The following is a 54,415-nucleotide window of genomic DNA, read 5'->3' as shown; positions in this document are numbered from 1 at the left end:
TGGCGCCTCACCACTGTCACAGGAGATAACAATGGAACACGCACAGGTTTTGAGCGCGCTCGGTCTCGGCGCGGAAGAACTGGCCGCCGGAACTCTCGTCGTCCGTTCGCCGATCGACGGGGCGGAAGTCGCGAAGGTCGCGGAAACGCCGCCTGCCGAAATGGATGCCGTCATCGCCCGTTCGAAGGCTGCCTTCAGGAAATGGCGCAGCGTGCCGGCGCCCCGCCGCGGTGAACTGGTTCGCCTGCTGGGTGAGGAACTGCGCGCGGCCAAGGACGCGCTCGGCGCGCTGGTGACGCTCGAAGCCGGCAAGATCACTTCCGAAGGTCTCGGCGAAGTCCAGGAAATGATCGATATCTGCGACTTTGCCGTCGGCCAGTCGCGCCAGCTCTACGGCCTGACGATCGCGTCCGAACGCCCTGGCCACCGTATGTCCGAAACCTGGCACCCGATGGGTCCTTGCGGTGTCATCACCGCTTTCAACTTCCCGGTCGCCGTCTGGTCCTGGAATGCGGCGCTCGCGCTGATCTGCGGCAACCCTGTCATCTGGAAGCCGTCGGAAAAGACGCCGCTGACGGCACTGGCCTGCCAGAAGATCTTCGAAAAGGCCGCCGCCCGCTTTGGCGAGGATGCCCCCGAAGGCCTGATGCAGGTCGTCGTCGGCCGGGCCGATGTCGGTGAATCTCTGGTTGCTTCCCGGGATGTGCCGATCCTGTCGGCCACCGGGTCGACCCGCATGGGCAGCATCGTCGGCCCGAAGGTCGCCGCCCGCTGGGGCCGCCCGATCCTGGAACTCGGCGGCAACAACGCGATGATCGTCGCGCCCTCCGCCGATCTGGAAATGGCCGTTCGCGCCATTGTCTTCTCCGCGGTCGGAACCGCCGGTCAGCGCTGCACTTCCCTGCGGCGGCTGATCGTGCACAAGTCGATCAAGGACGAACTGGTTGCAAAACTCGTCAAGGCCTATGACAGTCTTCCGATCGGCGATCCGCGTGAAGCAGGCACCCTGATCGGTCCGCTGATCGACCGGGCTTCGCTCGATGCCATGCAAACCTCGCTTGAAAAGGCCCGGGCCGAAGGCGGCAAGGTTCATGGCGGTGCCATCGTCAGCGACGGCGTGCCCGGCGGCGCCTATGCCGCACCTGCGCTGGTTGAAATGCCGGGTCAGACCGAGACCGTGAAGACGGAAACCTTCGCGCCGATCCTTTATGTGATGGGCTACGAAGACCTGGAAGAAGCCATCGAGCTGCAGAACGGCGTGCCCCAGGGGCTTTCCTCCTGCATCTTCACACTCAACGTGCGCGAAGCGGAAACCTTCCTGTCGGCGACAGGTTCGGACTGCGGCATCGCCAACGTCAACATCGGCCCGTCCGGTGCCGAGATCGGCGGGGCATTCGGCGGTGAAAAGGAAACCGGCGGTGGCCGTGAATCCGGCTCCGACGCCTGGAAAGGCTACATGCGCCGCCAGACATCGACGGTGAACTATTCCGCCGAACTGCCGCTGGCGCAGGGCGTCAAGTTCGACATCTGATCCAAAAGGCCCGCCGTTCCGGCGGGCCTTTTCATTTATTTCCAGAATTTCGGCGACTTCCGTGCCGCGTCCCAGCAGCTTCTGGCGTGTTGCCATTCGTCCTGGCACCGAGCTTCATGCCAGCCGATGACAAAGCCGGCCGCCTGGGCAATGGGAATGGCCCTTGCGCCACTTGCGGTGCACAGGTCCGGGAGCATTTCGGCCATGGCGACATCGTTCAGATAGCCGAATACGTCCTGCAGCTTCTTCATGCGCTTGAGAAACGGTTTGACCTTGCCTGGCGGATACAGGCAACCGAAGAATTCGACGCCATAGCGCATCTTCTTCAGTGTCTTGCGCATTTCGTGGCGCTCCGCGATGGAAAGCTTTTCCAGCCGCTTGCCGTAGCTCATGGCTTTCTTCCATTGCCGAGACAGGGCCTTGGCCGAAAAGGCGGTAACCGGCTGCGCCAGCAGGGCGGTCTGATCGAGGTTCTCCGGATCGAGCCAGCCGCGACCTTCCGTGTAGGCGGCAAGGTCGAGCAGGAAAGTGTTGAGTTCGTGCGAGCGCAGATGCTCCCTCAGAGCGGTGCGGGTCGCCTTGTCGCGGGCTGTGCCGAGATCCTCAACAAGGGCGTCGAAGGCAAGTTCCTGAGGGGCTTTCGCGGCAAGCGGGGCGACGATTTCGTCAATCAGCACATCCATGTCCCGCAAGGCGCCGGCCTTCGTAGCGATGATGCGGGCGCTTCTATCCAGCGGGGCCGTTGTGGCGGCATTCAGCACCGGTGCGAACAGCCTGAAGGCGCTGCGCAGCCGCCGGAGACCGATCCGCAGCTGGTGCGGACCTTCCGGATCGTCACAGGCAAGAACGGCCATGCGGTTTTCCGAGATCTGCGTCAGGCAGGACCGCAACACATCGCGGAAGGCCTGCTCGGTGGTGAGGCCGGGGGACAGGTCGAGTGGCCCGGTGAAAAAAGGCGCTGGTCCCTGCTCGGCCCGGCCTTCGGCAAACCGGTATCCGCGCTCGGCCTTGCTGTAGGGAGAAAAGCGGAAAGGCACGTCCTTCACGACAACCTTGGCCGCCTCGAAAACGGCAAGCGCCGGACCGGACTTCAGTTCCAGTTCGAACTCGGCAAGCGGCTGACTGCCGCTGCCGGCCAATATGTTGCCGGTGTCGAACGCCAGTTCAATATCGGTTCCGTCTTCTTCCCGTGTCAGATGCCGGACGGTCCGTTTCATGACCGTCTCGAAACACTCCGACAACGATGCCTCCCCGATGACTTCCGTGAGTTTTGCGCGAACCGTTTCGTCCTCGATCACCGCAAGATCGAGCGCCCGGCCGGTGACCGGGTGTTCCGCCTCGACCGGTGAGGAAAGGCCGCCCATCACACCCGTGCCAAGCTTTGCCGTTTGCAGCCAGCTTCGGCCGGACTTGCGCACCCTCAACGAAATCTTCGCCTTGCGCAGCGCCTGATCGGGCGTGTCGAAGTAGATCGACTGCAGTGTCTTGGTGACGGTCTTGCCGGCGGCGAAGCCTTCAACGGCGCCGGTCCGTTTCAGTGCGTCCTGCGCTTTGGGGTCCAATTCGAGCTTGAGCTCGATCTCACGTCCTGACTTGCTCATGCCCAAGTCCTAGCCAAGCCAGGCGTTCCTGTCCAGAAAAAGCGCACAATTTGCGCCTTTGTTGGCGGGCTAAGGTGTTTTGGACAGCCAGCCGGCTCCCGCAGGCGCTTGCGGCATCACTTGAACAGGAAACGGTGGAGCTTGTTAACCGCCCTGCAGACCTTGTGAAAATAGGTCGGGACCGATTTCTGATTGAAGGCGATCTTTCGAACATATTCCGGAACGTGCCAGTTGGCGGCCGACCCGTCCGGAAAGGACAGTGTTACACCCGGTACAGCGTGGTATTCGACGCCCTTGTCGTCCGTGATGTAGGCTTCCCCTTCAAGGATCAGAATGGTTTCGTCGAGAAAATACTGCCACCGGAACTTGCCGGCTGTGCATGACCAATGGTCCACGGCAGTCCAGTCGTCGCCGATCACGGACAGGTTCTTGCACCGGGCTTGAGGATCGCCTTCAAGTACCCACTCCGGATTGATCGGTGCGGGTTCCAGAGCGGTCTTGTCCAACTGAGACAAAGTAAAGAGCCCGGCTGGTGCTTCCGCATGGGTCTCTCGGCTTGTCCGGAAACCAAGTTTTTCCGGCAGATCCGAATGTACCCGCCGGCCCTCGATTTTGCTTTTTGCCCGCGTCACGCTGCCTGAAAGCGTCATTGTTAACTCCACTCAAAACCGTCTCCCCAGTTAAGAAGAGTGCAGTTGAAACGGCCTTAACAACCGACCCGATTGCTGCGCTTTTAGGTAGAAGGTCCGCGAAAATTCCCGTCAAAGTAAATTATCGGTTAACAGGTGTCGTGGAGTGCAGGCCGGATGCCGCCGGGGGTTCCGGTGGATTCTACCGCTGCACGGCGGGCACCATTCGCTAACCGCTTGCATCCTTCAAAAGTGCATGATAGGCACGCTCTCCGGTGCCGGTTGCCCCTCTGGCGGAACTGGTAGACGCGCGGGATTCAAAATCCCGTTCCTTCGGGAGTGCCGGTTCGATTCCGGCGGGGGGCACCATTCTTACTTGCGCTACCGCCCTTCGGGCTACTTGAGCGCTGGCTTGTTTCCAGATCTATCCGCGCTACCGCCCCTCGGGCTGCTTGAGCGCCGGCTCGGTACCAGACCAGTCCGCTGACCAGGGCCGATCTTTCAGGCGCGTGGCCCGATCCAAGGCTCAACCTATTTGAACTCCAGCGTGTCGAACGCCAGCGATGCGCTGGTTTCGAAAATGTCTTCCACCTTCTTGATCCGTCCCTGACGCGGGTGGCCGACGGCGATACCGATGATGCCGTCCCGGGTGCCCGGTTTTGCCAGGGCGACCAGCCGGACGAGCAATTGGTCTCCATCCTTGTTCACGAAATTCCCGACGACTTCGGCGGCAGGCAGGTCGCCAATCTTGATAGGGCGGCGGATGTTCAGCCGTGTGTTCTGATTTGTGCCCAGCTTCTTCAGGAGTTCGATGGCGAAATAGTCACCGACTTCGAGCCGTTTCTGCGGGTCGTCGGTCTTCAGGGAGTAGGTGATGATTTGCAGGGAGGAAAAGATGCTCTTCTTGCCGTCGTCCGTCGTGAAGTAGATCTTGATCGGGCCTCCGCCGGAGGGTTTGGCCTGCGCGTGAATTTCCTGGCCTTCGCGGCGCGGAGCGGCGAGGCTGAACGCAGCAGGCACGTCAACCCCGTGTTTTTCCGCAAATTTACCGTCCACCGTATAAATCGTCGACAGCGTGATGCCTCGGGCCTCGAACGGGGTCAGCTTGACGGTTCCTTCTGTCTTGGTCTGCTGGGCAACCGCCGGATCAGGTGCTGTCGCCATGAAGGCCAATGCTATCGTTGCAAGCACAATGGCTGTCGCCTTCATTACTTCCTCCCGATGCATTCAGATCACGGACAGGCAGACAGAGTACGTCATCACAGGCCGCCGGTAAAATTTCCCTAGGTGACTTTTCTCGCGGCTGCGGCTATGGGATGCGGCATGATAAGACGCCTCTACGACTGGACCCTGTCCCTTGCCTCCGGACCGCGCGCGCCTGCCGCGCTTGGCTCCGTTTCCTTCGTCGAAAGCTCCGTCTTTCCGATCCCGCCGGATATCCTGCTGATCCCGATGGTGATCGCGCGCCGCGAGAAAGCCTGGTGGTACGCGCTCCTGTGCACGATTACTTCCGTCGCGGGCGGCATTCTCGGCTATCTGATCGGCTCCTTCCTGTTCGAGCAGGTAGCCGTGCCCATTCTGACCTTCTACGGCAAGATGGCTTTTGTCGATGAATTCAAGGCGATTTTCCAGGATTATGGCTGGTGGTTCGTTTTCATCGCCGGGCTGACACCGTTTCCCTACAAGGTGATTACGATTGCTTCCGGAGCCCTCAGCCTTAATCCGGTGGTCTTCATTGCCGCGAGCATTGTCTCACGCGGGCTGCGCTTCTTCGTTGTGGCCGGGCTTCTCTATTTTTTCGGCCCGCCCATCAGGGATTTCATCGAAAAGCGGCTTGGCCTCATGTTCACCATATTTGTGGTGCTGCTGGTCGGCGGATTTGTTTTGCTTCGGTATTTCTGACAATAAGAGGGCGGCATGACGGCAGAACGGACGGCACGCATTTTGACGGGATTGGCTCTGGTTGGCGGACTGGCGGTCATCGCGGGCGCCTGGGGTTTTCAGCTGATTGGCGGTTATGTGCCCTGCAAGCTCTGCCTTGAACAGCGTATTCCCTATTACGCCGGTCTGCCGCTGACGGCACTGGCTCTGATCCTGATGGGAACGGGGCGCAAAGGTCTGGCCGTCCTCGTCCTTCTCGCTGTGGCCGCCATATTCGCCTATGGCTCCGGTCTCGGTATCTATCAGGCCGGCGCGGAGTGGAAATTCTGGGCGGGCCCCAATGACTGCGGCGGTGGAACGGCTGCGCCGAAATCGGCCGCCAACATGCTGCAGGCGCTGCAATCGACGCGCGTTGTCAGCTGCACGGAAGCCAGCTGGCGCATGTTCGGTCTTTCCTTCGCCGGCTGGAACGCGGTCGCCTCCGCGGGGCTTGCGGGCCTCGCGCTGCTGGCGGCAGTGCTGTTGAAATGGCGCGGCAAAGCGGCCACTGTGAAGGCATGAGCAAGACCAGGCATCCGAAGGAAAAGCAGCGCGAGGACGCCCTGAGGGCGCTCGACAGGGCGAAGGTGGAGAGCGAGACCGTAGCCGGTTCCAGCTTTGTCCGTATGGCCGAGCGCGCCAGGGACCACATGAGCGCGGCGGACAAGGACGAAGACGATTGGGCAGAGGTCTGGGGCACCCGGATCGGCCGGGGCCTTGGACTGATTTTCGCGATAGGACTGGCGATTTATCTTCTCGTTACCTACGTCTTGGTGAAATAATCCCGAAACGGGCCGTCAAGGAAAGCGTGGCCGGTGCAAGCCGGCGGCCCATCTTTGCGTGTCCGGAAAAGAATTGAGCGAGGGAGCGGCTGTTCCGAACGCAGCTGCTTCAAAGATCGCCAGAGGAACGAAAATGGCGTCGATCCTGCCGGTCAGCCACAGCAGCTGGTCAGAACGCAAGGCTCCGGACCTTGCCGATTTTGAAGCCATGGCAAGCGAAACCCTGGCAACCCTTCCGGACGATCTGCTGATGCGCTGCGGCCATATCCAGATCCGTCTCGCCGAATATGCGCCCGATGACGTCCTGGACGCCCTGTCGATCGAGGATCCGTACGAGTTGCTCGGCTTGTTCGAAGGTCTCGGGCTGGCCCAGGGGGGCGACGCGGTGCTGACCGGGCAGATGCCGAACCGGATCTGGCTGTTCCGGCGGCCGATTCTCGACTATTGGGCCGGCATGGACGAAAAACTCGGCGACGTGGTCGCCCACGTCCTGATCCATGAAATCGGTCATCACTTCGGACTGTCCGACCAGGATATGGAACGCATCGAGGCCGCAGCCGACCGTTAGATCAGCTGCGGCCCCGAAGCAGTTTCCAGGTGCGGAAGCCGATTATTCGGCAGCTTCCTTCTGGGCGCGGTCGATGGATTCGATGATCAGCTTCTTGGCCGCGTCGACACCGCCGACACCGGTCACCTTCACCCATTTGCCGGGCTCCAGATCCTTGTAATGCTCGAAGAAGTGCTTGACCTGGGCCATGGTGATATCCGGCAGATCGGAAATGTCATGGATGTTGTCGTAGCGCTTGGACAGCTTGTGGGTCGGAACGGCGATGATCTTCTCGTCCTGGCCGGATTCGTCTTCCATCAGAAGAACGCCGATCGGACGGCAGCTCATGATGGCGCCCGGCACGATCGGCCGCTGGTTGACCACGACAACGTCGATCGGGTCGCCGTCGCCGCACAGCGTGTGCGGAACGAAGCCGTAGTTGCCCGGATAACGCATCGGGGTGTAGAGGAAACGGTCGACGTACATGGCGCCTGCTTCCTTGTCCATTTCGTATTTGATCGGCTCGCCGCCAACGGAGACCTCGATGATGACGTTGATGTCTTCCGGCGGGTTCTTGCCAATCGGCACAGCGTCGATACGCATTGCAAACTCCTGTTGATCTTTGCAGCGTCTATCGCAATCCAGCCGCCGAAGTTCAAGCCTTTAATTTTGCATTGCACCTAATTGATGATCATGCCTCTAATCTCCGGGCCTTGTATTGCGAAGGATAGAATATGCGGTTTTTCAATTACAGATTGGCCCGGGTTTTCCTTGCCGCGTTCCCGGTCCTGGCATTTCTGCCGGTGCAATCAGCCGGTGCCGGCGGGATCACGAGCGATTATACCAAGATAGAGCTTCAGAACTGCGTCCAGTTCCAGTCTCCGGAAGGGGTTGAAGAGGAAGGAACCTTTGGCGGTGCCTGGGAATGCGCAGGCTACCGGGGGCAGCCGGTCTATGTCGCCGAGGGCGACCTGCGCATGTTCGTCTCCTTCGGGCCGGCTGCCGAGCAGGAACCGGCGGCTGAGCAGACCTTGCCGAATTTCAATACGGTCAACGAAACGCTGGAATGGCGGCTGCGCGACGGCGTGCCCTTCGCCACGATTCTCAGGTGGTTTCCAAGCCTTGACGAGGGTGCGCGCACCGGCAGCGTGCTGATCGTCACCCAGCTGCTGCCGGGGGGCGGCACCTGCCAGATCGCACGGATCGACGCGCAGGCCAACAAGAATGCCAATGTTCTTGCCCGGCAGGCGGCGGATTCGATGGCCGGCACCTTCGATTGTGCCAGGCAACCGGACATCATCGGAAATCCCGGTATCTTGAATTAGTCCGGTGCCGGGCGGCGCTTGTGCCGTTCAGTCTCCGGCCTCTGGCCAGACATAGATCGACAGTTCCAGCCGTTTGCCGCCGAGCCTGTACCAGGACTTGGCGGCCAGCCGGCCGCCGATGGCCTTGTAGAACGCCCGGGCGGACTGATTGTCGCTCAACACCTGGACCGCCAGCCCCTTCAGGTTTCGTGCGGCCAGTGTTTCGCGGACATTGTCGAACAAGGCCCTGCCGAAGCCGAGGCCCTGGTATTCCGGTTTCAGGTAGAGTTCGTAAATCTCGCCGTCCATCGCGGTGTTGCGCAACCGGCAAGGGCCGTAAGTGGCGTAGCCTGCGGGCACATCGGCGATGGAAAGGATCTTGATGTCGACACCGCGTGCCAAAGCACCCTGCCACCAGCCGGGGCCCCGGCGGGTGATCATCTTCTGCAGGTCGACGCCATGCAGAACGCCCCTGTAGGCTCCGAGCCAGGCTTCCGAGTGAATGCCGGCCAGTGCCTCGCAATCCGCGGTCCGGGCCGCGCGCAGATCGATCAGGTCCGTTGTCATCCTGAAAAAAGGATACAACAAGCTTCGGGCCGGAAAAGAGGCAAATGCAGCGATGAGGCGCAAAAATGCGGCTTTGCCCTTTTCCGGGAGGAAGCAGGCAAAGCCGCGATCGGCATTTCTGCGGAGTGGTACGGCTGGGGAAAGCGCCTGTTCCTCAGCCTTGAGGGGTTGCACGGAGACGATCGAGGATTTCCTCCGCCAGATCCTGCCGCACCTTGCCCAGGGACTTCAGTTCACTGGCGACGATATCGACTTCCTTTCCGACCGCGCCGACCATCAGGGCGACGTTCTGGGCATGCAGGGCCATGTGCCCCTTCTGAATGCCGGTGGTGGCAAGGGCGCGCATGGCGCCGAAGTTCTGTGCCAGTCCGATGGAGACGATGACCCGGGCGAGCTCGTCGGCGGTGCTGACGCCGAGGATCTTCAAATTGGCCTGTGCGGTGGGGTGGATTTTTGTGGCGCCGCCGACCAGGCCCACCGCCATCGGAAGCTCCAGGGTGCCGACAAGATTACCGTCTCTGTCCTTTTCCCAGCGCGACATCGAGCGATAGCGACCGTCCCGGGCGGCATAGGCGTGGGCGCCCGCCTCGATGGCTCTCGTGTCGTTTCCGGTCGCAAGCACGACGGCGCTGATACCGTTCATGATGCCCTTGTTGTGGGTGGCCGCCCGGTAAGGATCGGCATCGGCGAAACGATAGGCGGACAGCATGTCGTCGCGGACCGTTTCGCCGCCGATTTCGGCGAGCGGCCACACGGCGCGCACGCGGGCAACACGGCGGTCCGCAAGGTTCGTCAGGATGCGCAGCAGGCTTCGGGCACCCGTCCACTCTTCCAGTTTCGGCGCCACGGCTTCGGCCATGCTGTTGACGGCATTGGCGCCCATGGCGTCGCGGGTGTCGACGATAATGTGCACGATGGTCATCGGACCCTCGGTGCTTTCAATGACGCGAATGTCCAGCTCCCTGAACCCGCCGCCCACTTTCAGGAGAAGAGGGTCGGTGTCGTCGCAGATCGCCCTGATGTCTTCAAGGTGCTCCAGCACCTGCAGACGGACGTTTTCCGGATCGCTCGCTCCCACAAGCTGGATCTGGGCGGCCATCAGCGGTCCGCTCGTCGAGGTCCTGAAGCCGCCGGTGTCGCGGCAGCGCTTGGCGGAGTTGCAGACGGCTGCAATGACCGAAGACTCCTCGGTTGCCATCGGCACCAGCACGTCCCGGCCGTCCACGGTCATGTTGGTTGCGATGCCGACCGGAATGGCGATGCTGGAGATCGCATTTTCGATCAGCCGGTCCGCCAGCGCGATCTGCCCTGCAGCCGCGTCGGCAAGGTCGCCTGCAGCCAGATTGTCGAGGTTCGCCTGGCGCCGGACAGCCTCCAAGCGGGCAGCCGGGTCCAGCTTGTGAAAGCCTTCAATGCGGGACGAGGTAAAGTCGCTCATCGATTGTCCTGTTGGTCTAGTTGATCATGGAATGGGGGAGCCAGAGCACCAGCGCCGGAAACAGGGCGCAGATGATGATGCCGAGGGCCTGAAGCAGGATGAAGGGCACGATGGCGCGGTAGACCGTACCCATGCCGATGCCCGCCGGCAGGACGCCCTTCATGTAGAACAGCGTATAGCCGAAGGGCGGCGAGATATAGGCCATCTGCGCCGACACCAGGAAGAGAATGCCGAACCAGAGCCGGTCGAAGTCAAGAAAGTCGATCACCGGCAGGAAGACCGGTACGCACAGCAGGATGATGCCGATCTCGTCCAGGAACATGCCGAGGAAAAACAGGATCGCCAGCATGACCGCGAGCACGATCCAGCGGTTTGCCTCCAGGTTCTGAATGAAGGACAGGAGGAAGTCGGCGCCTCCCGTTCCGGTGAAGATCGCAACGAAGGCGCGTGCGCCGATGGTGATCCAGAGGATCATGGCCGTTACCTTGACCACGTCCATGGCAACGCCGGAGACGAGCTCCCGATTGAGCCGCCGCTCGATCACCGACGAAATGAAAGCCAGCAGAACGCCGACCGCGGCAGCTTCCGTGGGCGTGGCGACGCCCATGTAGATCGTGCCGAGCACACCGACGATGATGAGCAGCGGCAGGACGAGGGATTTCAGAGCGCCGATGCGCTCCTGCCAGGTGACGGTATCTTCATAAGCCGGCTTTGGGGCTATCGACGGGTTGAAGGCGGCGCGCAGGACAATGTAGCCGATATAGAGCGAGGCCAGCAGCAGGCCCGGAACCACGCCCGCAATGAACATCTGGCCGATCGAGGCCTGGGCGGTGACCGCGTAGACGATGGTTATCACGGAGGGGGGAATGAGAATCCCGAGCGTACCCCCGGCACAGATCGTCCCGATCGCCAGTTCCGCACTGTATCTGCGCTTCAGCATGGAGGGCAGGGCCAGCATTCCCATGGCGGCGACAGCCGCTCCGACGATGCCGGTCATGGCGGCGATGATCGTGCAGATGACGATCGTTCCGACGGCAAGTCCGCCCGGCAGGCGGCGGGACCAGAGCTCCATCGCCCGGTAGAGGCTTTCAATGACGCCCGATCGCTGCAGCGTGCTGGCCATCATGACGTAGAGCGGGATCGCCAGAAGGGATTCCGAGGTCATCGTGGCGTAGAGATTGAGCACGGTCACCGAGAGGGCGGCGGGGCCCCACAAGGTCACGGTAAAGACGAGGGCCAGCGCGCCGAGCGTGAAGGCCAGCGGCAGGCCGGTCAGGAGCAGCCCGACAAGGCTGGCGAACATGATGAGAAGGACAAGTTCGGAGCTCATGCGCCAGCCTCGCTTTTGTCTTTCAGGACCGGGAGCGTGCGGAACCCTTCCACGAGGGCCTGGGCGCAAAGCATCGCAAACGCCAGCGGCACGACGAACTTCAGCCACCAGACCGGAGGGTTCCAGGCCGAGAAGCTGGTCTCCCCGAGCGAATAGGCATTGACCGCCAGCGGCCAACTGACCCAGGCGAACACGCCCGCGAAGGTGGCGATGATCAGGAAGGACAGGATATCGGCCACCGCCTTGGGCCTGCCGGTCAGCTTGTCGCTGAAGATGTCAACGGCGACGTGGCCCTTCAGATGCAGCAGATAGGGGCCTGCGAGCATGAAATGGGGCCCGAAGATCAGGGTGCTCGCCTCCATCGCCCAGACAGTCGGCGCGTCGAAGGCATAGCGGGAGATCACCTCGAACAGCAGGATCGGCACGACGGCGAAGATCAAGGCTGCGGCCAGGGCGAAAAACACCCGGTTCAGGCCCGTGACGATGGAGAAGACTGATTTCATGGAACTGCGCAAAATGCCGGAGAAGCGGAAACCGGACAGCGGGACTGGGTGGGTTTCGTCCCGCCGTCCGGCCGGGAAGCGATCACAGCAGGCCGAGAGCCGTCATGAATTCGGTCTGGCTCGCGAGCACACGGTTCGCCAGATCGTCTCCCTTGGTTGCTTTCTTCCAGGAGTGGACCGCCTTGGTCCGGTTCGCGGCAATGTCATTCTGGTCGAGATGAATGATCTCGACGCCCTTGTCCGCGTATTTCGACAGGACATCGACGTTCTGCACCATGATGTGCTGACGCAGGGCTCCGGAAATCTCGCGGGCCGCGACGGCCAGGGCTGCCCTGAAGGCTTCCGGCAATGCCTGATAGGCCGCCTGGTTGGCGACATAGCTGGTGGCGGTGGTCGGCTGATGAACGCCTGGCAGGATGATGAACTTGGCAACTTCACCAAGACCGGCTTCGTAATTCGCCGTCAGGTCGCCCCGGTCGGCGAAGTCGATCAATCCTTTTTCAAGCGCGGTGTAGACTTCCGCCGTCGGCAGCGGGGTCACGGAAACGTCGAGATCCCCCATCACCGCTGAGGCCAGGCCGACAAACCGGCCTTTCTTGCCCGCCATGTCCGCGATGCTGTCCATTCTGACGGTGGAGTGTATCGGCTCCTCGCCGTAGACAGTCGGAGCGATGTAGAAAAGACCCGCCTTGGCATAGGCCTCGCGCGCAAGGTCCAGGCCGCCCTTTTCGTAGAACCAGGCTTCGTACTGGTCGGAGTCCGGGAAGCCGAAGGGTATCGTCGAGGTGAACGCGAATGCCGGGATCTTGCCGGCCTCGTAGCCGTCGAAGGTTTTCATCATTTCGAATGCGCCGGCCCGGACGGCGTCGAAAGCCTGGTTGGCAGGGACGAGCTGACCCGCTGAGAAGAGCGTGATCCGGAATTTTCCGTCGGTCAGTTCGCCGACACGCTCGACAAATTTCTTTTCAAACTCGAAGGGTGTCGTCCCGGCATCCCACAGAGCCTGCATCCGCCATGTTACGGCATCCTGCGCCTTGACGGCTGCCGGCGTGGCCAAAACCGCCCCACCTGCCGCAGCACCCGCCAAAAGGCTGCGTCTACTCACCTTTGTCATTTTTTCCTCCCGAGGAAACTGTCATTCTCTGGTCTAATGAGCGAAACTGTCATAAAAACCATTGGGACAATCAAGGGACAGTTTGCGGGAATACTTGCAGTACTGTCCCAGTAAAATTGAGGGGACGGTGACAGTGAACGGCGGCAATCGAAAGCTTTCCCGGGTCGACCAGATTGTCGAGAAAGTCGCGCTGATGCTCGAGGCCGGCGCCTACAAGCCCTTCGAGAGGCTGCCTTCCATCCGGCAGGCCGCGCGGGAGAACGGCGTTTCGAAAAACACGATGGCGGAAGCCTACGACCGGCTGGTCGCACGCGGGCTGCTCGAGGCGCGTGCGGGCTCCGGCTACTATATTTCCCAGGTCCGCGCCGTTTCGCCGCCCCTGCCCGCACCCCATGTCACGGCGGCAATCGACGGCATGTCGCTGTTGCGGGAGCAGCTGGAGAGGCACTATGAGGTGCGCCCCGGCGACGGCCGCCCGCCGCCTTTCTGGATGGAAGGTTCGGAACTGCGCAGGCATTTCGCCAATGCCAAGGCGCCTTTTCCGGAGGCAATCGAATTCGGCTATGGCAGTTCATGGGGATATGGCCCCTTGCGAGACCGGCTCAGGATGCAGCTTCTGGAGCGATCGATCCAGGTGGAGCCGGAAGGCCTTCTCCTGACACATGGTGTCAATCATGGCCTGGACCTGATCATCCGGCACTTCACCGAGCCGGGCGATACGGTCTTCGTGGAGGAACCGGGCTACTATCCGCTGTTTTCCAAGCTGACATTCGCCAAGGTCCGGATCGTCGGTATCCGCCGGGACCGGGACGGACCGGACCTTGAAGACCTGACGGCCAAGCTTGCCCTCCACCGGCCCAAGATGTTCGTGACCCAGTCACACGGCCACAACCCCACGGGCGGATCGTTGTCGCCGTCTCGGTCCTTCGGTCTGATGCAGCTGGCCGAACGCTGGGGGTTTCTTCTGGTGGAAAATGATGCGCTTGGCGATATTCTGCCGGCAACGTTGCCGAGACTGGCAGCGCTCGACGAGCTGAACCGTGTTTTGTATCTTGGAACCTTCTCCAAGACCCTTTCCGCCAGTCTCCGGTGCGGCTATGTAGCCGGTAATCCGGAAATCGTCCGCAGGCTCGCCGACATCAAGATGATCACGCTCGTCAATTCCTCAGAGCATGTCGAACGCTTCGTCTTCAACCTGATTCAGGCCGGGCATTATCTGCGGCACCTCAGGCGTCTCAAAGGCAGGGTCGAAGAGGCCTACAAGGCGGCTGTCGACGCGATGGAAACCCTCGGCCTTGCCGTTCGGGAGTGCTCCATTCCGGGTTTTTACCTTTGGGTGGAATTTCCGGAACATGTCGACGAACAGGAGCTGTGTGCGGCAGCGAGCGAACAAAGCATCTTCATTTCGCCCGGGTTCGTGTTCTATCCGCAGCGTGAGCACCGCCGGCAAGCCGCCATGCGGGTCAACGTCGCGCACGGTACGGACCCGAGGTTCCTCGCGTTCTTGCGCGGTTTTCTGAATTGAGGCGGGTGATGCCCGGTGGTTCGCCATAGGGGCCCGGATATGAAAAGGGCCGGCATGTAGCCGGCCCTTCAGTTGCCCTGATGTTTGACTCGTTAAATCTGGTCGACCTGTAAAAGCCTCGGGGGGCTGGGGGGCTAATGCATTCCGCGGCTCTCACCGGTCGTACCCATCAGGGTATGATCTGAATATGGGGAGTTAAAATGGCTGGCCAAGGGCTGGAATGCGGCAAAATCATGGAAATTTTCAAATTCTTTCTGGGCAAAGTGCCGTGGCGTCCGATTTTCGGGTTCTCCCCGGTATTTCCGGCTCAAAAAGGGCTGGATTTTCGTCTGAAAGGAGCATTCGGAGGGCGCGGGCTTGCCATCCCCCCCAAGGAGACGCATCATGACAGAAGCGTGACAGGGGATTCCCGGTCCGGCGAAACCCGGTCAGCAGCGAAACCGCAAACGGAATGGAGGCGGAATGAGCGAAGCCGATGACAGCGCGTTTCAGCGCGGCGCGGGCGTGAGTCCGGCGCCGCAAAGCCACCCGGCTCCCCCGCCCAAACCCGTCGTTTCCTTCAACAGGCGAGAACTCGACACGATCCTGCGTCTCTACGGCCGCATGGTCGCCGATGGCGAATGGCGGGACTATGCCATCGACCTGTTGAAGGACAAGGCGGTCTTTTCGGTGTTCCGGCGAAGCTCGGAAATGCCGCTCTACCGGATCGAGAAGGATCCGAAGCTGACACGGCGCCAGGGTGCCTTTTCGGTCGTCGGCACGGGCGGCATGATCCTGAAGCGCGGCCATGACCTTGCCCAGGTCCTGAAGGTGCTGGAAAAGAAAAAACACCTGCGGCTGGTCGACGCCTGAGTTCGACATTGCCGGCTTCCGTGACCTGACAGGCGAAGGCTCAAGGAGACCACCTGTCGACGTCGTCCCGAACGCAGCGCAGCGAAGGTCCGGGATCGGTGAGCCGATGGAAACTTTCCGCATTGAAGCGCTTGCATCGCGCCGGCTCTCGCTCCGCTTGGCCGGGATGACGGTCGAAAGATATCCGTTTCATGAACAAAAAGCCCGGGACGATGCCCGGGCTTTCTTCATTCTCGATGTGTCTGCAGCTTAGTCGCGGTTGCCGAACAGCTGCAGCAGCATCAGGAACAGGTTGATGAAGTCGAGGTAGAGGCGCAGGGCGCCCATCACGGACTTCTTGGTGGCGACTTCACCGCTGTCGCCTTCGTAGTACATTTCCTTGATCTGCTGGGTGTCGTAGGCCGTCAGGCCGGCGAACACCAGAACGCCGATCACGGAGATCGCGAACTGCAGAGCGGAAGACGCCATGAAGATGTTCACGATCGAGGCGATCACGATGCCGATCAGGCCCATGAACAGGAACGAACCCCAGCCGGACAGGTCCTTGCGGGTGGTGTAGCCGTAGAGGCTCAGCGCGCCGAAGGACGCCGCGGTGACGAAGAACACGCGCGCGATCGAAGCTCCGGTGTAGACCAGGAAGATCGAGGACAGCGAAATGCCCATCACGGCGGCGTAAACCATGAAGAGGCCGCGTGCCGAGGACGCACTCATGGACTGGATGCGGAAAGACAGCCACATCACCATGCCGAGCGGTGCCAGCATGACGATCCACTTCAGCGGGCTGCCGTAAAGCGTAACACCCAGCTGGGTTAGCATCTTGCCGTTGCCGAGGCTGGCAACCGCCGCGCTCGGATCGGTGGTCGTGGTGACCATAGCCGTTGCCAGCGCCAGGAAGCCTGTCAGCGCCAGGCCGATGGCCATGTAATTGTAGACACCCAGCATGTAGGCCCGAAGGCCCTGATCGATGCCGGCCTCGGCGCGTGCGCCGGTAGCGGTGTATGCGCCTTGAGATTGACGGTCAAAGGTCGACATTGTCGTGTTAATCCCCTTCTTTACGAAATGCGCATGTGACGTCACATGCGGCACAACTCCCTCAACATATGGGAAAATGCGGCAAAGAGAACAAGACGGAATTCCTGAAAAATTCGTAATATTCGCGCTTTGAGCCGGATTTCTTGCCCTTATGTTTAAAATTCGGGAATTTATTTCATTGCCTTGAGGCGGGACGCGATCTGGCGGTCACAGTCGCCGCCGGGGTTGCGCACGATTTCCTCGGCCTGGAAATCGAGGATTTCCCGCTCCCTGTCGCGCATCTGCTCCACGCTGACGCCGGGCCTGAACCACTGCAGCACCGCGTAGTCGCCGCCGGCATCCGTCAGGAAGGCCAGCGGCTTGCCGTCTTCCATAATGCCCATGCGGCCGACACGGACCTCCTCGATGGAAATCTTGCGGCTCTTGCCGTCGATTGTGATGCTGTTCTGACCCACCTTGAGCTTCTTCAGCGTCGAGCCCTTGGTGCCGTTCCAGCTGCCGAAGAAACGCTTGCCTTTCTTTTCGACCGACAGGCAGGAGTTTTCGAAATCAGGAATGGAGAGCCGTACCGCCGAAACCTCGACCGGCTCCTCACCCTTGACCGAAAGCGTGTATTTCATCGCGTTGTCACCGGTCCGGTAGACCCGGATACCCGCCGGCGTATAACCGGAATCGCCCATGGTGCGGGTGAAGAAATCGAACTGGTTCTCGTCGTTGGTACCCGCGCGGCGGTAAAGCCAGCGCTTCGGCAAGCCGTCTTCGAACACCAGCCAATCGCTGACGACAAGGCCCTTGGGGCCGCCGGGGGTGTTCAGTTGCCAGACGCCGGTGTGAAACGGGCTCTCGGCCTGGGCGGCGGGAGCGATCGAAACGATTGCCGCCGCGACCGCTGCCGCCTTGGCCAAGGTTTTCAAAAGATGCGTTCCGGTCCGTATGAACATTAAGCTGATCCCCCGAGATGATTTGCTTCCGATCTCTTTCGGATAGCGCAAGAACGGGCTCCTGCGCAACCTGAAGGAAAAGCTTCGGACGCCTGCCGGGGCGTGTGTCCCGGCAGGCGGAAATCAAAAAACTTTTTTGATTTCAGGGCCGCGAAAACAAAGATTGCTAGAGGTTGCGCAGCACCGGTGCCGGTTTTTCCCCCAGGATGCGCCAGGTGCCGATCAGGCCGAAACCGACGGTCAGGGCAAGGGCGATCAAGGCAGCGCTTGCCGCCGCGAAGGGCATCAGCACGAAGGAACCGTCCATGATCCTGGTGATCACGTACCAGGCGGCGATACCACCGGCGACAAGGGCGAAGAGAGCCGTTGTGAGGCCGAGAATGGCATACTCCAGACCGTAGGCCACGATCAGCCGGGTGCGTGTCGCGCCCAGGGTCTTCAGGATGACGGCGTCGTAGATACGGTTCCGGTGTCCGGCGGCGAGAGCGCCTGCGAGCACGAGCACGCTCGCGATCAGCGTGATCGAGCTGGCTCCACGCACGGCCCAGGCCAATTGCGCCACCAGATCATTGACCTGCGAGATGGCATCCTTGACGCGTACGGTGGTCACGGTCGGAAAGGCGTTGGACGCGGTTTTCAGCAGCGCCAGTTCCGTCTCGACCGGCACATCTTTCTCCCAGCCGAGCGTCATCAGATGGGCGTGCGGCGCGCCGGCAAAGGTGTTGGGGGAGAACACCATGACGAAGTTGATGGCTAGCGATTGCCATTCCACATTCCGGAAATTGGCGATTTCGGCGCTAATCTTCCGGCCCAGAACGTTGATTGTGATGGTGTCGCCGATCTGAAGGCCGAGGTCTCCGGCGGCCTCCGCATCGAAGGAGACCAGCGGTGGGCCCGAGTAGCCGTCCGGCCACCAGCTACCTTCCGCCAGTTTGGAATTCGCCGGAACATTGGCCTCGTAGGTAATGCCCCGGTCGCCCCGGAGGACCCAGCCGGACCCCTCCCGCCGGGGTTCGAACTCCTCGGCCGGGATCCCGTTCAGACTGACGATCCGGCCGCGCAACATCGGTACGCCCTGGATTTTCGCCTCGGGGGCTTCTTTCTTCAGCAGCGCCTCGAAGGCATCACGCTCATGGCTTTGAATGTCGATGAAGAAGAAGCTGGGCGCCTTGTCCGCGATTGTCGCGGTCAGCTCGCGGCGCAGATTGCCGTCGATCAGGGTGAGGGCGACCAGCAGCGTCAGGCCGAGGCCGAGGGACAGCACCACCGAGGGTGTCAGGGCCCCGGGCCGGTGGATATTGGCAATCGCGAGCCGCAGTTCCGTCGAGCGCACGCCTGGAAGGCGCCTGGCGGCGAACATGATGGCCCGTGCGACAACGACCAGGAGAACGAAGGCGCCTGACGCGGCGGCGATGTAAACGCCGGCCATGCGCTTGTCATCGGAGAGATAGGTGGCAATGGCCGCCAGTGCCAGCACGGTTGCCAGAGTTGCCAGCAGGTAGCGCTTGCGGGGAAGTTTCGAGCCGCCGCTGACGATATCCCTAAAGAGCGCGGCGGGTGGCACGTCATGGGCGCGGCCGAGCGGCCAGAGCGCGAAGGCAAGTGCCGTCAGCAGCCCGTAGACGAGACCGAGCGCCAACTCCATCGGATAGACGGAGGCGTCAAGCTGCACCGGCAGAAGGCCCGACAGGGCTGCGCCCGCAGCGAAGGGGATCAGGGCGCCGAGGAGCAACCCGGCCCCGATGCCGATCAGGGCGAGCAGCAGCATCTGGACCAGATAGATCCGGAAGACGAAGCCGCCGGTGGAGCCGAGGCACTTGAAGCTGGCAATCACCTCACGCTTGGTTTCCAGATAGGCCCGGATGGCATTGGCGACGCCGACACCGCCGACCACCAGGGCGGTCAGACCCACCAGGGTCAGGAACTGGGAGAAGCGGTCGATGCTGCGCTGCAGGCCGGGGGAGGCATTGGCGCGCGAGCGGATACGCCAGCCGGCGTCCGCCTGTTCTTTCCTTGCGCGTTCAATCACCGCTTCCAGGGCACTTGTGGACGGTGCCGGGTCCAAACGGACGCGGTAATGCCAGCGCACCAGACTGCCGGGCTGGACAAGGCCGGTGTCTTTCATGGCGGCGCTGGAAATCATCAGGCGGGGACCGAATTCCATGCCGCCGGACAACTTGTCCGGTTCGTTTTCGATGACGCCTGCGATGCGAAGCGTTGTACGCCCCAGAGCCAGCGTGTCGCCGACGGCAAGGTCGAGCCGGGCGAGGAGCGCTGGTTCGGCGACCGCGCCCCAGCGGCCGTCCCGTTTCGAAAGAGCTTCGGCCGGAGATTGCTCGCCGGCAAGTTCCAGCGATCCGTAAAGCGGGTAGGCGCCGTCGACCGTTTTCAGCTCCACCAGCGCCTGATCACTGGAATCGGGTTTGCGGGCCATTGCCCGGAGCGTTGCAACTTCGGACACGCTGCCGAGCGCTTCCAGAAAGGCGCGCTGGGCGGGTTCCGCTTGCCGGTGGATCAGGGAGAAATCGAGATCGCCGCCGAGAATGGACTGACCTTCCCGCGAAATGCCGTCGGTCAGGGCGCGCGAAACCGAGGTGACGCCGGCGATGGCCGCAACGCCGAGAGCGATGCAGGCGATGAAGATGTAAAAGCCCTTCAGGCCGCCGCGCAGCTCCCTGAGAGCGAAACGGGCCGCCAGCCGGAAGCTCTGGTTGCCGGAGGGCGCCTGGACCGGAACGAACCCGCTCATGCGGGGATCCCTTCGGCGGTCACGTCCGCTTCCTCGATTTCACCGGAGCGGACCCGGATCATGCGGTCGCATTTGGCGGCAAGGGACGGGTCGTGGGTGACAAGCACCAGCGTCGTCCTGCGTTCACGCTGCGCTGAAAACATCAGGTCGACGATCTGGGTGCCGGTCGTCTCATCGAGGTTTCCGGTCGGTTCGTCGGCGATCAGGATGGCCGGTTCCACGACCAGCGCCCTTGCGACCGCGACCCGCTGCTGTTCGCCGCCCGACATCTGGGCCGGGTAATGGCCGAGCCGCTCACCGAGGCCGACCGCCTCCAGTTCCTTTTTCGCCTTGTCGAAAGCGGCCGGGTCACCGGCCAGCTCCAGCGGAACGGCGACATTTTCCAGTGCCGTCATGTTGGGCACGAGATGGAAGGACTGGAAAATGATGCCGACGTTCAACCCCCTGAAGCGGGCGAGCTGATCTTCCGACAGTGCCCCAAGCTCCGATCCGGCCACCTGAACGGTGCCCTTGTCGGCGCGTTCAAGGCCTGCCATGACCATCAGAAGGGTTGACTTGCCGGAACCGGACGGGCCGACGAGGCCGACGGAGGACCCGTTGCCGATCTCCAGGTCGATCCCCTTGAGAATGTGCACCCGTCCAGCGCCCTCGCCGAGGGTCAGATGAACGTTTCTCAAGGTGATCGCTGGTTCGTCTGTCATTTTCCGGCCTTTTCAACTGGTCAATCGATCGTCATGCTTGTTCGGGCTTGCCCTCGACAATCGGTCGCTCTGCGACCATATGGGCCTGATATGACGGGTCTTCCAGTGCTGAAAGAGTATTAGCGTGACGCGAATTCTAACCGGCTTTTGTGTTTTTCTTCTCTCGTGCCTTCCCATTGCCGCCGCGGCGGCGGATCTGAAGCTGGTGGTTCTGGGGGACAGTCTTTCGGCAGGCTATCAGCTGGCTCCCGGACAGGGATTTCCCGAGCAGCTTCAGCAAGCCCTTGATGAAAAGGGGTATTCCGTCGAGGTGGTGAATGCGGGCGTTTCGGGCGATACCACCTCCGGTGGGCTCTCCCGGCTGGACTGGTCGGTCGGCCCGGATGCCGATGCAGTGATCGTCGAGCTCGGCGCGAATGACGCGCTTCGGGGCATTTCGCCGGAGCTGACACGCCGGAACATCGCGGAAATCACACAACGCCTTCAGGGGCGCGGTGTCGAGGTGCTGCTGGCCGGCATGCTGGCCCCGCGCAATCTCGGCCCGGACTACGCCGAGGCCTTCGATCCGATCTACGCCGATATTGCCAAGACCCACCAGGTTCTGCTTTATCCTTTCTTTCTGGAAGGGGTCGCCCTCGATCCCGGCCTCAATCTTTCCGACGGCATGCATCCCAATGCGGAAGGCGTTGCTGTCATCGTCAAGAACATCCTGCCGAAAGTGGAAGCGCTTTTGGCCAAAGCCCAGCCCTCCTGAGGGTCCCGGTGCCGCACTTTGTGTCGCGGCAGTCTCGAGACCCTTTCATAAAACCAAAAGGACCGCCTGATGGAACAACGCCGTCTTGGCCGTACGGACATACATGTGAGCGCGATTTGCCTCGGAACCATGACTTTCGGGGAGCAGAATTCCGAAGCCGAAGGTCATGCGCAAATGGACCATGCCTTCGAGCAAGGCATCAACTTCTTCGATGCGGCGGAGCTTTATCCGATCCCGCCGAAGAAGGAGACCCAGGGACGGACGGAACGCATTGTCGGAACCTGGTTCGAAAAGACCGGCAAGCGCGACAGGGTCGTCATGGCGACCAAGGTGGTCGGCCGGACCGACATGGACTGGTTCCGTGAGAACGGCGTTCATGGCCGGTTGACCCGCGAGCAGATCGAATTCGCGGTCGACCGGAGCCTCCGGAACCTTCAGACCGACTGTATCGATCTCTACCAGATCCACTGGCCGGACCGGAAGGTTTCCGGCTTCGGTTCCAATCCCACCCGCTGGGTCGACGTCGAGCCGGCGGAAGACGAAACCAGCATCGACGCGACGCTGGACGTCATGACCGACCTGGTGAAGGCGGGCAAGATCCGGCATCTCGGCCTCTCGAACGAAAGCTCCTGGGGCACGATGCGCTTTGTGGCTGCCGCCGAACGGCATGGCCTGACACGGGTGGTATCGATCCAGAACGCCTATTCGCTGGTCAACCGGACCTTTGAGACCGGACTGGCGGAAATCGCCCGGCGCGAGGACGTCGGCCTACTGGGCTATTCGGCCCTGGCACAGGGGTATCTGACCGGAAAATACCGGAACGGCGCCTTGCCCCACGGTGCCCGCAAGACCCTGTTCGACCGGCTGCAGCGCTACGAGCATCCGCGAACACTCCAGGCCGTCGACGCCTATTGCGACCTGGCGGCGGACGCCGGTCTCGACCCGGCGCAGATGGCAATCGCCTTTGCCAAGTCCCGGTCCTTCATGACGTCGGTCATCATAGGCGCCACGAAGATGGAGCAATTGGAAAGCGACATTGCCGCCGGCAGCCTTACGCTCAGCGCTGACGTCCTGGAAAAAATCGACGCCCTGCACCAGGAATTCGGCAACCCGGCGCCTTGAGGCGAAGCGAATAGCGTCGCGCTTGAGGGCGGATGTCCGGAGAATCAAATGTGCTGAACCGCCGGATCGAGACCTGCATCGATCCGGCGTTTTCCTCTCTCCACATGCTTTTTCGATTCAAGGCCAACGACTTATAATTTTGACTTGCGAAATCCATGAAGTTGATTCCTCATGGACTTATCAGCATCAGCGGAGGGAAAACCCATGCCGCGTCTTTTTACAGGCCTTGAGATTCCGTCCGAGACGGCGCTCATGCTATCCATGCTCCGGGGAGGCCTTCGGGGCGCCCGCTGGATCGATCCCGAAAACTACCACATCACCCTGCGCTTCATCGGCGACATCGACGACCGTACGGCCTATGAAGTGGCCGAGGCGCTCGACAGGATCCGCCGGGAGCCGGTCGAGATCCGGCTGAACGGCCTCGGATCCTTCGGCAACGGCAAGCCGCATGCGGTGTGGGCCCGGGTGGAGCCGACGGCACAGCTGGCCGAACTGCAGGCCGAGCAGGAACGGATCATCCAGCGTCTTCACCTGCCGGCGGAACGGCGGAAATACATTCCCCACGTCACGCTGGCCCGGTGCCGGACCTCCACCAACCAGGATGTGGCCAAGTGGCTGAGCGAGCGCGGCAACTTCCAGGCCCAGCCCTTCATTGCCGGCCGCTTCGTCTTGTTCTCGGCCCGCGCCAGCGTTGGCGGAGGGCCCTATCTGGTCGAGGAAGCTTATCCGCTGGCGGCCTGAAAATCCGCTTTGTCTGCCGGACGGTGACCTGATGGGCCAAGCCGAAATGTAGGGCCTGTGGCAGGTTCATGAGCAAGTTCTTTAACCTATATGTCCTGGCTTTCCCGTCAGTTCTCGGGAATTGAATCGGCCGAGTCTTAGGTGTGATGTAGTTGGCTGTTTCGAACTTCGGAGTTTGACTTCGACTGAATTCGGGGCTGACTTCGTTGTGGTCTACCCTGAACGGATTTTTCTAGTATTCTCGTTTAATTATATTTCAATCATCTGATTGATGTTTTTCAAAAATCCAGTGGCGCGAAAATTCCGGCAAGTTACATTATTTATCTTTGCGAGATCTTTTAAAGAATTTCGCCCTCTGGTTGTGATTGAATTCTTTCTCTGAAACGCAAAAGTAGTTAGAAATGCTTATGGAAATTGTGATTTTCGTAAAGAAATAAGTAGTTCTTTTGAGGTCTTCTGTCCTGACTGTGCAACTCGCATTGCGAGTCGTCCGAACCAAAAGAAGCCGGGACCAAAATGAAATTTTTAGCAGATTTGCCTATCGCTGCCCGTGTGGGTGGTTTGTCCGCGATCGCGATCGTATCCATTGGCGTCCTCCTGGGGGCCTCGCTTTACAGCCAGAATGTCGTTTCGACGGAAATCGACAATCTCGCGGATTACTCCGAAATCGACTTCAAGGTTTCCGAAGTCCGGACACACGCACAGAACATGCGGCGAAGCCAGAAGGATTTTCTGCTGACGAAGGATCCGGCTTTCGTCGAGGAGTATCATTCCGAATTCCAGCTGGCGACGACCAGCCTGGATGGTGTTGAGGCCAAACCCCAGGCTGAATCGATCAAGGGCAATGTCCAAGCGCTGCGGGGCATACTGGAACAGCACAAATCCAGGTTTGAGGTCCTGAGTGCCGACCAGACAGAGATGGGGCTGGACGAGAAAAGCGGGCTGCAGGGCGCTCTTCGAGCGGCCGTCCACGACGTTGAAGACAGGCTGAAGAAAGCGAACCTGGATTCCCTCACCGTCAAGATGCTGATGATGCGCCGGCACGAGAAGGACTTCATGTTGCGCGGCGATGCCAAATACATCGGCCGGATCGACGAGCGGCGGAAGGAATTTGCCGAGCTCTTGAAGGCGAGCGGCCTGGGAGCCGCGGATCAGGCGGAAATCAAGGCCCTGCTGGATACCTATCAGACGGCGTTCGGAAACTATGCCGGAAAGGCTCAGGATATTCAGAACGAGCTGCAGCAACTTGAGGAAACTTACGCGAAGATCGCGCCCGACTGGTCAGCCATGTCCCAGGCGGCGCATGCCGGAAAACTGGCTGCCGAAGCGGCGCTGGCCTCCGCCCAGTCCTTCGCCCGCACAGTCTTTCTCATTGTTTCCGCGCTTGCCCTCGCGCTTGCCGTCAGCCTCGGCTGGCTGATCGGCCGCAGCATCACCCAGCCGGTCAAGAGCCTGACGGAAACCATGCGCACGCTTGCCGACGGCACGATCGACATCGAGGTCGGCTTCACCGACCGCAAGAGCGAGATCGGCAGCATGGCGCGCGCGGTGGAAGTCTTCCGCACAAATGCCATCCGCACGCGGGAACTGGAGGCCGAACAGCGCGAGCAGGAAATCAGGGCGGAAGAGGAGAAGCGGCGGACCATGAACGAACTGGCCGACGGCTTCGAAAGCTCCGTCGGTGCAATCGTCCAGGCCGTCAGCGCGTCGTCGACGCAGCTGGAAGGCAGCGCGAACACCATGAGCGCGACGGCGGAAAAGACCCAGCATCAGTCGGCGACCGTCGCCGCCGCGGCCGAACAGGCCTCCGCAAACGTGCAGACCGTTGCCTCGGCCGCCGAGGAACTGTCCTCCACCGTCTCGGAGATCTCAAGACAGGTCGCGCAATCTTCGGATGTCGCGGAAACCGCTTCCCGGGAAGCCAAGCGGACCAACGAGCAGGTTCAGGGACTTGCGGAAGCCGCCTCCCGGATCGGTGAGGTCGTCAGCCTCATTTCCGACATTGCCGAGCAGACCAACCTGCTGGCCCTCAACGCCACTATCGAGGCGGCGCGGGCGGGGGAAGCCGGCCGTGGATTTGCGGTGGTCGCAGCGGAAGTGAAAGAGCTGGCCAGCCAGACGACCAAGGCGACGGAGGAAATCTCCCAGCAGATCTCCAGCGTTCAGGGAGCGACCCAGGACGCGGTCTCGGCCATCGACAGCATCACGAAGACGATCTTCGAGATCAACGAGATTGCCGGCGGGATCGCCGCGGCCGTCGAGGAACAGGGCGCTGCCACAGCGGAGATTGCCCGCAACGTTCAGGAAGCCTCCACCGGCACCCAGGATGTGACCCACAACATCAGTGGCGTCAGCCAGGCGGCGACCGAAAGCGGCCGGGCTGCGGAAGAGCTGCAGTCCGCCTCGGGTATCCTTGCCGGAAACGCACGCGATCTGAAGACGGAAGTCGACAGCTTCCTCGCCCGCGTTCGCAGCGCCTAGGCGCCCCCGCGCAGCACCCTGGAGTAGACCTCCAGGGTCCGGTCGCACATGGTTTCGACAGAAAAGTTCTGACGGACATGGGTCAGCGCCCGGTCCGTCATTTCTTTTTTGGCGTCCGGTTCCTGACCGAGGGCGGCCCGGATCGCCTGCGCAAGGGCGCGCGCGTCGCCAGCCGGAACGCGCCAGCCGGTCCGTTCGCTTTCGGAAACATCCGGCGGGGCAAGCACGGTTTCGGGGACCGCGCCGAGATCGGACACGATGACAGGAACGGAGGCGGCCTGTGCTTCGACCGCCGCCCTGCCGAAAGCTTCCGGTTCGGTCGAGGCGACGACGGCGAGGTCCGCCAGGGCAAGGGCCGCCGGAACGTCAGCGCAATGGCCGACGAGGCGGACATTGTCGTGCAGCCCATGGGCGGCAATCAGCTTCTTCAGATCCGCGACATAGCTGTCGCGCCCCTGGGCATCGCCCGCCAGAATGGCAATCGGGTCACTGAATCCCGCTTCCTTCAACAGGGCCATGGCCTCGACGACGACCCTTTGTCCTTTCCAGGCCGTGAGACGGGCCATGTTGAGGACGATAGGCCGGCGGCTCGGAACGCCCCAGCTGTCCTTCAGGGCCTGCTGGCGCAGAGCACTGACGTTTTCCGGGGCCAGGCCTTTGAGGTCGGAGCCGCGCTGAATGACGGTGATGCGGTCGCTGGCAAAGCTGTGCCGGGATGATACGAGACCGGCGATGAAATGCGAATTGGCAATGACCGCGTCGCCCCGGGCCATCACGGAATTATAGTAGGACTTCAGTGCGTTGGTCTGGTTGTATGTGCCGTGATAGGTCGTCACGAAAGGGATGTTCGTGCGGCGCGCCGCCCACAGCGACGACCAGGCGGGGGCGCGGCTTCTGGCGTGAATGACGCTGACGTTGCGATCCTCGATCAGCGCGGCAAGGCGCGCCGCATTCCGCCACAGCGTCAGCGGGTTCTTGGATTTCACGGGCAGAACGATATGCTCGGCGCCATAGGATTTCAGGTCGGACACCATCTGGCCGCCCTGACTGACCACAAGCGCGGTGCCTCCGGCTTTCACGACCGCCTGTGCCACATCCAGGGTTGTGCGCTCCGCGCCGCCGGAGTTCAGGTCCGGGATTACCTGCAAAATGGTGGTCGCTGGGGGCAATGAAACCACGTCGGGCCTCCGGAGGGTCTTTTCAAGGCGGGATGCGTGTGCCAAAGGGGCAGGACCCGAGATCAATAAACACTATCAGTATGAGAGCCTTAATATGGGTGCGCGCGATCCGCAATTCATCACGGTTGGAAAAATAGGCGGGGAACGCCGGATCGCGGTGCTGAAGGAAGACGGAGCGGCGCCGGGCCTGCTGTGGCTTTCGGGTTTCAAATCGGACATGGCCGGCACGAAAGCCGAGGCGCTTGCAGGCTTCGGCGCGGAGCAGGGGCGGGAGGTCGTCCGGTTCGACTATTCCGGCCATGGCCGGTCCGGCGGCGACTTCGAGGCGGCTTGCGTTTCCGACTGGCTGGAAGAGGCGCAGGCGGTCTTCGACAAATTCTGCACCGGGAGCACGGTTCTTGTGGGATCGTCCATGGGCGGCTGGATCGCGCTTCTGCTGGCGCTGAGCCGCAAGGAGACCAGCCGCGTCAAGGGGCTGGTCCTGATTGCGCCGGCGGTGGATTTCACCGAGGAGCTGATGTGGAAACAGCGCTTCAGCGAAGAGATCCGCCAGACCATCCTGGCCGAGGGCCGGTGGGCACAGCCCTCCGACTACAGTGACGATCCCTACGTCATCACGCGCAAGCTTATCGAGGACGGGCGCAAGCATCTCCTGTTCGGCGGCCCACTGCATGTCGGGGCTCCGGTCACGATCCTGCAAGGGGCGCGGGATCCGGACGTACCGGCCAGCCATGCGCAGCGGCTGGTCGAGGCTCTGCCTCAGGATGATGTCACCTTTTCGCTGGTGCCGGACGGCGATCACCGTTTGTCACGGCCGCAGGACATCGAATTGCTGTTGCGGGCGGTTGCGGAAGTGTCGGAGAGCTGAGCCGGTCAGAGCGGCATCGCCTCTCTTCCCTGCTTCTGTACCCGGTACCAGGCCCAGAACAGCCGCGCGGCGACGGACCGGTGCGGCGCCCACCTGAGGGCAATCGCGTCGAGTTCCCCCGGCGAGGGCCGGTCTTCCAATTCGAAAACATCCCGGACAGCGACCTGAAGCGCGAGGTCGCCACTCGGGAACACGTCCGGGTGGCCGGCGCAGAACAGCAGAAAAATATCCGCCGTCCAGCGGCCGATGCCCTTGATGCTGCACAAGCTTGCATGGGCCTCCTCCGGTGGAGCTTCCGCCAGGTGTGCCAGGTCGAGCCCGTTCCTGCAGGCCTCCGACATCGCGCGCAGGGTCCTGACCTTGGGGCGAGAGAGACCGGCACCGGCCAGCTGCTCGTCGGAGAAATCTTCCAGACGGTTTGCCGACAGGGGCGACACAAGCTCCGTCAGGCGCCCGAAGATCGCCGAGGCGCTGGCAACCGACACCTGTTGTCCGGTGACGATCTGCGCAAGGCCTTCGAAGTCGGCCGCCCGGCGGCGCAAAGGCACCGGCCCGGCGGTTTCGGCAACCGCTTCCAGACGGGGATCCAGCCGGACCAGCGCCGCCATCCCGGCAAGTATGTCGTCCTCTGTGGCAATCGGTTTCATGGCAGTTTCGGCCGGGTTCCGGTCATGAGCAGGCAAACTGTGCGCTTGCGTCGATTCTCGGGAATGATAGGTAGGACATGAATTCAAGTCCGTCCTTCCGTCAACCCGGTTCCGACTGTCCCGATGTCCGCTCCCGTTTTCCGTTTCGCACCGTCTCCCAACGGGCACCTTCACCTGGGACACGCGCTGTCCGCGCTGTTGAACGCGCGCGCCGCCGTTGCGCTCAAGGGACGGCTGCTGGTGCGTGTCGAGGACATCGACCAGACCCGCTGTACGCCGGAACTGGAACGCGACATGTTCGAGGACCTTGCCTGGCTTGGCCTTGAGTGGGAAGAGCCGGTGCTGCGGCAGTCCGGGGCCTTCCCGCATTATCGGGCGGCGTTGGAAAAACTGCAGGACCTCGGGCTGGTTTATCCTGCCTATCTGACCCGCGCCGAGATCAAGGCTTTCGTCGCAGCCCGGGAAAACGCGGGTGAGGACTGGCCGCGCGATCCGGACGGCGCGCCGCTCTATCCCGGAGACGAAGCCGTGTTGACGGAAGAGGAGCGCATGGCCCGAGCGGCAAGCGATGCTCCCTTCGCGCTCCGTCTGGACATGAAAAAGGCCCTGGAGCGGATCGGAACGCCCCTTTTCTGGGACGAGACCGGTGCGGAAGGGGCAGCCCTGTTCGAGCCGGTCCGGCAAATGCCGGTCGAGGCCGCCGCCTGGGGCGACGTGATCCTGGCGCGCAAGGACACTCCGACCAGCTATCATCTGTCCGTGGTGGTCGACGATGCCCGGCAGGGCGTGAGTGACGTTCTGCGGGGACGGGACCTTTATCATGCCACCAGTGTGCACAGGGTCCTTCAGGAATTGCTCGGCCTGCCCGCACCACGCTACCGGCACCATCGGCTGATCCTGGACCAGGACGGCCGCAAGCTTTCCAAGTCCGACAAGGACACCAGCCTCAGATCCCTGCGCGAAGCCGGTATGACCCATTTCGAGCTGCGGCGCAGAATAGGTCTGTGAGGCTGTTCGCTCCCGGGTCTGTTGCAGGCCGCGTCAGCGAAGAGTTATTGCGAACCAATGATCGAGGAACCAGACCCAAAGGCTTGTCGTGACGATGGCGCTGAGCGTGGTCATGGTGATCGCATTGGCGGACATGGCGTGTCCGGTCCCGTACCTGTTGGCAAAGATGTAGGCGTTGACCCCGGTCGGGCAGGCGGCGGTGAGCGTTGCCACTGCGGTCCACAGCGGCGGCAGGTGAAACAGGAAAGCCCCGGCCATAAAAACGATGGCCGGCATGAGGGCAATCTTCACCAGGCTGAGCAACAGGCCCGGCAGGACATTGCCTTGCATGCCGTATTGCACCAGGCTCATGCCAAGTGACAGAAGTGAAAGCGGCAGTGCTGTTGCCCCGATGCTGGTGAGAACGTCCATTGGAACCGCGGGGAACCGCAGACCCGTCTGCCGCCAAGCAAAGGCGAGGATGATCGTGACGATCAGGGGATTGGCCGCCAGGCTCCTGGCGACGCCGTAAAGGAGCCGTCCCAGCGGCGGGCGGGCCTCGCCGCTGTCGACTGCGGCCGCCTGTTCCATCGCAACCGACATGACGACTGTCATTGTTGCAAGATGAATCGAGATGATCAGCAGCAGCGGGACAAGTCCGCTCTCCCCATAGACCGCCGAGACCAGGGGCAGGCCGACAAGTATCGTATTGGCGAAGGCTGCCGAGATGCCTCCGATGGCGCCTGCGCGCGCTTCCCGGCCGAAACCCTTGCGTATGATCAGGGCGCCGACAGCCCAGGCAAACCCGACGCCCAGAAAATAGCTGGCCCACAGCTCCAGCGGAACACCACCGGAGAAGTCCGCATTGATCAGGCTTTTGAAAATCAGCACCGGGATTGCAATCACGTACACGAACTGGCCAAGGGCATCACTGACCGCCGGTTTCAGAATGCGAAACTTCGCAAGGACGTAGCCGATGCCAATCAGAAGAAAAACCGGGGCGACGATCTGAAAGGTTTGTGAAAGCATTTATGATGTTGGCCGTATCGGCTTTCCGGAAGGTTTGGCAGGATGCAAGGTAGCTGTCTAAGAGCTCGGCTTGCACGGAGATCGGATGGACATGCGCCGGAAGGAACGTTAATCACGGCTATGGTCAAGGTGGCTTCTTAGCACCCGTCTGGCAAGCCCCGTTGACGTCACATCTAGTAGAGGAAGCTGGACGGATGGCAGAACGGGACGATGACGGCGTAAAGATCGCCTTGCTGGCCCACGATCTCAGGACGCCGCTCTCGGCAATGCGCCTGACCGCCGAACTGATCGGCAACGGTCCGCTCGACGCTGCGCAAAAAGAACAGCTTTCCATTCTCGTCCGTTCCATTGACGCACTCGTGCAGATGACCGGCGAGCTCGTGAGCGCTGCCGGACCGGGAGCCGGTCCCGGCGGAGAGGCCTGCCGGATTACGGACTGCATCGCCGATGTTGCCGGACTTTTCGAGATCGCCGCCACCGCCAAGGGGCTTTCCCTGGATCTTGCCGTCGAGAACGCGGTGGACCGGTTTGTGACCCGTCATGGCGGTACCCTGCGCCGGGTTGCGGCGACGCTCCTCGACAATGCGGTGAAATACACGCCGTCCGGTGGCATCAAGGTCCGTGTGTCGCCGGGGCGGCCGCCGGAGCAGGCGGAGGTGACCGGACAGGACTGGGTTGCGCTGACGGTGGAAGACAGTGGTCCTGGGATCGACCCCGAAGAACGGGCGCGTCTGTTCCGTCCGTTCGTCCGGGGGCGCCAGGGCCGCGAGACGGGGCCCGGAACCGGTCTGGGGCTTTGGGGAACGTCTCAGCTGGTGCAGGAGATGGGCGGCGAGCTTCACCTGACGGAGGGCGAAGCCGGTGGCAGCCGTTTCGAAGTCCTGATCCCGGTGACACCGGACGGCAGCGTGCCCGCGCGCACTGCCGCTTCCGCGCCCGCTCAGGCAACCGGGGGACCTGCCGGACCGCTGCCGAAACATGTGCTCATTGTCGACGATAACGAGACCAACTGCCGTCTGCTCGAAGCGCTGCTGGAATCGTTCGGTATTTCGTCCGAGGTCGCCAGGTCGGGTGAGCAGGCCGTCGGAATTGTCCAAAAGCAGCGTTTCGACGCCGTCTTGCTGGATCTTCACATGCCCGGCATGAGCGGACTGGAGACCGCGCAGGAACTCAGGGCCCTGAAGCCGGAGACGGAGTTGCCGCTGATCGCGGTGACCGCGGCCCTGGATTCTGTTGCCGACGAGCAATTGCGCGACGCGGGCTTTCAGGACTTTCTTGCCAAGCCGTTGTCACCGGCAGCTCTGTTCGAAGTGATGAAGAAAGCCGGACAAGCGCTCGCCGCGAACAGTCGGCAGGCCGGATAGCAGCCGCGACCGACAGGCCGAGCGCCTGCGCTCAGGACGCGCGCAAAGTGGCTTCGAGGGCCATTTCAAGGCGGTCGTCACCCCAGTAGAGCTCGCCGTCCGGAAGAATGAAGCTGGGGGCGCCGAAAATACCGAGATCCTCGGCCTCGGTAACGGCCGCGCGCAGCCCGGACTTGGCCCCATGTTCATAAGCCTCGGCAAGAACCTGCTTCGCGGGTGCGCCTGCCTCCAGCAGCAGGTCCGCCATCAGCGCCTCTTCGGAAATGTCGAGCCCCTGACCGAATTCGGCCAGAAACACGGCCCGGGTAAAGGCGCCGATCCACGGTTGGTCCCGACCGGTAAAGGCAATGCGGGCGGCAAGCAGGCTGTGCTGCGGGAAGGGGACGGGTGTCGTGAAGGGCAGGCCATAGCGTTCGCATTGGCGCTCCACGTCACGCCACATGTAAAGCCCCTTGGCGGGGTGGAGGTTGAAAGGCGAAGTCTCCCAGCCCTGTTTCTTGAAAATCGGCCCGAGAAGAAACGGCCGCCAGACGATCCGGACCCCCAGGTCTTGGGCACGCGTCTCGATGCGCATCGCCGTGAGATAACTGTAGGTAGAGGCGAATTCATACCAGAACTGGAGGACCGGTTTGCCGTCTTCGGGCGGATGCGAACCGTCCCTGGCGCCGGTGGCATGAACTCGCTCGGATTTCTCCTGCATGATGGTTAACTCCAGGAAAGGGAGGCCGGCCGCCACCAGAAGGGATTGGATCGCGTTTCGGGATGCGCTAAAGAGCAGCCATGACGCAAGCCGATCCATCCAACAATATGCCGAACACTCCCCTGCGCAAGGCCGTTGGCTACTGCATCGGGCATCCGATGATTTCAGTTGGCGCGTTTGTCGGCATCGTTTCTCTGTTTTTCCTGGCATTTCCCGGAGTCGACATCTGGGCGAGTGGACTTTTCTACTCGGACCCGGCCGGCTTCACCGCTGAAAACGTCGACTTCCTCCGCAAAGTGAGGCACCTCGGTCCGTTTCTGGTGCGGGTCATCGCGGTCATCTGCGTCGCGGTGCTTGTGATCAAGTTTTTCGTGCCCAGTCTTCCGCCGCTGATGCCGCTGCGCAAGCCTGTGTTTCTGCTGTCCACGCTGATCCTCGGGCCGGGCGTTCTGGTGAACCTGATCCTGAAGAACAACTGGGGCCGTCCGCGACCGCGGATGGTGGAAGAGTTCGGTGGTGACCTGCCTTATCAACCGGTCTGGAAAGTCACCGATTACTGCTACAGCAATTGCTCGTTCGTCTCAGGTGAAGCTTCGGCCAGCATGTGGCTGGTGGCCGTCGCCTTTCTGGTGCCTGCAAGCTGGCGCAAGCCGGCGTTGGCTTTCCTCCTGCCCCTGTGCGCCATCCTGTCGGTCAACCGCGTTGCCTTTGGCGGCCATTTTCTTTCCGACACGCTGATTTCCTGGGGGCTGACGCTGCTCGTCATCCTTGCGGTTCACTGGCTGCTATACGCCAAGAAACCGCCCTTGATCAGCGATGCCGGGCTCGACGAATGGTTCACGGTGAAGGGGCGCCGGCTGCAAAGGAGCCTGCAACGGCGTGGCATCCGGACGCGGCGTGTTCTCAGGCGCGTGCTCAGGAAATTTTCCGAAAGCTGATCGACCTTCGCCTGTCACTTTCGCGGCCGGGTCCGCTTCAGGATCCGGGCGAACCGGAGCGGGGACCTGTCCTCTATCCAGGTGATCATATTGTTGAGATGCGGCGTCCTGCGCCTGCGGGAGCGCAGCATGCGCGCCGCGCCGCGGCTGGTGCCGATGATGACGATCAGCCCGAGGGCCAGCAGAGGTACGCCGGTCGGGATGGGAAGCCAGACCGTGGCGAGGCCGAGCGCGATCAGGACTGCTGCCAGGGACCACCACAGAAATTTCATTTTGGGGCCGGGATTCGCGGATTGAAGACGCAATCCTTACCGCACCGAGTGAGACGGTATTATGAAGCACGCCGGCCGGATGTACCCGGTCTACCGGGAAAGTGTTTCCAGCAGCTCGCGGCAGCCGGTGTGCACCAGCCGGTAGACCGTTTCAAAGCCGTCGGGGCCGCCATAATAGGGGTCGGGAACATCCCGCTGCGGATTTGTCAGCAGCAGACGAAGCTCGGCGACGCCGCCGCCTGCCCTGGCCTGCAATGTCGACAGGTTGCTGCCGTCCATGGCCACGATCGTGTCGAAGCGGGTGAAATCCCCGGGGTGAACCTTGCGCGCCCGCTGCATGGAAATGTCGACCCCGTGCCGTGCCGCTGTTTCGACCGAGCGCGGATCGGGAGGATTGCCGACATGCCAGGCGCCGGTTCCGGCGGAATCGATGAAGAACCTGTCCGCCTGCGCCGTTTCCTGCACAAGCGCGCGGAACACGCCTTCGGCCAGGGGCGAACGGCAGATGTTGCCGAGGCAGACGAACAGGACGGATTGCGGCATGTGGGCTCCGGCGGGTGAAGGGTGAAATCGTTGGTGTTACCCTGCGAGTTTCCTGCAGGAGATGCAAATGGTGTTTGGTCCTGGGGGCCTGTGTCCTCGTTTCCGGAAAGCCGGCAATCGCCATCAACGCGCGAAGGGGATAGGATGGGAAAGGCCGGGGCGGGTCTGGAAGCGGATAATTACTGGGAGGACCAGATGGTTGAACGACTGAAACCGGAAGACCGGGCGGCCGGGCTGAAGACACTGACGGACTGGCATCTGTGCGAGGGCCGCGAGGCCATCTCGAAGTCCTTCCGTTTCAAGAACTTCCGGGAAGCCTTCGGTTTCATGACTGAGGTCGCGCTTGTCGCGGAAAAAATGAACCATCATCCGGAATGGTCCAATGTCTACAGGAGCGTGGACATTACCCTGGCGACCCATGACGTCGGCGGTTTGAGCCAATTGGATCTGGAGCTTGCAGCCCAAATCGACAAGATCGCGGGCAGGCACTGAACGGGCCAGACATCGATCCCCCGGATCAGGCTCCCTTGGCGAGCCGGAACGTGTGGCCCGTTTCGGTGCGCTCTGATGCCAGCAATGTGTGGCCGTTTTCCCGGCAGAAGTGCGGTATGTCGATTTCAGCCATCGGATCCGTGGTGAGGACGGTCAGATGGTCGCCTTCCGAAAGCCGGGTCATTGCCTTGCGGGTCTTGAGAACCGGCAACGGGCATTTCAGCCCTTTCAGGTCGAGTGTCGTTTCGCTCACCAAAAGCCTTCCCTGTGTTGGTCATGGGCCGGGCACAGAATATTGCCCGGCGAGGGTGCCTGGCATTCATACAAGATTAGCAGTTCAAATCTAGCTTTTGTGCAAATCCGAGGCTTGGCGAGGCAGAACCCGTTCTGCCGGCGCGAACGAGAGAACTGGACGAGGGATGAAGGCGGGACTTTGGCGCGTGGCTTGGGCTGTGGTGGCGATGGTGGTGTATTTCAGCCCGCAGGCCAAGGCCGATCCGGCCCGTATCCAGATTGTCACCCAGAGCTTTGCACCGCTGCAGTGGGACAACAACGGCAAGCCGGACGGATATGTCTCCGCCTTCATGCTGGCGGTGGCGGAGCGGGTCAACCGGACCATGCCGGTCAAGATCAGCGCCTATGAGTTCCTGCCCTGGAAGCGGGCCATGCTTTTTGCGGAAACGCAGCCGAATGTCCTGTTCTTTTCAATCTCCCGGACGCCGGAGAGGGAAGAGAAGTTTATTTGGGTCGGGGAAGTCTCCCCCTACGGGCAAAACCTTTACCAACTCTCCTCCGCGCCGAGGATTTCAGTCGACCGGATCGACGAGTTGCTGGACCTGAAGGTCAGGATCGGTGTCCAGAACGGCGGCAACCTGCACAGCTATCTGAGGAAACGTGGATTTGAAGATGCGGGCAAGCTCGTGCCGATCACCGACTATCATCAGGGCATCGAAATGCTTTTTCTCAACCGGGTCGACCTTTTGCCGCTGACCGGATTTCTGGCCAAGGCCAGCGCCTGCAAGCAGGGCTATGACGGCAATCTTCTTCGGCCGGTGATCCTGGTGAAGGACCTTGCAAGGCCGCTCTGGGCGGTTTTCAGCAAGGGAACCGATCCGGCGCTGGTTGCCGCCTTCAGGCAGGAAATGGCCAACCTGAAGGCCTCGGGTTATCTGGAAGCGCAGATCCGCGAACACCAGCTGAACTGGCAGACGCTTGCCTGTGGTGCCTTGACGGCTGGCAAATGAGCCGGGAGCCATTACATTCAGGTCCTCTCGCGGGCTGTCAAGCTGCAGGAAATGGAAAAACAATCATTTGCCGGAACGGAATACGACCTCATGACCGATCAGCCGATCACCCCTTCTGACGTACTTGATTTCTGGTGGCAGGCCGGGTCGGCGAAATGGTTCGCCGGCGGCGATAAATTCGACGAGCATTGCCGCGACCGGTTTCTTCCTTCAATCCACGACGCCATCTCGGGCCGGCTGGATCACTGGGCAGAATCGGCCGCCGGATCGCTCGCCCTGCTCCTTCTTCTGGATCAGATGACCCGGAATGTATTCCGCGGCACGCCCGAGGCCTTTTCCGGCGACCGGAAGGCGTTGACGATTGCAGAACAGGCTATTGCGAACGGGTTCGACCGGGCTTATCCGATCGTGGAAAGGTACTTCTACTATCTCCCCTTCATGCACGCGGAAGACATCGCACCGCAGGAAAAATGCGTCGACCTGTGCCGGACGCGCGGGGACAAGGAAGCTTATCATTACGCTCTGATCCATCTGGATGTGATCCGCCGGTTCGGGCGTTTTCCGCATCGCAACAAGGTGCTGGGACGCGAGACGACGGCGGAAGAGCAGGCCTATCTGGACGATGGCGGCTTTTCCGCCTGAACGGATCCGGTTGCCGCAATGCCTCGTTGACTGTTGAACAGGCCCGGGATCGTAAAGGTCCCGGGCCTGATTTCGTCTGTCCGTTGCTTCGATTTTGGGCGGCGGGTCGTAAATAACACAATTTTGCATATATTTTAATCACAACGAAATGAGCTGTGTAAATTTTAGGCAGATCCTCTGCCTGAAAAGCAATCGGAGTGATTCAATTTCATGCGCCGATTGATGCTCATTTGACCAGTAAACCGCAGAATTCCGCGAAAAATTCTCCAGAAAATCAAAGTTGGCACGGTCTTTGAAAAGAAAGGGCCGATGCCGGCTCGGGGTCACGCTGCGTGACCAAGGCAAAGACCTGGGATGTCCCTTCCAGAGGGGAAACCAACAGGCGCAGTTCCGGGGCGGCCGGCCGAGCTTCTTCAGCGGGAAGGGGCGTCAAAAGGGGAATGGAACGAGCAATGAAAATAGTGATGGCCATCATCAAGCCGTTCAAGCTCGACGAAGTGCGCGATGCCTTGACCGGCATCGGCATCCAGGGGCTGACGGTGACCGAAGTGAAAGGCTATGGCCGCCAGAAGGGCCACACCGAAATCTACCGCGGCACCGAATACGCGGTCAGCTTCCTGCCGAAGCTGAAAATCGAAGTCGCCGTTGATGCAGCCTCCGTCGACAAGGTTGTCGAGGTGATTTCGAGCGCAGCAAAAACCGGCCAGATCGGCGACGGCAAGATTTTCGTCCACTCGATCGACCAGGTCGTCCGCATCCGTACCGGCGAGACCAACGCCGAAGCTCTGTGATTTAGGTAAGGAAACGTATCATGAGAAAACTTGTCGCTAAGGGCGCGACGTCGCTGGCCGTGTTGAGCCTTTCGGCTCTGCCGGTGCTTGCGCAGGACGCTTCGGCTGCTCCCGAGGTTCCGGCCGTCTCTCCGGAAGTCGCATACATCTTCAACACACTGCTGTTCCTGATCGGCGGTTTCCTGGTGATGTGGATGGCCGCGGGCTTCGCCATGCTCGAGGCAGGTCTGGTCCGCTCCAAGAACGTCTCCATGCAGTGCCTGAAGAACATCGCTCTCTATTCCATCGCGGGCCTGATGTTCTGGATCACGGGTTACAACCTGATGTACTCGGGTGTTGATGGCGGCTTCATGGGCTCCTTTGGTCCCTATTCGTTCGATGCCGTCGGCGGCAACGCCCTCGATACCGGCTACTCCACGGCGTCCGACTGGTTCTTCCAGATGGTCTTCTGTGCGACCACCGCATCGATCGTCTCGGGCACGCTTGCAGAGCGCATCAAGCTTTGGCCGTTCCTGATCTTCACCATCGTTCTGACCGGCGTCCTCTATCCGATTACCGGTTCCTGGGAATGGGGCGGTGGCTGGTTGAACGGCGACACCGTCAAGAGCATCGGCGGTGCCGAATTCTCCGACTTCGCCGGTTCCACGCTGGTGCACTCCGTCGGTGGCTGGGCGGCCCTGTCCGGTGCGATCATCCTGGGTGCCCGTAAAGGCAAATACGGCGCGGACGGTTCCGTGCATCCGTTCCCGGGTTCCTCCATGCCGCTGGCAACGCTGGGCACCTTCATCCTGTGGCTCGGCTGGTTCGGCTTCAACGGCGCTTCCCAGCTCGCCATGGGCACCATTGGCGATGCAACCGACATTTCCCGCATCTTCGCCAACACCAACATGGCCGCTGCTGCCGGTGTCGTGGTCGCGATCGGTCTGACCCAGATCCTCTACAAGAAGGTGGACGTGACGATGGCCCTGAACGGTGCGCTTGCCGGTCTTGTCGCCATCACCGCCGAGCCGCTGGCTCCCAGCGTCTGGGTGTCCGTCTTCGTCGGTGGTGTCGGCGGTGCGATCGTCGTCTTCGCTGTCCCGATGCTCGACAAGCTGAAGATCGATGATGTCGTCGGCGCCATCCCTGTTCACCTGCTGGCCGGTATCTGGGGCACGCTCATCGTGCCGCTGTCGAACTCCGACGCTTCCTACGTCAGCCAGCTGATCGGCATCATCTCCATCGGCGCCTTCACCCTGGTTCTGAGCGGGGTTGTCTGGATGGTCCTGAAAGTGACCGTCGGCATCCGGGTCTCCGACGAGGAAGAGGCACTCGGTCTCGACAAGGTCGAAATCGGCGTCGAAGCCTATCCGGAATTCGGAACCGGTTCCCAGCGCATCTGAGGACGCGCTCGGTCAAAAAATCTCCCAGGCGGTCTATTGGCTCAGACCGCAAACTTGGAAAGCCCGGGGGCGACCCCGGGCTCTTTTTTGTTTCGGGCCAGTCGAGATTGAAGACTGCCTAAAAATTCATCTGTTGGCTAAAAAAACATCTCTCTTTCTACGTCTGCACTTTCGCGTGACGAGGTTTTCGCTCAAGAAACCGGCTGAATTCTGCGTTATTTTTCACCAGTTGCCCGTTTGGCATGCAGTTTGAATGCAAAGACACCCAAAACGCATAAGACAACGGCATTTTGCCTAAATGGGGGTCAATAATGAACGCATCCGGGGTTGGCGGAGACGTCTTTTTTGTTCTGGTCGGGGCTATTCTCGTCTTCGCGATGCATGGGGGGTTTGCCTTTCTTGAAGTCGGCACGGTCCGCCACAAGAACCAGGTGAATGCGCTGGTCAAGATCCTGGTCGACTTCGCGCTGTCGACCGTCGCCTATTTCTTTGTCGGCTATGCCGTGGCCTACGGCACGACCTTCCTGGTGAGCGCGGCAACGCTTTCAGGGGGCGGCGGCGGATTTGAACTTCAGGGGCTGACGCTGGTGAAGTTCTTCTTCCTGACCACCTTCGCGGCCGCCATTCCGGCGATCATTTCCGGCGGCATCGCCGAGCGAATGAAATTCTGGCCGCAGTGCCTGGCGACCGTGGTGCTTGTCGGCATCGTTTATCCGCTGTTCGAGGGCATCGTCTGGAACGGCAACTTCGGCATCCAGTCCTGGCTGGAGGCGACGTTCGGCGCGTCGTTCCACGACTTTGCGGGATCGGTTGTCGTCCACGCGGTCGGCGGCTGGATCGCGCTCGGCGCGGTATTGCACCTGGGCGCGCGCATGGGTCGCTATGACCGGAACGGCCGTCCGATCGGCATTCCGCCGTCTTCGCTGCCCTGGCTGGCGATGGGCTCCTGGATGCTGTGCGTCGGCTGGTTCGGCTTCAACGTGATGACCGCGGGGTCCCTTGAAGGAGCGTCGGGGCTGGTCGCCATCAACTCGCTGATGGCGATGGTCGGCGGCATCCTGACGGCGCTGGTCGTGGGCCGTAACGATCCCGGCTTCGTCCACAACGGAGCGCTGGCTGGCCTTGTGGCTGTGTGCGCCGGCTCCGATGTCATGCATCCGGTCGGCAGCCTGATCGTCGGTGGTGTGGCCGGGGCGATCTTCGTCACCGGTTTCGAATACTGTCAGAACAAACTGAAGATCGACGATGTGCTGGGCGTATGGCCGCTGCATGGCGTGTGCGGTGCCTGGGGCGGTATCGCCGCCGGCGTCTTCGGTCTGGAAAGCCTGGGTGGGCTCGGCGGCGTGTCGCTTGCTTCCCAGGTCATCGGCACCCTGGCAGGCGCGCTTTATGCGCTGGCCGCCGGACTTCTGGTCTACGGCGTGCTCAAGGTCACCATGGGCCTCAGGCTGTCGCAGGAAGAGGAGCACCGGGGGGCGGACCTTTCGATCCACAAGATCAGTGCCAATCCGGAGCACGATCTGGGTCGGTGAATGGAGTGGCGGACATTCTTGTGATGGCCGGTATCCAAATCGACGCGGGCATGCGAGGAAGAGGCTATCGGGTCCACCTTGCGGTCCGCAGGTGAAAGGGCGGCGGCAGGATGGCCGCCGCCCAATTCGTTCATGCCGAGCGCAGAAGGGCGTCGATTTCCGCGCGCGCGGGCATCGCCGGTGCGGTGCCCGGCCGGGTGACGGCAATGGCTGCCGTCGCGCAGCCGAAGCGCACCGCGTCGACCGGCGGCATTCCCTCGGCGAGCGCTGTTGCAAACCCGCCGAGAAAGGCGTCGCCGGCACCGGTTGTGTCGATCACCTTGCCAGCGGAATAGGCCGGAACGAGTTCGCTCTTGCCAGCGGTGTGATAAAGCGCGCCCCGGTCTCCGAGGGTGATGATGGCGGTCCCCGCGCCGCGCTGCAGCAGGATGTCGCCGGCAGCGCGCGCCTGGTCCTCGGTTTCAACCGTGTGGCCGACCAGTTCGGCAGCTTCGATCTCGTTGGGGACGATGAAATCGGACAAGGCGAACAGCTCGTCCGGAATGGCGCGCGCCGGGGCGGGATTGAAGACCGTCGTCACACCCGCGCTTTTTGCCATGGACAGGCCGTGGCGGGCGGCTTCCAGCGGTTGCTCGAGCTGGGTCATGAAGATCGCGGCGCTTTCGATGTCGGCCCGGTTGGCGTCGACATCCTCGATATCGATGAGGCCGGCTGCGCCCGGCGCGACGATGATGGCATTGTCGCCGTTGTCCTCGTTGACGAAGATGAAGGCGGCGCCCGTCGCAACGTCTTCCATCTGCATCACATTGGCCCGAACGCCCGCGGCCTCGTAGGCCGCCAGCGCCATCTCGCCGAAGGGATCCTTCCCGACCCGCGAGATGAAGGTTGCCCTGCCTCCGGCCTTGGCCGCCGCAATTGCCTGATTGGATCCCTTGCCGCCGGGTCCCAGGGTGAAACCGGACCCCATCAGCGTTTCGGCAATATGTGGCAGGCGCTTTGCCTTGTAGGCCGTGTCGGCGGCAAAGATACCGAGAATGACAATCCCGCCCCGCGTGCTCATCGGACGACATCCTCGATAGGAATGACGCCCTTGGTCAGGAGGAAGCATCCGTAAAACCGGAGTTCTCCCGTCGCGATGACGCAGTGGGCATTCTTGGCGACTTCGTAAAACGCCATCCGCTCAACCGCATACATGGGAGCGGGTTTGCCCTCGGCCCGGTCGACGATCGCCTGGACTTCCTGCTGGATCGGGGGGATTTCGTCCGGCTGGCCGATTACTTCCATGCGGCCTACCGAGGGCTGGAGCGGTGTATCCAGCGGAAACACGGAGAGAATGGCCTCGATCGCCTGTGGCGCCGGGATGTTCTCCATCGTCAGCAGCCTGCCGAGCCGGGTCTGGCGGGCGACGGAATCCGATGGGAAGTTGGCGTCGGAGACGACCACGACGTCGCCGTGGCCCATGGTGCAAAGCGCCTGAAGAATATCGCCGTTCAGTTCGGCCCTGATGCCTTTTAGCATTGATCCACCTCTCTTTTTTGCCGGCAGCAGCGCCAGCCGCTTGCCTGGTTCATGTGCCGGACCCGGACCCCGCCGGAGGCACCGGTCCGCTCGAGCCCCGCTTGACAAGGGCTCCGTCGATCATGTCGTCGCTCATTTCCGAAGACTGGCTGAAGAGCATTTCAACCGCCCGTGAGGCCAGCAGGTCCGTAGGCTGGCGTATGGTCGTCAGGCGCGGCACGACGAGATTGGCGAGCGAGATATCGTCGAAGCCCGTTACCGACAGGTCGCGCGGCACATTGACGTTGAGGTCTCGCGCAGCGCGCAGCGTTCCGATGGCCAGCTGATCGCTGGCGCCGGCAATGGCCGTCGGACGTTCCTGTGGCGGGCGCGACAGCAGTTCGCGGGCAATCTTTTCGCCCGATTCATAGTCGAACCGGCCGGGGACCACCTCCAGCGTCACCCCGCCGTCGAGCTGGCGTATGCGCCGGACGAACCCCTCGCGGCGTGCCCGTCCGGCCTCCGTATCGGACGGACCGGCGATATAGGCGATGCGGCGGTGGCCGAGCCCGACCAGATGTTCCGCAACAAGGGCCGCTCCCTGTTCGTGATTGGTCGAGACCAGCGGAAAGTTGCCGAAGCGCCGGTCGAGAGAAACGATCGGAACCGGGGACTTGAGACGTAGGTCCGGATTGTCGCTCGACGCGACCGCAATAATGCCGCGCACGGACCGGTCCAGAAACGCCAGGACATGGTCCTGCTCCGCATCGCGGTCGTCGTGGGAACTCGCCAGCATCAGGGAATGCCGGTGGTTCCGGGCGGCCAGTTCGACGCTGGCCGCCAGTTGGGCAAAGAACGGATTGGTGATGTCCGGAACGATGAGGCCGACGACGTCCGTCCGGCTGGTGCGCAGGGCTCTCGCGGTCACGTTCGGCCGGTAGCCGAGTGCTGCGATTGCCGCATTGACCTTTTCGCGCAGGCTGGGCTTGACCGCGGCTTCGCCCGCCAGAACGCGCGAGACGGTGCCGACGGATACGCCCGCATGCTCCGCGACATCCTTGACTGTTGGCATCCTGGACATGTTGCGGGTCCCGCCGTTACTTGACCGCGCCCGCTGTCATGCCGGCAATGATATGCTTTTCCAGCAGAACGCCGACAAAGACCAGGGGGAGAATGCCGGCGGTGGAAAGAGCCGCCATGGACCACCAGTTGATACCCTGGCTGCCGGTCTGGCTGGCGATCATCACCGGCAGGGTGTTGGTGTTGGTGGACGTCAGGAGCGCGGCGAAGAAATATTCGTTCCAGCACAGGATCAGCGCCAGGATGAAAGCCGCTACCATGCCCGGGAGGATCAGCGGCACGATGATACGCGAGAACGAGCCCCAGATAGAAAGGCCGTCGACAAGCGCGGCTTCCTCGAGTTCCACCGGCACGGTCGCGAACTGATCGCGCATGATCCACACGACAATCGGCAGAACCATCAGCGTATAGATGGCGATCATGCCGGAATAGGTGTCGAGCAGGGCGAGCTCCTTGTAGAGCACCAGGAAGGGCAGGGCGAGAACGACCGGGGGCATGATCAGCTGCGACAGGAAGAAGAACGAAATATCGGAATTCCGCATGAAGCCGAACTTGTAGGAGAACCGGCTCAGGCCATAGGCCGCCAATGTGCCCAGAAAAACCGCAAGGGCGGAAGCGGACACGGAAATGATCGAGCTGTTCCAGAGCCGGCGCATGAATTCCTCACGTACCGTCGAGGTCTCGAAAATCGTGTCGGGCGACAGTCCGAGCGATCGCCAGCCGAGCCAGCTCGGACTGAAACTGTACCAGGGCATTATGTTGCCGCGCATGACGTCGGGAGCCGTCTTGAATGACGTGGTGACGGTCCAGAAAAGCGGGAAGATGCAGACGATCGCCCATGTGACGAGCAGGCCGTAAACGACGAACCGCATCGACCACCAGCGCAGGCGCTGAGCGCGTCCGTATTTTTCGAGATCGATCGATGCCATCAGAGTCTTCCTGTCATGCGCGATACGATACGGTCGGAAACCTTCAGAAGCAGCGTCATGCCTATGACGATGATCACCAGATAAACGATCGCGAGCAGCGTACCGTATCCGACGTTTGAGCGGTCCCGGTATTCCCGATAGATGAAACTGGTGACGGAGTCCGTTGCGCCGCCCGGGCCGCCGGCGGTCACGGTGATGATGATGTCCGCCAGCTTCAGCTTGAAGATGATGCGGATCATGATGGCGGTTATCGAGACCGGCAGCATCAGGGGGAATATGACCTGCCAGAAGCGCTGCCATTTCGAGGCGCCGTCGACTTCCGCAGCCTCAAGAACTTCTTTTGACAGCGACTGCAGGCCGGCAAGAAGCATGATCATCATGAAGGGAATGAAGGTCCACGCATCCATGATCATGACGGAGAGTTTCGCGGTAACCGGATCGCCGAAGAACGACGGGTTCTCCCAGCCGAGCCACCGGCCGAAGCGTGCAATCGGGCCGAAGCGGTTTTCCAGCATCGACTTGCCGACCATCCAGCTGACGGCGACCGGCGACAGCATCAGGGGCACGAGAAAGGTAACGCGCCAGAACTTGCGCGCGACGATCTCCTGGTACAGCAGAAGCGCAAGGCCGAAGGCGATGGCATATTCGATCACGATCGCCAGGCAGTAGTAGATCATATTGAGGAGTGCGTTCGCGTAGAAGGGATCCGTGATCATCCTGCGCAAATTGTCGAGCCCGTTGAATTTCCGGCCGTGCAGCGAGGCAAGGTTCCAGTCGGAAAACCCGACCCACAATGCGAAAAGCAGCGGGAACACCACCATCGAGACGACGAAAAGGGCGGCCGGCAGAACGAAGAGCGCCTTTTTGCCGGCCTCGCCGTAAATGACCACACGGGTGATGCACAGCACCGTCGCCCAGATGAAATAGGCATAAAGGACAGGGCGCCAGTTCTCGAAGCCCCATGAAGTCCAGCCCAGATCGTGACCGGCCTGCAGGATGAAAGAGGCTATGAACCAAGCGGCACTCAGCCAGAGTGCCAGACGGCCCCAGAATCGGCGGCTCACTGAAATGGAACCGGTTTCGACCGTGTGGAGCAGGTCGCCTTCGACTGTCGACATGTTATTCCTCGCCCGGAACGGAAAAACGCTGGCGGAGGGGACTCCGCCAGCGAATGCGTCAAAAAATCAAAGCCCCAGGCTAGCCCTGTACAGCTTCAGCTGGTTTTCCCGGCCGATCTGGTCGGTGATCTTTTCCCAGGCGGCAGCAATCGCGTCCGCCGTTTCCTGAGCCGACTTGTACTGCCCTGCAAAGCCCTTCGCCAGTTCGTCCTCTGCCACGGAGTAATACTGGAAGATACCCGGAATCCGGGGTTCGATGGCTGCGTTCGGGTGGTTGTAGCTGTCGGCGTTCGACCCGATGTAATCCTCGATGTAGGCACGGTCGTAGCCCGCAGCTTCCCATTCGTCGAACTGGAAGTGGGACTGGCGATAGGGCTGGAAACCGGACGGGTAAGCCGCGGTCCAGAGCGAAAGGTCCTTTCCGCCGAGGTGTGCCGCTGCGGACCAGGCTGCCTTGCGTTTCTTTTCGTCGCCGGACACTTGCTTGGTCACGTAGATGCCCCAGCCGATGTAGGCCATGTTGGGCGCTTCGTTGTACTTGTCTTCCCACTCGCCGGTCTTGCGGTTGTAGACGCGGTCGGAACCGGGGTTGATGCCGAAGCCGACGACGTCACCGACGACCGAGGTGTCGGACGTACGGGCGTTGGACCCCACGTCACCCCACCACATAAGCATCGAGCCGGTGCCTGCGAGGAACTGCGAGAAGGCCGTCGTGCCCGGATCCGCGTTGATCTGGTCCGCCGGATAGACATCGGCCGCAATGAGATCCATGACGTCCTGGATGGCCTGGACCCACGCCGGGTTGTTGACAAGAGGCTTCATGTCTTCCGGATCGAACAGCCACGCCGGATCGCCCGGATATTTCGCATAGGCGAGTGCGCGGTTTTCGATGAAGTAGAAGCCGAAGCCACCCCAGCCCTTGAGCGGGTCGAGATAACCGTAGGCCGGGAGTCCGGTGAGCGGATCGGTCTTGCCCTTGAGCGCAATCGTCGCCGCATTGACTTCCTGCCAGGTCTTGGGTGCTTCGTTCATGCCGCTGATCGAACCTTCGCCGAAGTAGTCCTTCCGGTAGGCGAAGGTGTGGCAGTCACCGTCGATGGTGATGCGGTAGGTCTTGCCGTCCCAGGTGCCGACCGGTGGCTGCAGGTAGCCCACAAGGTCGTCCGCCTCGATCTGCTCGGCAACCCAGGCGGGCATCTCGTCGAGAAGACCGCGGCCGGCGGTGTCGCCTTCGAACGGGGCCCCCATTTCAATGATGTCGAAGTCGACGGTGCCGGTTGCAATCGACTGTTGAAGGCGGGCGTTGTAGTCAGCCTGGGCAAGGTCGATCCAGTTGATCCTGGCGCCGGTATAGGCTTCCCACGACTTCAGGAATCCCCGGAACAGGAAGTTGTGCTGGTTCTGGTTGTTGAGACCCATGAAGGTCAGTTCAACGCCCTCGAATTCGCCCTCGGCGACATTGGCCTTGGTCGGGCCGAGGCAGAGTTCGCCGACTTTCTGCCAGTCGGCATCCGTCGGCGAGCCCTTGCCCACACCCGGGATTTTCAGGATCTGCGCACGCAGGTCGTCCTGCGCGAACGCTTTTCCGGGAAATCCGCCCACCACGCCTGAAGCGCCAAGCAGTGCAGCCGCGCTGGCCGTGCCGCGCAGAATGTCACGCCGGCTCGCCTGACGGCGCATTATGGCGTCATAAATCTCGACTTTCATGTGGTCTCCTCCACGTTTCATCCCTGCCGCCCAGCCGGTATCTCGGCAGCGTCGTGCCGGTCCGGTTTTTAGCTCTGGCTTCGGGCGGAACTATCTGCTAAGCAAGAAATGAAACGTTTCATATCTTGCTTGAAGTCGCTCCTCTCTCAACTTCACGTCGAAGCATTAGACGGGAGGGTGGAAAAGTCAACAATAAATGAAACGTTTCATGGAGGAGGTTTCCATAGGATTTCCGGCAAGGGCAGGGCTGTCGATCGCCCCGTTCCAATGTCCGAAAGCCGATGATTGGAAAAAGCAAAAAGCTTCGGATGCGGTCTTGCTGAAAGGTCCGAACGCGAGGCGAACGGGAGTGAAATGGCTGAGGTCAATATTTCCGGGGCCGAGAAGGCCTACGGTGCCCTGAAGGTACTTCACGGCATAGATATCGATATCGCCGATGGGGAATTCGTCGTTCTCGTCGGCCCTTCGGGCTGCGGCAAGTCCACCCTGCTGCGCATGATAGCCGGTCTTGAAAGCATCACCAGCGGAACCATTTCCATCGGCGGCAAGGTCGTGAATTTCCTGCCGCCGAAAGACCGCGACATCGCGATGGTGTTCCAGAGCTACGCGCTTTATCCGCACAAGACGGTCTCCGAGAACATGGTGTTCGCGCTGCGTCTGCAGAAGTTGCCGGCGGATGTGATCAAGCAGCGCCTGCAGGCCGCCGCCGAAACGCTCGATCTCGTTCCCTATCTCGACCGCTATCCGCGCCAGCTGTCCGGTGGGCAGCGCCAGCGCGTGGCCATGGGACGGGCCATTGTCCGCTCGCCGCAGGTGTTCCTGTTCGACGAGCCCCTTTCGAATCTCGATGCCAAGCTGCGCGTGCAGATGCGCAAGGAGATCAAGGAGCTGCACCAGCGGCTGAAGACGACGACGGTCTATGTGACCCACGACCAGGTCGAGGCAATGACCATGGCCGACAAGATCGTGGTCATGCAGGGAGGCAACGTCGAGCAGATCGGCACGCCGCTGGACCTCTACGACTGGCCCGTCAACACCTTCGTCGCGACCTTCATCGGGTCTCCTTCGATGAACCTCCTGAAGGGGACCTACAAGGCGGAGGGCGACCTGTTCGTCACGGAAGCGGGTGACGAGATCGCACTGGGCTTCAGGCCGGAGGCGACCGAGGGCCAGCCGGTCCTGCTCGGCGTCAGGCCGGAGCATCTTTCACTTGCCGAAAGCGGCCTGAAGGCGACCGTCAGCGTGACCGAGCCGACAGGTCATGAGACCATGGTGTTCCTGCGCTACGGCGGCAGCGAACTTGTTGCTGTTTTCTCCGAACGGCACGACTTCCGGCCGGGCGAGGACGTCACGATTGCCGCGCGCACCGACAAACTGCACCTCTTCGACGAAACAACGGGCAAAACGCTGCGGCCGGGCCCGGCCTGATACCCTGGGAGCCTGATACCCTGGGGGCCTGACATCTTGGGTGTTTGACATCCTGGGTGCCTGGCGCCGCGGGAACCACCGGCAGCGCCTGCTGCCTCAGCGCTCGTTTGCGCCCTTTCCGGAAAGGATGCGGCCGCGGAATTTCGCGATGCGTGCGATCCGCGTTTCGGATTTCTTCGCCCCGTTCAGATTGATCGCATAGCTTCGCCGGCGCCCCGGTGTCAGCGCCTGAAAGGCCTCATTCAGGTCCGGGTCGGCGTCCAGGGCGTCGAGAAATTCTTCGGGCAGGTCGAAGTCCACCGCGTCTTTCGGGGGCTTGAGGCCCGCGTCAGCATAGCCCGTTGCTTCCCTCAGATAGGACGTGAGAACCGATTCCTGCTCCGCCACTCGGGCGTTGTCCAAAAAACGTATCATGTTGGGGTGCCGGGTGTTGGGCCCCTGTCTTTCAAGCACGCCTTCGGGATCCTTCAGCAGCGCGGCATTGAAAAAGGTGATGCGGCAGTCGTTCCGGAAGGCGCCAAGGACGGCGATATTGCGGTCGCCATGCATGTAGCAGGGATGTCCCCATTTCACGGTCTCGGAAAGCCCTGCCGCCAGGCAGATCCTGCGCAGTTCCTTCAAGCCGTCCGCCCACTGGCGGGCCGAGCAGTCCGCCGTCGCGAAGCGTGCGCAGCGTCCGCATCCGTGTGCAAAGAAGTCCTCGATGTCGGTGATCATCGCAGCCCCGTTTTCAGGCTTCGGCGTTCGCGTGCAGCAGCAGCCCCGCCAGGTCGTCGTGGCTGCTGACGACCCTGTGGGCGCCGGCCGCCTCAAGCTGCCCGGCATGGCCGGAATGGCTGTGGCCGCCACCGACGAAACCCCAGACGGTCATACCGGCCGCAAGACCTGCCCTGACGCCATTGGAACTGTCCTCGATCACGAGGGTCGCGGCCGGATCGATGCCAAGCTTTTGGGCGGCAAACAGGAAGAGGTCCGGTGCCGGCTTGCCGTTTGCCACCTGCTCGCCCGAATAGATGTGCGGCTCGAAATAGTCGTAAAGGCCGGTGTGCCGAAGCTTGTGAACCAGCCTTTGCAGGCGGGACGATGAGGCGACGGCGCGCGCGCCCTCATGCGCCTCAAGCAATTGCCTGATCCCGGAAATTTCCGTGAGCTCCCTGTCCATTCGCTCAATGGTGGCCTTGTCGAGATCTTCCCGGAAGGTTTCCGGCAGCGGGCCTTTGCCGAGAGCCCGGTGATCCTTGTCCAGTGCCGCGTGAAAATCCGGCCCGCCCAGACCCTGAAACCGGTCCATGTATTCATCCAGACTGTAGTGCAGTCCGAGCCGGGCAAGGTGCTCCCGTTCCACGGCCACATAGATCTTTTCCGAATCCACCAGAACGCCGTCGCAATCGAACAGGATCGCCTTGAATGTCATGAATTTTCAGCCTTTCGCTTGGGGGTGCCGCGACGCACCTCTTTCGTACCCTAGTGTGAACCGTCGAACAGACCTTTAACCACCTGTCTTTGAAACAAGATGACAAGCAGGGCCGGTGGCAGGATCGCCAGGATGGTGAGCATCATGCCGGACAGGCTGGTGCTGCCGAAGAACTGCAGGCCGCGCACAAGCGTGTAGGTGCTTTCGTCCGAAGTCACGATGACGGGCCACAGATACTGGTTCCAGCCGGTGACGAAAAGAACCAGGAACAGGGCGCCCGCCGTCGGCAGGGACAGGGGCAGCAGGATGTCTCGGAAGAACTTGAGCGGTCCGGCGCCGTCGAGACGGGCGGATTCCAGCAAGGTGTCGGGAACCGTCAGCAGGAACTGGCGGAAAAACAGCGTTCCGAGGCCGGAGGCCACCAGCGGCAGGATGAGACCTGTGCGTGTGTTGACGAGGCCGAGCCCCGCCACGATCTCGTAAGTTGGCAGAAACCGGGATTCCAACGGCAGCATCAGGGTGAGCAGGAGCACCGCGAAGATCGCGCTGGCGAATCTCACACGGAAGTAGATCAGGGCGTAGGCGGTCAATAGGGACAGCGCGACTTTCAGGCCGGCAAACCCGGCCCCCAGCGCAAGCGAGTTCCACAGCATGGAAAGCACCGTGACATTGCCCGTGAAGCCGGCGCTTTCGGTCAGGAAGGTGCCGTAGTTCACAAGGACGCTGCCGCCGAGGTCCAGGCGGGGCATCAGCGGAGTGCCGCGCGCGTGTGTCGTTGCCGCAAACAGGGAATAAACGGGCAGCGCCATGAACACCGCGCCGGAAATCAGCAGGATGTGGTCAACAAGCTGGGCGTGAAACCGCCGCCAGGAAGGCATTCGTGGATCGTCTCGCTCTTTTGAGGTCAATAGCCTTTGGCTAAAGGACAACAATTCCGGAGTGTTTGGCCTTGTGCTCCGGTTCGACATGAATGGTGATATGGGCCCCCGGCACGTCTTCGGCAATCGCCACTTCGATCCGGTCGCAGATTTCGTGGGCCTCGTCGACGGCCATCGACCCGGGCACGACCAGGTGAAAGTCGACGAAGGTGGATTTGCCGGCGATCCGTGTCCTCAGATCATGCGCTTCCAGGGCACCTTCGCCGTGTTCGGATATCAGCAGGCGGATTTTCGTCAGGACATCCGCGGATGCCGCTTCGTCCATAAGGCCGCCGACGGATTCCTTGACCAGGCCCCAGCCCGACCACAGCACGGTCATGCCCACGAATACCGCCAGCGCGGAATCCAGCACCTTCCAGCCGGTGAGCAGAACCAGGACAACGCCGACCAGCACACTGAGCGAGGATACGACATCCGTCATGAGATGCTTGCCGTCCGCGACAAGCGCGGGGGAGCGTGTCTTCTTGCCGTGATGCATCAGGTAACGGGCCCAGAGGCCGTTGATGACAGCTGCGGCAATATTCAGTGAGATCCCGGGGGCGGAATATTCGGGAGTGTCGCCACTCGTCAATCCGAACCAGGCTTCCCGGAAAATGAAGAGGGCCGCCAGGACGATCATGACACCGACCAGAACGGCCGCGAAATATTCCGCCTTGTCGTGTCCGTAGGGGTGGTTGCTGTCAGCGGGTTTGGCCGCGAACCAGACGGCTGCGAGCGTGGCGAGCGAGGAGGCAATATTGACCGTTGTTTCCAGCGCGTCGGAATAGAGCGCCACGGACCCGGTCAGCCAATAGGCCCCGAACTTGAGACCAAGTACCAGAATGCCGATGACGATGCTTGCAAAGGCGGTCCGGAGCCTGAGCTTTAGATCCATGCCGTTTCTCCAGGTCAACCTGCCTTCAGCCGACAAACATGTGAAAGCAGCATTGCCGGCCTGACAGAGCGAGGCCGTCCAGAGCCCGGTGTCGCACGGGTCATCGCGCGGTGCCGAACGGGCCGCGGCAAGGGGTATCAGTTTTTACGTGGGTTACAACCCGTTTGTCGGGCCGGTCCGGAGATTTCGGGGGAGGATTGAAATTCGGTCACACTCGCGATGAAACCTGAAACCGGTTCAGGACCCGTCTTCCCAATCCATGACGGCTGCACCGATGATCGTGCCGGGACCGTCCTGGTCCTCGACCTGAATCAGGACGGCGCAGCGGGTGTCATCCGTCAGCATCAGCTTGGACTTCGGCATGCGGAAGGTTTCCGAACCGCCTGACCACATGCCCATCGGTTCCAGGTTGCGGACGACATTGACATAGCGGATCTTCCGGCCGGCATTTTCGCCGCGCCCGATGCTGATCGTTTCCTCGTCCTCGACACCCAGGAAATAGACGGTCGCCATCTTGGCGCCGGCCGGCAGAACACCGTCGACCGTAGCCTGCACGGCCATGTCGGAAATCGAAACGTCCACCGTCGCGGTAAACGGTTCTGCTCTGGCAAGGGCGGCGCGGACATCACCTTCCCGGCTGCCGACAACATGTTCCTCGCCGTTGATCACCATCTGCGGCGTATAGACGGACCTGTCGCCCCGCCGGGCGGCATAGGCGCGCTGGCGTTCCGAGTGGACCGGGCTGGCCAGTGTGTCCTTCCAGCCGAGATAGTCCCAATAGTCCACCGGCAGAACCAGGGTCAGCAGGTCCTCGTTTTCCTTCACAAGGCGTTCCGCAAGGCGATCGGCAGGCGGACAGGACGAGCAGCCCTGGCTGGTGAAAAGTTCGACCACTTTCAGCGGCTCGGCCTGCGCACGTTCCATGGAAGACACTCCGGTCAAGACGCCGGCTATTACAATCATGGAAGCACGGATCGCATGACCGGTGCTTCGGGAGGCAAGGCCCACCATCTGGTTCGGTTCCTGTTTCGATTGCCCGTAAAATAGGCAATCGCGGCCTTAATCGCGAGTCACGAGCCGGTGACCTCGGCGGCTTTCCAGTCTTATCGCGCGAACGTGACCGGTCACGACATTCGGGTGAAGGCGCAGGTTGGCTTGGGGAGGCGGAAAGGCCTGCTTCAACTGTCCTGGATTTTCGCGATATCACAGAAACGATCATCCCGGACGCTGCGTCGCGAAGATCCGGGATCGGCGGGCCGAAGTCTGCCGTTTCGCGAGCGAAGGGAAAGGAAAGTGCCTCCCCGTTTCCGGCTCGGACTTCGCCCGGCCGGGATGACGCCGGTAAGTAAGCTGCTGGCGGGCAACCCGAGTCGCCTGTCAGCCGCCGTTTTTCACCTTTTCAAGGATAGGCAGGAAAACGTCGCGGTAGGCTTTGGGGTTGAGCGGGCCGATGTACTTGTAGCGGATCGTCCCCTTTTCATCGACGATGAAGGTTTCCGGAACGCCGTAGACGCCCCATTCGATCGCCGCACGGCCGGCCGTGTCGGCGCCGATGAGCCGGTAGGGATTGCCGAGACTGCCGAGGAAACGGCGGGCGTTTTCCGGTTTGTCCTTGTAGTTGATGCCGACAAGTTGGATGCCGTCCACCTTCGCAAGGTCTTCCATGATCGGGTGCTCCTGCCGGCAGGGCACGCACCAGGAGGCAAAGACATTGACCACGGACACCTTGCCGATGAGATCCTCGCGCGAAAGACCCGGCACAGGATTGCCGTCCCGCGTCAGGCCTTCCACGGCACTCAGCGAAAACGCAGGCGCCGGTTTGTCGATGAGGGCGGAGGGAATTTCCTTGGGATCGCCGCCCAGGGTCAACTGGAACAGGAACAGCGCCGCCAGGGCCACGAAGACGACCACCGGCAGGAGAACCAATACGGGAAAGCGTGGCTTTGCCGGTTCCCGGTATGCAGAGGATTCCGGTTCGCCGCTTCCTGCGGCCTTGGTGTTGGTGTCTGAAGCGGTCATGTTCTACCTGGTTGGCTTTTCAGGCCGGGCGCGGGATATGCCTTGTTCGGCCAGTTCCTTCAGGGCCTTTTCCTGATTGACCCTGTCGATCTTCACCCAGGCGATCAGGCCGAGCACGGTGATCAGGCACAGGCCATAGGAAGCGAAGATGAAACCGGCGTGAGGTCCAAAGTCCATCATGATGTCACCTCCGCGGGCCGGGCGGTTGCGGCGGCCGCGCCGGAATGGGCGGCACTTGCCGCACGCAGCCGCAGGGCGCGCACCCGGCGGCGCAGGATCTCGTTGCGCATGGCCATAAAGTGCAGCACGAAAAACAGCAGGGTAAAGGCGATTGCCATGACCAGGAGCGGCCACAGGATGTCCGGATGAATGGTCGGGCCGCCCATGCGCATGACGCTGGCGGGCTGATGCAGCGTGTTCCACCAGTCGACCGAGAACTTGATGACCGGCAGGTTGAGCGCGCCGACCAGCGTCAGCACGGCGGCCGCCTTGCCGGCCCGGATCGGGTCTTCCATGGTGCGCCACAGGGTCATCAGGCCGAGATACATGATGAGCAGCACCAGCACGGAGGTCAGCCGCGCGTCCCAGACCCAGTAGGTGCCCCACATGGGCTTGCCCCAAAGCGATCCCGTTATCAG

General features: G+C 61.6%; 57 protein-coding genes and 1 tRNA gene. 24 read left to right on the top strand and 34 right to left on the bottom strand.

Translation table 11 applies throughout. The features are described from left to right. The first annotated feature begins 31 nt into the window (after positions 1–31). Positions 32–1,531, top strand: a complete 1,500-nt coding sequence (amaB, locus tag ACQY7U_RS11645) for an L-piperidine-6-carboxylate dehydrogenase (RefSeq protein WP_428644617.1) — start codon at positions 32–34, stop codon at positions 1,529–1,531. Positions 1,532–1,566: 35 nt separating this feature from the next. On the opposite strand, the gene ACQY7U_RS11640 is transcribed toward amaB, so the two are convergent. Together ACQY7U_RS11640 and ACQY7U_RS11635 are read right to left on the bottom strand one after the other, a co-directional pair. Beyond that, positions 1,567–3,132, bottom strand: a complete 1,566-nt coding sequence (locus ACQY7U_RS11640; RefSeq protein WP_428644615.1) for a CHAD domain-containing protein — start codon at positions 3,130–3,132, stop codon at positions 1,567–1,569. Between the two features lie 116 nt (positions 3,133–3,248). Then, a complete protein-coding gene (locus ACQY7U_RS11635) occupies positions 3,249–3,782 on the bottom strand; it encodes a cupin domain-containing protein (protein ID WP_428644613.1) in 534 nt (177 codons plus the stop codon). Between the two features lie 263 nt (positions 3,783–4,045). On the opposite strand from ACQY7U_RS11635, the gene ACQY7U_RS11630 reads away from it, so the two are divergent. Then, positions 4,046–4,130 (top strand) — tRNA-Leu (locus tag ACQY7U_RS11630). A gap of 162 nt (positions 4,131–4,292) precedes the next feature. On the opposite strand, the gene ACQY7U_RS11625 is transcribed toward ACQY7U_RS11630, so the two are convergent. Continuing rightward, the gene (locus ACQY7U_RS11625) at positions 4,293–4,970 is read right to left on the bottom strand and encodes a hypothetical protein (RefSeq protein WP_428644612.1); all 678 of its coding nucleotides are present in this window, start codon (positions 4,968–4,970) and stop codon (positions 4,293–4,295) included. Between the two features lie 114 nt (positions 4,971–5,084). Here ACQY7U_RS11625 and ACQY7U_RS11620 point away from each other — a divergent pair, with 114 nt between their 5' ends. From ACQY7U_RS11620 to ACQY7U_RS11605, 4 genes are all read left to right on the top strand, one after another. Beyond that, positions 5,085–5,663: a YqaA family protein gene (locus ACQY7U_RS11620; RefSeq protein ID WP_428644611.1), complete on the top strand. Its 579-nt coding sequence runs from the start codon at positions 5,085–5,087 to the stop codon at positions 5,661–5,663. Positions 5,664–5,678: 15 nt separating this feature from the next. Further along, a complete protein-coding gene (locus tag ACQY7U_RS11615; protein ID WP_428644610.1) occupies positions 5,679–6,203 on the top strand; it encodes a disulfide bond formation protein B in 525 nt (174 codons plus the stop codon). Then, complete coding sequence (locus ACQY7U_RS11610; protein ID WP_428644608.1) at positions 6,200–6,463, top strand: hypothetical protein; 264 nt, start codon at positions 6,200–6,202, stop codon at positions 6,461–6,463. The genes ACQY7U_RS11615 and ACQY7U_RS11610 overlap by 4 nt, the downstream gene beginning before the upstream one ends. 133 nt (positions 6,464–6,596) lie before the next feature. Next, a complete protein-coding gene (locus ACQY7U_RS11605) occupies positions 6,597–7,031 on the top strand; it encodes a metallopeptidase family protein (protein ID WP_428644606.1) in 435 nt (144 codons plus the stop codon). 42 nt (positions 7,032–7,073) lie between these two features. Here the strand turns inward: ACQY7U_RS11605 and ppa are convergent, their stop codons facing one another. Then, positions 7,074–7,613 carry an inorganic diphosphatase gene (ppa, locus tag ACQY7U_RS11600; protein ID WP_428644604.1) on the bottom strand — a complete coding sequence of 180 codons (540 nt, stop codon included), beginning with the start codon at positions 7,611–7,613 and terminating at the stop codon, positions 7,074–7,076. 131 nt (positions 7,614–7,744) lie between these two features. Here ppa and ACQY7U_RS11595 point away from each other — a divergent pair, with 131 nt between their 5' ends. Continuing rightward, positions 7,745–8,335, top strand: a complete 591-nt coding sequence (locus ACQY7U_RS11595; protein ID WP_428644602.1) for a hypothetical protein — start codon at positions 7,745–7,747, stop codon at positions 8,333–8,335. A gap of 27 nt (positions 8,336–8,362) precedes the next feature. Here the strand turns inward: ACQY7U_RS11595 and ACQY7U_RS11590 are convergent, their stop codons facing one another. From ACQY7U_RS11590 to dctP, 5 genes are all read right to left on the bottom strand, one after another. After that, positions 8,363–8,881, bottom strand: a complete 519-nt coding sequence (locus tag ACQY7U_RS11590; protein ID WP_428644600.1) for an N-acetyltransferase family protein — start codon at positions 8,879–8,881, stop codon at positions 8,363–8,365. A 154-nt stretch (positions 8,882–9,035) separates the two neighbouring features. Continuing rightward, entirely contained in the window at positions 9,036–10,319 is a 1,284-nt protein-coding gene (locus ACQY7U_RS11585) for a hydroxymethylglutaryl-CoA reductase, degradative (RefSeq protein WP_428644598.1), read from the bottom strand. Positions 10,320–10,335: 16 nt separating this feature from the next. Continuing rightward, entirely contained in the window at positions 10,336–11,649 is a 1,314-nt protein-coding gene (locus ACQY7U_RS11580) for a TRAP transporter large permease (RefSeq protein ID WP_428644596.1), read from the bottom strand. Next, positions 11,646–12,152: a TRAP transporter small permease subunit gene (locus ACQY7U_RS11575; RefSeq protein ID WP_428644595.1), complete on the bottom strand. Its 507-nt coding sequence runs from the start codon at positions 12,150–12,152 to the stop codon at positions 11,646–11,648. Before ACQY7U_RS11575 ends, ACQY7U_RS11580 begins: the two co-directional genes overlap by 4 nt. 82 nt (positions 12,153–12,234) lie before the next feature. Then, positions 12,235–13,266, bottom strand: a complete 1,032-nt coding sequence (gene dctP, locus ACQY7U_RS11570) for a TRAP transporter substrate-binding protein DctP (protein ID WP_428644593.1) — start codon at positions 13,264–13,266, stop codon at positions 12,235–12,237. A 127-nt stretch (positions 13,267–13,393) separates the two neighbouring features. On the opposite strand from dctP, the gene ACQY7U_RS11565 reads away from it, so the two are divergent. Together ACQY7U_RS11565 and ACQY7U_RS11560 are read left to right on the top strand one after the other, a co-directional pair. Then, positions 13,394–14,791 (top strand): PLP-dependent aminotransferase family protein, encoded by a 1,398-nt coding sequence (locus ACQY7U_RS11565; RefSeq protein WP_428644592.1) that lies wholly within the window; start codon positions 13,394–13,396, stop codon positions 14,789–14,791. A gap of 462 nt (positions 14,792–15,253) precedes the next feature. Next, positions 15,254–15,643, top strand: coding sequence for a DUF2794 domain-containing protein (locus ACQY7U_RS11560; protein ID WP_428644590.1), 390 nt, complete (start codon positions 15,254–15,256; stop codon positions 15,641–15,643). 249 nt (positions 15,644–15,892) lie between these two features. Here ACQY7U_RS11560 and ACQY7U_RS11555 read toward each other — a convergent pair whose 3' ends face one another. The 4 genes from ACQY7U_RS11555 to ACQY7U_RS11540 all read right to left on the bottom strand — a co-directional run bounded on the left by ACQY7U_RS11555 (position 15,893) and on the right by ACQY7U_RS11540 (position 21,066). Then, a complete protein-coding gene (locus ACQY7U_RS11555; RefSeq protein WP_428644588.1) occupies positions 15,893–16,675 on the bottom strand; it encodes a Bax inhibitor-1/YccA family protein in 783 nt (260 codons plus the stop codon). 170 nt (positions 16,676–16,845) lie between these two features. Then, a complete protein-coding gene (locus ACQY7U_RS11550) occupies positions 16,846–17,616 on the bottom strand; it encodes a hypothetical protein (protein ID WP_428644587.1) in 771 nt (256 codons plus the stop codon). 166 nt (positions 17,617–17,782) lie between these two features. Beyond that, positions 17,783–20,365, bottom strand: a complete 2,583-nt coding sequence (locus tag ACQY7U_RS11545; RefSeq protein ID WP_428644586.1) for an ABC transporter permease — start codon at positions 20,363–20,365, stop codon at positions 17,783–17,785. Then, positions 20,362–21,066 (bottom strand): ABC transporter ATP-binding protein, encoded by a 705-nt coding sequence (locus ACQY7U_RS11540; RefSeq protein WP_428644585.1) that lies wholly within the window; start codon positions 21,064–21,066, stop codon positions 20,362–20,364. The genes ACQY7U_RS11545 and ACQY7U_RS11540 overlap by 4 nt, the downstream gene beginning before the upstream one ends. A gap of 133 nt (positions 21,067–21,199) precedes the next feature. Here ACQY7U_RS11540 and ACQY7U_RS11535 point away from each other — a divergent pair, with 133 nt between their 5' ends. The 4 genes from ACQY7U_RS11535 to ACQY7U_RS11520 all read left to right on the top strand — a co-directional run bounded on the left by ACQY7U_RS11535 (position 21,200) and on the right by ACQY7U_RS11520 (position 26,164). Next, on the top strand, positions 21,200–21,820 hold the full coding sequence (locus tag ACQY7U_RS11535) for an arylesterase (RefSeq protein WP_428644623.1): 621 nt from the start codon (positions 21,200–21,202) through the stop codon (positions 21,818–21,820). Positions 21,821–21,889: 69 nt separating this feature from the next. After that, entirely contained in the window at positions 21,890–22,942 is a 1,053-nt protein-coding gene (locus ACQY7U_RS11530; RefSeq protein WP_428644584.1) for an aldo/keto reductase, read from the top strand. Positions 22,943–23,146: 204 nt separating this feature from the next. Then, positions 23,147–23,683 (top strand): RNA 2',3'-cyclic phosphodiesterase, encoded by a 537-nt coding sequence (gene thpR / locus ACQY7U_RS11525; RefSeq protein WP_428644582.1) that lies wholly within the window; start codon positions 23,147–23,149, stop codon positions 23,681–23,683. A 516-nt stretch (positions 23,684–24,199) separates the two neighbouring features. Next, a complete protein-coding gene (locus ACQY7U_RS11520; protein WP_428644580.1) occupies positions 24,200–26,164 on the top strand; it encodes a methyl-accepting chemotaxis protein in 1,965 nt (654 codons plus the stop codon). Here ACQY7U_RS11520 and ACQY7U_RS11515 read toward each other — a convergent pair. Continuing rightward, positions 26,161–27,342 (bottom strand): glycosyltransferase family 4 protein, encoded by a 1,182-nt coding sequence (locus ACQY7U_RS11515; RefSeq protein ID WP_428644579.1) that lies wholly within the window; start codon positions 27,340–27,342, stop codon positions 26,161–26,163. The genes ACQY7U_RS11520 and ACQY7U_RS11515 overlap by 4 nt on opposite strands. Positions 27,343–27,436: 94 nt before the next feature. On the opposite strand from ACQY7U_RS11515, the gene ACQY7U_RS11510 reads away from it, so the two are divergent. Next, positions 27,437–28,210: an alpha/beta hydrolase gene (locus ACQY7U_RS11510; RefSeq protein ID WP_428644578.1), complete on the top strand. Its 774-nt coding sequence runs from the start codon at positions 27,437–27,439 to the stop codon at positions 28,208–28,210. A 5-nt stretch (positions 28,211–28,215) separates the two neighbouring features. On the opposite strand, the gene ACQY7U_RS11505 is transcribed toward ACQY7U_RS11510, so the two are convergent. Further along, positions 28,216–28,857: a DNA-3-methyladenine glycosylase family protein gene (locus tag ACQY7U_RS11505; protein ID WP_428644576.1), complete on the bottom strand. Its 642-nt coding sequence runs from the start codon at positions 28,855–28,857 to the stop codon at positions 28,216–28,218. Between the two features lie 123 nt (positions 28,858–28,980). On the opposite strand from ACQY7U_RS11505, the gene gluQRS reads away from it, so the two are divergent. Beyond that, on the top strand, positions 28,981–29,865 hold the full coding sequence (gene gluQRS, locus ACQY7U_RS11500) for a tRNA glutamyl-Q(34) synthetase GluQRS (protein WP_428644574.1): 885 nt from the start codon (positions 28,981–28,983) through the stop codon (positions 29,863–29,865). A 33-nt stretch (positions 29,866–29,898) separates the two neighbouring features. On the opposite strand, the gene ACQY7U_RS11495 is transcribed toward gluQRS, so the two are convergent. After that, the gene (locus ACQY7U_RS11495) at positions 29,899–30,873 is read right to left on the bottom strand and encodes an AEC family transporter (RefSeq protein ID WP_428644572.1); all 975 of its coding nucleotides are present in this window, start codon (positions 30,871–30,873) and stop codon (positions 29,899–29,901) included. 194 nt (positions 30,874–31,067) lie between these two features. On the opposite strand from ACQY7U_RS11495, the gene ACQY7U_RS11490 reads away from it, so the two are divergent. Next, on the top strand, positions 31,068–32,237 hold the full coding sequence (locus ACQY7U_RS11490; protein ID WP_428644571.1) for a response regulator: 1,170 nt from the start codon (positions 31,068–31,070) through the stop codon (positions 32,235–32,237). 31 nt (positions 32,238–32,268) lie between these two features. Here ACQY7U_RS11490 and ACQY7U_RS11485 read toward each other — a convergent pair whose 3' ends face one another. Continuing rightward, a complete protein-coding gene (locus tag ACQY7U_RS11485; protein WP_428644569.1) occupies positions 32,269–32,937 on the bottom strand; it encodes a 2-hydroxychromene-2-carboxylate isomerase in 669 nt (222 codons plus the stop codon). An 80-nt stretch (positions 32,938–33,017) separates the two neighbouring features. Between ACQY7U_RS11485 and ACQY7U_RS11480 the strand changes: the two genes are divergently transcribed. Beyond that, positions 33,018–33,875: a phosphatase PAP2 family protein gene (locus ACQY7U_RS11480; protein ID WP_428644568.1), complete on the top strand. Its 858-nt coding sequence runs from the start codon at positions 33,018–33,020 to the stop codon at positions 33,873–33,875. A 14-nt stretch (positions 33,876–33,889) separates the two neighbouring features. Here ACQY7U_RS11480 and ACQY7U_RS11475 read toward each other — a convergent pair whose 3' ends face one another. Both ACQY7U_RS11475 and ACQY7U_RS11470 read right to left on the bottom strand, forming a co-directional pair. Then, positions 33,890–34,147: a hypothetical protein gene (locus tag ACQY7U_RS11475; RefSeq protein WP_428644566.1), complete on the bottom strand. Its 258-nt coding sequence runs from the start codon at positions 34,145–34,147 to the stop codon at positions 33,890–33,892. A gap of 90 nt (positions 34,148–34,237) precedes the next feature. Next, positions 34,238–34,690, bottom strand: a complete 453-nt coding sequence (locus ACQY7U_RS11470) for a low molecular weight protein-tyrosine-phosphatase (protein WP_428644564.1) — start codon at positions 34,688–34,690, stop codon at positions 34,238–34,240. A 195-nt stretch (positions 34,691–34,885) separates the two neighbouring features. Here ACQY7U_RS11470 and ACQY7U_RS11465 point away from each other — a divergent pair, with 195 nt between their 5' ends. Further along, complete coding sequence (locus ACQY7U_RS11465) at positions 34,886–35,182, top strand: 4a-hydroxytetrahydrobiopterin dehydratase (protein ID WP_428644562.1); 297 nt, start codon at positions 34,886–34,888, stop codon at positions 35,180–35,182. Positions 35,183–35,207: 25 nt separating this feature from the next. Here the strand turns inward: ACQY7U_RS11465 and ACQY7U_RS11460 are convergent, their stop codons facing one another. Next, positions 35,208–35,435, bottom strand: coding sequence for a sulfurtransferase TusA family protein (locus ACQY7U_RS11460; protein ID WP_428644560.1), 228 nt, complete (start codon positions 35,433–35,435; stop codon positions 35,208–35,210). A 187-nt stretch (positions 35,436–35,622) separates the two neighbouring features. Between ACQY7U_RS11460 and ACQY7U_RS11455 the strand changes: the two genes are divergently transcribed. From ACQY7U_RS11455 to ACQY7U_RS11435, 5 genes are all read left to right on the top strand, one after another. Continuing rightward, complete coding sequence (locus tag ACQY7U_RS11455; protein ID WP_428644558.1) at positions 35,623–36,426, top strand: substrate-binding periplasmic protein; 804 nt, start codon at positions 35,623–35,625, stop codon at positions 36,424–36,426. A 90-nt stretch (positions 36,427–36,516) separates the two neighbouring features. Then, positions 36,517–37,068 carry a DUF924 family protein gene (locus ACQY7U_RS11450; protein ID WP_428644556.1) on the top strand — a complete coding sequence of 184 codons (552 nt, stop codon included), beginning with the start codon at positions 36,517–36,519 and terminating at the stop codon, positions 37,066–37,068. 452 nt (positions 37,069–37,520) lie between these two features. Beyond that, positions 37,521–37,859 carry a P-II family nitrogen regulator gene (locus ACQY7U_RS11445; RefSeq protein WP_428644554.1) on the top strand — a complete coding sequence of 113 codons (339 nt, stop codon included), beginning with the start codon at positions 37,521–37,523 and terminating at the stop codon, positions 37,857–37,859. A gap of 20 nt (positions 37,860–37,879) precedes the next feature. Next, positions 37,880–39,241 (top strand): ammonium transporter, encoded by a 1,362-nt coding sequence (locus ACQY7U_RS11440; RefSeq protein ID WP_428644552.1) that lies wholly within the window; start codon positions 37,880–37,882, stop codon positions 39,239–39,241. A gap of 311 nt (positions 39,242–39,552) precedes the next feature. Next, positions 39,553–40,773: an ammonium transporter gene (locus ACQY7U_RS11435; protein ID WP_428644551.1), complete on the top strand. Its 1,221-nt coding sequence runs from the start codon at positions 39,553–39,555 to the stop codon at positions 40,771–40,773. Between the two features lie 130 nt (positions 40,774–40,903). Here ACQY7U_RS11435 and rbsK read toward each other — a convergent pair whose 3' ends face one another. From rbsK to ACQY7U_RS11405, 6 genes are all read right to left on the bottom strand, one after another. Then, positions 40,904–41,833: a ribokinase gene (rbsK, locus tag ACQY7U_RS11430; RefSeq protein ID WP_428644549.1), complete on the bottom strand. Its 930-nt coding sequence runs from the start codon at positions 41,831–41,833 to the stop codon at positions 40,904–40,906. Beyond that, positions 41,830–42,291, bottom strand: a complete 462-nt coding sequence (locus ACQY7U_RS11425) for an RbsD/FucU family protein (protein ID WP_428644548.1) — start codon at positions 42,289–42,291, stop codon at positions 41,830–41,832. The genes rbsK and ACQY7U_RS11425 overlap by 4 nt, the downstream gene beginning before the upstream one ends. Before the next feature lie 49 nt (positions 42,292–42,340). Next, entirely contained in the window at positions 42,341–43,351 is a 1,011-nt protein-coding gene (locus tag ACQY7U_RS11420) for a LacI family DNA-binding transcriptional regulator (protein ID WP_428644547.1), read from the bottom strand. A 16-nt stretch (positions 43,352–43,367) separates the two neighbouring features. Further along, complete coding sequence (locus tag ACQY7U_RS11415; RefSeq protein WP_428644545.1) at positions 43,368–44,279, bottom strand: carbohydrate ABC transporter permease; 912 nt, start codon at positions 44,277–44,279, stop codon at positions 43,368–43,370. Continuing rightward, a complete protein-coding gene (locus tag ACQY7U_RS11410; RefSeq protein ID WP_428644543.1) occupies positions 44,279–45,397 on the bottom strand; it encodes a carbohydrate ABC transporter permease in 1,119 nt (372 codons plus the stop codon). The genes ACQY7U_RS11415 and ACQY7U_RS11410 overlap by 1 nt, the downstream gene beginning before the upstream one ends. A gap of 66 nt (positions 45,398–45,463) precedes the next feature. Continuing rightward, positions 45,464–47,104, bottom strand: a complete 1,641-nt coding sequence (locus ACQY7U_RS11405; protein ID WP_428644542.1) for an extracellular solute-binding protein — start codon at positions 47,102–47,104, stop codon at positions 45,464–45,466. 354 nt (positions 47,105–47,458) lie between these two features. On the opposite strand from ACQY7U_RS11405, the gene ACQY7U_RS11400 reads away from it, so the two are divergent. Further along, entirely contained in the window at positions 47,459–48,532 is a 1,074-nt protein-coding gene (locus ACQY7U_RS11400; RefSeq protein ID WP_428644541.1) for an ABC transporter ATP-binding protein, read from the top strand. A gap of 96 nt (positions 48,533–48,628) precedes the next feature. On the opposite strand, the gene ACQY7U_RS11395 is transcribed toward ACQY7U_RS11400, so the two are convergent. From ACQY7U_RS11395 to ccsA, 8 genes are all read right to left on the bottom strand, one after another. Beyond that, positions 48,629–49,249 carry a YdeI/OmpD-associated family protein gene (locus tag ACQY7U_RS11395; protein WP_428644539.1) on the bottom strand — a complete coding sequence of 207 codons (621 nt, stop codon included), beginning with the start codon at positions 49,247–49,249 and terminating at the stop codon, positions 48,629–48,631. A gap of 13 nt (positions 49,250–49,262) precedes the next feature. Next, the gene (locus ACQY7U_RS11390) at positions 49,263–49,946 is read right to left on the bottom strand and encodes an HAD family hydrolase (RefSeq protein ID WP_428644537.1); all 684 of its coding nucleotides are present in this window, start codon (positions 49,944–49,946) and stop codon (positions 49,263–49,265) included. Positions 49,947–49,996: 50 nt separating this feature from the next. Then, positions 49,997–50,824, bottom strand: a complete 828-nt coding sequence (locus ACQY7U_RS11385; protein WP_428644535.1) for an ABC transporter permease subunit — start codon at positions 50,822–50,824, stop codon at positions 49,997–49,999. A gap of 40 nt (positions 50,825–50,864) precedes the next feature. Further along, positions 50,865–51,758, bottom strand: a complete 894-nt coding sequence (locus tag ACQY7U_RS11380; RefSeq protein ID WP_428644533.1) for a cation diffusion facilitator family transporter — start codon at positions 51,756–51,758, stop codon at positions 50,865–50,867. 237 nt (positions 51,759–51,995) lie between these two features. After that, the gene (locus tag ACQY7U_RS11375) at positions 51,996–52,682 is read right to left on the bottom strand and encodes a DUF1223 domain-containing protein (RefSeq protein ID WP_428644532.1); all 687 of its coding nucleotides are present in this window, start codon (positions 52,680–52,682) and stop codon (positions 51,996–51,998) included. A gap of 453 nt (positions 52,683–53,135) precedes the next feature. Continuing rightward, complete coding sequence (locus tag ACQY7U_RS11370; RefSeq protein WP_428644530.1) at positions 53,136–53,777, bottom strand: DsbE family thiol:disulfide interchange protein; 642 nt, start codon at positions 53,775–53,777, stop codon at positions 53,136–53,138. 3 nt (positions 53,778–53,780) lie between these two features. Continuing rightward, positions 53,781–53,957, bottom strand: a complete 177-nt coding sequence (ccmD, locus tag ACQY7U_RS11365; RefSeq protein ID WP_428644528.1) for a heme exporter protein CcmD — start codon at positions 53,955–53,957, stop codon at positions 53,781–53,783. Further along, positions 53,954–54,415, bottom strand: a 462-nt coding sequence (ccsA, locus tag ACQY7U_RS11360; RefSeq protein WP_428644526.1) for a cytochrome c biogenesis protein CcsA, incomplete at its 5' end; no start/stop codon positions are given. The genes ccsA and ccmD, both read right to left, overlap by 4 nt.

The sequence above is a fragment of the Roseibium sp. genome, from assembly GCF_050301095.1.
Classification (GTDB): domain Bacteria; phylum Pseudomonadota; class Alphaproteobacteria; order Rhizobiales; family Stappiaceae; genus Roseibium.
Note: the sequence above shows the minus strand (reverse complement) of the source record. Positions and strands in the feature narration are given on the sequence as shown.

Excerpts from the sequence above, each read along its gene's own strand:
- amaB (WP_428644617.1), top strand. The coding sequence starts at position 32 with ATGGAACACGCACAGGTTTTGAGCGCGCTCGGTCTCGGCGCGGAAGAA.
- ACQY7U_RS11640 (WP_428644615.1), bottom strand. The coding sequence starts at position 3,132 with ATGAGCAAGTCAGGACGTGAGATCGAGCTCAAGCTCGAATTGGACCCC.
- ACQY7U_RS11635 (WP_428644613.1), bottom strand. The coding sequence starts at position 3,782 with ATGACGCTTTCAGGCAGCGTGACGCGGGCAAAAAGCAAAATCGAGGGC.
- ACQY7U_RS11625 (WP_428644612.1), bottom strand. The coding sequence starts at position 4,970 with ATGAAGGCGACAGCCATTGTGCTTGCAACGATAGCATTGGCCTTCATG.
- ACQY7U_RS11620 (WP_428644611.1), top strand. The coding sequence starts at position 5,085 with ATGATAAGACGCCTCTACGACTGGACCCTGTCCCTTGCCTCCGGACCG.
- ACQY7U_RS11615 (WP_428644610.1), top strand. The coding sequence starts at position 5,679 with ATGACGGCAGAACGGACGGCACGCATTTTGACGGGATTGGCTCTGGTT.
- ACQY7U_RS11610 (WP_428644608.1), top strand. The coding sequence starts at position 6,200 with ATGAGCAAGACCAGGCATCCGAAGGAAAAGCAGCGCGAGGACGCCCTG.
- ACQY7U_RS11605 (WP_428644606.1), top strand. The coding sequence starts at position 6,597 with ATGGCGTCGATCCTGCCGGTCAGCCACAGCAGCTGGTCAGAACGCAAG.
- ppa (WP_428644604.1), bottom strand. The coding sequence starts at position 7,613 with ATGCGTATCGACGCTGTGCCGATTGGCAAGAACCCGCCGGAAGACATC.
- ACQY7U_RS11595 (WP_428644602.1), top strand. The coding sequence starts at position 7,745 with ATGCGGTTTTTCAATTACAGATTGGCCCGGGTTTTCCTTGCCGCGTTC.
- ACQY7U_RS11590 (WP_428644600.1), bottom strand. The coding sequence starts at position 8,881 with ATGACAACGGACCTGATCGATCTGCGCGCGGCCCGGACCGCGGATTGC.
- ACQY7U_RS11585 (WP_428644598.1), bottom strand. The coding sequence starts at position 10,319 with ATGAGCGACTTTACCTCGTCCCGCATTGAAGGCTTTCACAAGCTGGAC.
- ACQY7U_RS11580 (WP_428644596.1), bottom strand. The coding sequence starts at position 11,649 with ATGAGCTCCGAACTTGTCCTTCTCATCATGTTCGCCAGCCTTGTCGGG.
- ACQY7U_RS11575 (WP_428644595.1), bottom strand. The coding sequence starts at position 12,152 with ATGAAATCAGTCTTCTCCATCGTCACGGGCCTGAACCGGGTGTTTTTC.
- dctP (WP_428644593.1), bottom strand. The coding sequence starts at position 13,266 with ATGACAAAGGTGAGTAGACGCAGCCTTTTGGCGGGTGCTGCGGCAGGT.
- ACQY7U_RS11560 (WP_428644590.1), top strand. The coding sequence starts at position 15,254 with ATGAGCGAAGCCGATGACAGCGCGTTTCAGCGCGGCGCGGGCGTGAGT.
- ACQY7U_RS11555 (WP_428644588.1), bottom strand. The coding sequence starts at position 16,675 with ATGTCGACCTTTGACCGTCAATCTCAAGGCGCATACACCGCTACCGGC.
- ACQY7U_RS11550 (WP_428644587.1), bottom strand. The coding sequence starts at position 17,616 with ATGTTCATACGGACCGGAACGCATCTTTTGAAAACCTTGGCCAAGGCG.
- ACQY7U_RS11545 (WP_428644586.1), bottom strand. The coding sequence starts at position 20,365 with ATGAGCGGGTTCGTTCCGGTCCAGGCGCCCTCCGGCAACCAGAGCTTC.
- ACQY7U_RS11540 (WP_428644585.1), bottom strand. The coding sequence starts at position 21,066 with ATGACAGACGAACCAGCGATCACCTTGAGAAACGTTCATCTGACCCTC.
- ACQY7U_RS11530 (WP_428644584.1), top strand. The coding sequence starts at position 21,890 with ATGGAACAACGCCGTCTTGGCCGTACGGACATACATGTGAGCGCGATT.
- thpR (WP_428644582.1), top strand. The coding sequence starts at position 23,147 with ATGCCGCGTCTTTTTACAGGCCTTGAGATTCCGTCCGAGACGGCGCTC.
- ACQY7U_RS11520 (WP_428644580.1), top strand. The coding sequence starts at position 24,200 with ATGAAATTTTTAGCAGATTTGCCTATCGCTGCCCGTGTGGGTGGTTTG.
- ACQY7U_RS11510 (WP_428644578.1), top strand. The coding sequence starts at position 27,437 with ATGGGTGCGCGCGATCCGCAATTCATCACGGTTGGAAAAATAGGCGGG.
- ACQY7U_RS11505 (WP_428644576.1), bottom strand. The coding sequence starts at position 28,857 with ATGAAACCGATTGCCACAGAGGACGACATACTTGCCGGGATGGCGGCG.
- gluQRS (WP_428644574.1), top strand. The coding sequence starts at position 28,981 with ATGTCCGCTCCCGTTTTCCGTTTCGCACCGTCTCCCAACGGGCACCTT.
- ACQY7U_RS11495 (WP_428644572.1), bottom strand. The coding sequence starts at position 30,873 with ATGCTTTCACAAACCTTTCAGATCGTCGCCCCGGTTTTTCTTCTGATT.
- ACQY7U_RS11490 (WP_428644571.1), top strand. The coding sequence starts at position 31,068 with ATGGCAGAACGGGACGATGACGGCGTAAAGATCGCCTTGCTGGCCCAC.
- ACQY7U_RS11485 (WP_428644569.1), bottom strand. The coding sequence starts at position 32,937 with ATGCAGGAGAAATCCGAGCGAGTTCATGCCACCGGCGCCAGGGACGGT.
- ACQY7U_RS11480 (WP_428644568.1), top strand. The coding sequence starts at position 33,018 with ATGACGCAAGCCGATCCATCCAACAATATGCCGAACACTCCCCTGCGC.
- ACQY7U_RS11475 (WP_428644566.1), bottom strand. The coding sequence starts at position 34,147 with ATGAAATTTCTGTGGTGGTCCCTGGCAGCAGTCCTGATCGCGCTCGGC.
- ACQY7U_RS11470 (WP_428644564.1), bottom strand. The coding sequence starts at position 34,690 with ATGCCGCAATCCGTCCTGTTCGTCTGCCTCGGCAACATCTGCCGTTCG.
- ACQY7U_RS11465 (WP_428644562.1), top strand. The coding sequence starts at position 34,886 with ATGGTTGAACGACTGAAACCGGAAGACCGGGCGGCCGGGCTGAAGACA.
- ACQY7U_RS11450 (WP_428644556.1), top strand. The coding sequence starts at position 36,517 with ATGACCGATCAGCCGATCACCCCTTCTGACGTACTTGATTTCTGGTGG.
- ACQY7U_RS11445 (WP_428644554.1), top strand. The coding sequence starts at position 37,521 with ATGAAAATAGTGATGGCCATCATCAAGCCGTTCAAGCTCGACGAAGTG.
- ACQY7U_RS11440 (WP_428644552.1), top strand. The coding sequence starts at position 37,880 with ATGAGAAAACTTGTCGCTAAGGGCGCGACGTCGCTGGCCGTGTTGAGC.
- ACQY7U_RS11435 (WP_428644551.1), top strand. The coding sequence starts at position 39,553 with ATGAACGCATCCGGGGTTGGCGGAGACGTCTTTTTTGTTCTGGTCGGG.
- rbsK (WP_428644549.1), bottom strand. The coding sequence starts at position 41,833 with ATGAGCACGCGGGGCGGGATTGTCATTCTCGGTATCTTTGCCGCCGAC.
- ACQY7U_RS11425 (WP_428644548.1), bottom strand. The coding sequence starts at position 42,291 with ATGCTAAAAGGCATCAGGGCCGAACTGAACGGCGATATTCTTCAGGCG.
- ACQY7U_RS11420 (WP_428644547.1), bottom strand. The coding sequence starts at position 43,351 with ATGTCCAGGATGCCAACAGTCAAGGATGTCGCGGAGCATGCGGGCGTA.
- ACQY7U_RS11415 (WP_428644545.1), bottom strand. The coding sequence starts at position 44,279 with ATGGCATCGATCGATCTCGAAAAATACGGACGCGCTCAGCGCCTGCGC.
- ACQY7U_RS11410 (WP_428644543.1), bottom strand. The coding sequence starts at position 45,397 with ATGTCGACAGTCGAAGGCGACCTGCTCCACACGGTCGAAACCGGTTCC.
- ACQY7U_RS11405 (WP_428644542.1), bottom strand. The coding sequence starts at position 47,104 with ATGAAAGTCGAGATTTATGACGCCATAATGCGCCGTCAGGCGAGCCGG.
- ACQY7U_RS11400 (WP_428644541.1), top strand. The coding sequence starts at position 47,459 with ATGGCTGAGGTCAATATTTCCGGGGCCGAGAAGGCCTACGGTGCCCTG.
- ACQY7U_RS11395 (WP_428644539.1), bottom strand. The coding sequence starts at position 49,249 with ATGATCACCGACATCGAGGACTTCTTTGCACACGGATGCGGACGCTGC.
- ACQY7U_RS11390 (WP_428644537.1), bottom strand. The coding sequence starts at position 49,946 with ATGACATTCAAGGCGATCCTGTTCGATTGCGACGGCGTTCTGGTGGAT.
- ACQY7U_RS11385 (WP_428644535.1), bottom strand. The coding sequence starts at position 50,824 with ATGCCTTCCTGGCGGCGGTTTCACGCCCAGCTTGTTGACCACATCCTG.
- ACQY7U_RS11380 (WP_428644533.1), bottom strand. The coding sequence starts at position 51,758 with ATGGATCTAAAGCTCAGGCTCCGGACCGCCTTTGCAAGCATCGTCATC.
- ACQY7U_RS11375 (WP_428644532.1), bottom strand. The coding sequence starts at position 52,682 with ATGGAACGTGCGCAGGCCGAGCCGCTGAAAGTGGTCGAACTTTTCACC.
- ACQY7U_RS11370 (WP_428644530.1), bottom strand. The coding sequence starts at position 53,777 with ATGACCGCTTCAGACACCAACACCAAGGCCGCAGGAAGCGGCGAACCG.
- ccmD (WP_428644528.1), bottom strand. The coding sequence starts at position 53,957 with ATGATGGACTTTGGACCTCACGCCGGTTTCATCTTCGCTTCCTATGGC.